The sequence below is a fragment of the Microbacterium sp. JZ37 genome, assembly GCF_035188445.1.
GTDB classification, from domain to species: Bacteria; Actinomycetota; Actinomycetes; order Actinomycetales; family Microbacteriaceae; genus Microbacterium; species Microbacterium barkeri.
The window spans coordinates 1,311,927-1,367,715 of sequence record NZ_CP045253.1 but is presented as its reverse complement, the minus strand read 5'-3'; the positions used below and the strand labels follow the sequence as shown (position 1 = coordinate 1,367,715).

The 55,789-nt window shown below is 72.0% G+C and carries 56 protein-coding genes and 1 tRNA gene (2 of these 57 only partly in view); 22 read left to right on the top strand and 35 right to left on the bottom strand.

Features of this window, described 5'->3' with window-relative positions:
• Window positions 1-391, bottom strand: the beginning of a protein-coding gene (locus tag GC092_RS06060) for a hypothetical protein (RefSeq protein ID WP_324014425.1). The gene continues 461 nt to the left of window position 1, outside the view; only the first 391 of its 852 coding nucleotides appear in the window; the start codon lies at window positions 389-391; its stop codon lies beyond the left edge, outside the window.
• Window positions 388-1,008, bottom strand: coding sequence for a TetR/AcrR family transcriptional regulator (locus GC092_RS06055; RefSeq protein ID WP_282979565.1), 621 nt, complete (start codon window positions 1,006-1,008; stop codon window positions 388-390). The genes GC092_RS06060 and GC092_RS06055 overlap by 4 nt, the downstream gene beginning before the upstream one ends.
• A gap of 104 nt (window positions 1,009-1,112) precedes the next feature.
• On the opposite strand from GC092_RS06055, the gene GC092_RS06050 reads away from it, so the two are divergent.
• Entirely contained in the window at window positions 1,113-1,685 is a 573-nt protein-coding gene (locus GC092_RS06050; RefSeq protein WP_324014424.1) for a 3'-5' exonuclease, read from the top strand.
• Window positions 1,686-1,728: 43 nt separating this feature from the next.
• Here the strand turns inward: GC092_RS06050 and GC092_RS06045 are convergent, their stop codons facing one another.
• Together GC092_RS06045 and glpX are read right to left on the bottom strand one after the other, a co-directional pair.
• A complete protein-coding gene (locus GC092_RS06045) occupies window positions 1,729-1,950 on the bottom strand; it encodes a UDP-N-acetylmuramyl pentapeptide phosphotransferase (RefSeq protein ID WP_271173757.1) in 222 nt (73 codons plus the stop codon).
• A 120-nt stretch (window positions 1,951-2,070) separates the two neighbouring features.
• Window positions 2,071-3,075, bottom strand: a complete 1,005-nt coding sequence (glpX, locus tag GC092_RS06040; protein ID WP_271173758.1) for a class II fructose-bisphosphatase — start codon at window positions 3,073-3,075, stop codon at window positions 2,071-2,073.
• Window positions 3,076-3,254: 179 nt separating this feature from the next.
• Here glpX and fbaA point away from each other — a divergent pair, with 179 nt between their 5' ends.
• Window positions 3,255-4,283, top strand: a complete 1,029-nt coding sequence (gene fbaA / locus GC092_RS06035) for a class II fructose-bisphosphate aldolase (protein WP_282979568.1) — start codon at window positions 3,255-3,257, stop codon at window positions 4,281-4,283.
• Between the two features lie 59 nt (window positions 4,284-4,342).
• Here fbaA and GC092_RS06030 read toward each other — a convergent pair whose 3' ends face one another.
• On the bottom strand, window positions 4,343-4,885 hold the full coding sequence (locus GC092_RS06030) for a DUF6264 family protein (RefSeq protein ID WP_324014423.1): 543 nt from the start codon (window positions 4,883-4,885) through the stop codon (window positions 4,343-4,345).
• Window positions 4,882-5,943: a 4-hydroxy-3-methylbut-2-enyl diphosphate reductase gene (locus GC092_RS06025; RefSeq protein ID WP_271173761.1), complete on the bottom strand. Its 1,062-nt coding sequence runs from the start codon at window positions 5,941-5,943 to the stop codon at window positions 4,882-4,884. Before GC092_RS06025 ends, GC092_RS06030 begins: the two co-directional genes overlap by 4 nt.
• 72 nt (window positions 5,944-6,015) lie before the next feature.
• Here GC092_RS06025 and xseA point away from each other — a divergent pair, with 72 nt between their 5' ends.
• From xseA to GC092_RS05995, 6 genes are all read left to right on the top strand, one after another.
• Complete coding sequence (gene xseA / locus GC092_RS06020; protein WP_324014422.1) at window positions 6,016-7,308, top strand: exodeoxyribonuclease VII large subunit; 1,293 nt, start codon at window positions 6,016-6,018, stop codon at window positions 7,306-7,308.
• 12 nt (window positions 7,309-7,320) lie between these two features.
• Window positions 7,321-7,545, top strand: coding sequence for an exodeoxyribonuclease VII small subunit (locus GC092_RS06015; RefSeq protein WP_282979573.1), 225 nt, complete (start codon window positions 7,321-7,323; stop codon window positions 7,543-7,545).
• Window positions 7,545-8,192: a DUF4245 family protein gene (locus tag GC092_RS06010; protein ID WP_271173764.1), complete on the top strand. Its 648-nt coding sequence runs from the start codon at window positions 7,545-7,547 to the stop codon at window positions 8,190-8,192. The genes GC092_RS06015 and GC092_RS06010 overlap by 1 nt, the downstream gene beginning before the upstream one ends.
• Window positions 8,189-8,839 carry a carbonic anhydrase gene (locus tag GC092_RS06005; RefSeq protein WP_271173765.1) on the top strand — a complete coding sequence of 217 codons (651 nt, stop codon included), beginning with the start codon at window positions 8,189-8,191 and terminating at the stop codon, window positions 8,837-8,839. The genes GC092_RS06010 and GC092_RS06005 overlap by 4 nt, the downstream gene beginning before the upstream one ends.
• Before the next feature lie 19 nt (window positions 8,840-8,858).
• The gene (locus GC092_RS06000) at window positions 8,859-10,253 is read left to right on the top strand and encodes a class II fumarate hydratase (RefSeq protein ID WP_271173766.1); all 1,395 of its coding nucleotides are present in this window, start codon (window positions 8,859-8,861) and stop codon (window positions 10,251-10,253) included.
• A 197-nt stretch (window positions 10,254-10,450) separates the two neighbouring features.
• Entirely contained in the window at window positions 10,451-12,859 is a 2,409-nt protein-coding gene (locus tag GC092_RS05995; protein WP_324014421.1) for a PhoX family protein, read from the top strand.
• Window positions 12,860-12,920: 61 nt separating this feature from the next.
• Here GC092_RS05995 and GC092_RS05990 read toward each other — a convergent pair whose 3' ends face one another.
• The 5 genes from GC092_RS05990 to GC092_RS05970 all read right to left on the bottom strand — a co-directional run bounded on the left by GC092_RS05990 (window position 12,921) and on the right by GC092_RS05970 (window position 18,991).
• A complete protein-coding gene (locus GC092_RS05990) occupies window positions 12,921-13,127 on the bottom strand; it encodes a YbdD/YjiX family protein (RefSeq protein ID WP_271173767.1) in 207 nt (68 codons plus the stop codon).
• On the bottom strand, window positions 13,127-15,367 hold the full coding sequence (locus GC092_RS05985; protein ID WP_324014420.1) for a carbon starvation CstA family protein: 2,241 nt from the start codon (window positions 15,365-15,367) through the stop codon (window positions 13,127-13,129). Before GC092_RS05985 ends, GC092_RS05990 begins: the two co-directional genes overlap by 1 nt.
• 112 nt (window positions 15,368-15,479) lie before the next feature.
• Window positions 15,480-16,826 carry an RNA 5'-3' helicase PhoH2 gene (locus GC092_RS05980; RefSeq protein ID WP_324014419.1) on the bottom strand — a complete coding sequence of 449 codons (1,347 nt, stop codon included), beginning with the start codon at window positions 16,824-16,826 and terminating at the stop codon, window positions 15,480-15,482.
• A gap of 202 nt (window positions 16,827-17,028) precedes the next feature.
• On the bottom strand, window positions 17,029-18,162 hold the full coding sequence (locus tag GC092_RS05975; RefSeq protein ID WP_324014418.1) for an aminotransferase class V-fold PLP-dependent enzyme: 1,134 nt from the start codon (window positions 18,160-18,162) through the stop codon (window positions 17,029-17,031).
• Window positions 18,163-18,205: 43 nt separating this feature from the next.
• Entirely contained in the window at window positions 18,206-18,991 is a 786-nt protein-coding gene (locus GC092_RS05970; RefSeq protein WP_271173771.1) for an isoprenyl transferase, read from the bottom strand.
• Between the two features lie 65 nt (window positions 18,992-19,056).
• Here GC092_RS05970 and trhA point away from each other — a divergent pair, with 65 nt between their 5' ends.
• Window positions 19,057-19,794, top strand: coding sequence for a PAQR family membrane homeostasis protein TrhA (trhA, locus tag GC092_RS05965; protein ID WP_271173772.1), 738 nt, complete (start codon window positions 19,057-19,059; stop codon window positions 19,792-19,794).
• Here trhA and GC092_RS05960 read toward each other — a convergent pair.
• The gene (locus GC092_RS05960; RefSeq protein ID WP_324014417.1) at window positions 19,778-20,104 is read right to left on the bottom strand and encodes a hypothetical protein; all 327 of its coding nucleotides are present in this window, start codon (window positions 20,102-20,104) and stop codon (window positions 19,778-19,780) included. The two genes, trhA and GC092_RS05960, sit on opposite strands and share 17 nt — an antisense overlap.
• A 102-nt stretch (window positions 20,105-20,206) precedes the next feature.
• On the opposite strand from GC092_RS05960, the gene GC092_RS05955 reads away from it, so the two are divergent.
• Together GC092_RS05955 and greA are read left to right on the top strand one after the other, a co-directional pair.
• Entirely contained in the window at window positions 20,207-20,599 is a 393-nt protein-coding gene (locus GC092_RS05955; RefSeq protein WP_324014416.1) for a DUF4307 domain-containing protein, read from the top strand.
• 96 nt (window positions 20,600-20,695) lie between these two features.
• Window positions 20,696-21,184, top strand: a complete 489-nt coding sequence (gene greA / locus GC092_RS05950; RefSeq protein ID WP_271173775.1) for a transcription elongation factor GreA — start codon at window positions 20,696-20,698, stop codon at window positions 21,182-21,184.
• A gap of 47 nt (window positions 21,185-21,231) precedes the next feature.
• Here greA and ilvA read toward each other — a convergent pair whose 3' ends face one another.
• Both ilvA and GC092_RS05940 read right to left on the bottom strand, forming a co-directional pair.
• The gene (ilvA, locus tag GC092_RS05945) at window positions 21,232-22,503 is read right to left on the bottom strand and encodes a threonine ammonia-lyase (RefSeq protein WP_271173823.1); all 1,272 of its coding nucleotides are present in this window, start codon (window positions 22,501-22,503) and stop codon (window positions 21,232-21,234) included.
• Between the two features lie 5 nt (window positions 22,504-22,508).
• Complete coding sequence (locus tag GC092_RS05940) at window positions 22,509-23,744, bottom strand: AI-2E family transporter (RefSeq protein WP_324014415.1); 1,236 nt, start codon at window positions 23,742-23,744, stop codon at window positions 22,509-22,511.
• Between the two features lie 94 nt (window positions 23,745-23,838).
• On the opposite strand from GC092_RS05940, the gene GC092_RS05935 reads away from it, so the two are divergent.
• On the top strand, window positions 23,839-25,107 hold the full coding sequence (locus GC092_RS05935; protein WP_324014414.1) for a winged helix-turn-helix domain-containing protein: 1,269 nt from the start codon (window positions 23,839-23,841) through the stop codon (window positions 25,105-25,107).
• Window positions 25,108-25,130: 23 nt separating this feature from the next.
• Window positions 25,131-26,054: a hypothetical protein gene (locus tag GC092_RS05930; RefSeq protein ID WP_324014413.1), complete on the top strand. Its 924-nt coding sequence runs from the start codon at window positions 25,131-25,133 to the stop codon at window positions 26,052-26,054.
• A gap of 24 nt (window positions 26,055-26,078) precedes the next feature.
• Here GC092_RS05930 and GC092_RS05925 read toward each other — a convergent pair whose 3' ends face one another.
• A complete protein-coding gene (locus tag GC092_RS05925; RefSeq protein ID WP_282979584.1) occupies window positions 26,079-26,645 on the bottom strand; it encodes a LemA family protein in 567 nt (188 codons plus the stop codon).
• A 92-nt stretch (window positions 26,646-26,737) separates the two neighbouring features.
• On the opposite strand from GC092_RS05925, the gene GC092_RS05920 reads away from it, so the two are divergent.
• The 5 genes from GC092_RS05920 (at window position 26,738) to GC092_RS05900 (ending at window position 30,613) form a co-directional block, all read left to right on the top strand.
• The gene (locus GC092_RS05920; protein ID WP_324014412.1) at window positions 26,738-27,274 is read left to right on the top strand and encodes a GNAT family N-acetyltransferase; all 537 of its coding nucleotides are present in this window, start codon (window positions 26,738-26,740) and stop codon (window positions 27,272-27,274) included.
• 64 nt (window positions 27,275-27,338) lie between these two features.
• Complete coding sequence (locus GC092_RS05915) at window positions 27,339-28,109, top strand: isocitrate lyase/PEP mutase family protein (protein ID WP_324014411.1); 771 nt, start codon at window positions 27,339-27,341, stop codon at window positions 28,107-28,109.
• Between the two features lie 13 nt (window positions 28,110-28,122).
• On the top strand, window positions 28,123-29,289 hold the full coding sequence (locus GC092_RS05910; RefSeq protein ID WP_324014410.1) for an aminotransferase class I/II-fold pyridoxal phosphate-dependent enzyme: 1,167 nt from the start codon (window positions 28,123-28,125) through the stop codon (window positions 29,287-29,289).
• 24 nt (window positions 29,290-29,313) lie between these two features.
• Window positions 29,314-29,994: a DNA alkylation repair protein gene (locus GC092_RS05905; RefSeq protein WP_324014409.1), complete on the top strand. Its 681-nt coding sequence runs from the start codon at window positions 29,314-29,316 to the stop codon at window positions 29,992-29,994.
• Window positions 29,995-30,031: 37 nt separating this feature from the next.
• Window positions 30,032-30,613, top strand: coding sequence for a dihydrofolate reductase family protein (locus GC092_RS05900; RefSeq protein WP_324014408.1), 582 nt, complete (start codon window positions 30,032-30,034; stop codon window positions 30,611-30,613).
• A gap of 14 nt (window positions 30,614-30,627) precedes the next feature.
• On the opposite strand, the gene GC092_RS05895 is transcribed toward GC092_RS05900, so the two are convergent.
• From GC092_RS05895 to GC092_RS05840, 12 genes are all read right to left on the bottom strand, one after another.
• Window positions 30,628-30,700 (bottom strand) — tRNA-Leu (locus GC092_RS05895).
• Window positions 30,701-30,768: 68 nt separating this feature from the next.
• Window positions 30,769-32,160 (bottom strand): NAD(P)/FAD-dependent oxidoreductase, encoded by a 1,392-nt coding sequence (locus tag GC092_RS05890; RefSeq protein WP_282979590.1) that lies wholly within the window; start codon window positions 32,158-32,160, stop codon window positions 30,769-30,771.
• 35 nt (window positions 32,161-32,195) lie between these two features.
• Window positions 32,196-33,566: a S8 family serine peptidase gene (locus GC092_RS05885; protein WP_324014407.1), complete on the bottom strand. Its 1,371-nt coding sequence runs from the start codon at window positions 33,564-33,566 to the stop codon at window positions 32,196-32,198.
• Window positions 33,563-34,081: a DUF501 domain-containing protein gene (locus GC092_RS05880; RefSeq protein ID WP_282979592.1), complete on the bottom strand. Its 519-nt coding sequence runs from the start codon at window positions 34,079-34,081 to the stop codon at window positions 33,563-33,565. Before GC092_RS05880 ends, GC092_RS05885 begins: the two co-directional genes overlap by 4 nt.
• A gap of 9 nt (window positions 34,082-34,090) precedes the next feature.
• Window positions 34,091-34,639 carry an FtsB family cell division protein gene (locus GC092_RS05875; protein WP_271173788.1) on the bottom strand — a complete coding sequence of 183 codons (549 nt, stop codon included), beginning with the start codon at window positions 34,637-34,639 and terminating at the stop codon, window positions 34,091-34,093.
• Between the two features lie 34 nt (window positions 34,640-34,673).
• Window positions 34,674-35,954, bottom strand: a complete 1,281-nt coding sequence (gene eno, locus GC092_RS05870) for a phosphopyruvate hydratase (protein WP_271173789.1) — start codon at window positions 35,952-35,954, stop codon at window positions 34,674-34,676.
• A gap of 87 nt (window positions 35,955-36,041) precedes the next feature.
• Window positions 36,042-36,710: an O-methyltransferase gene (locus GC092_RS05865; protein ID WP_324014406.1), complete on the bottom strand. Its 669-nt coding sequence runs from the start codon at window positions 36,708-36,710 to the stop codon at window positions 36,042-36,044.
• A gap of 10 nt (window positions 36,711-36,720) precedes the next feature.
• A complete protein-coding gene (locus GC092_RS05860) occupies window positions 36,721-37,512 on the bottom strand; it encodes an ABC transporter ATP-binding protein (protein ID WP_324014405.1) in 792 nt (263 codons plus the stop codon).
• 5 nt (window positions 37,513-37,517) lie between these two features.
• A complete protein-coding gene (locus GC092_RS05855; RefSeq protein ID WP_324014404.1) occupies window positions 37,518-38,483 on the bottom strand; it encodes an ABC transporter permease in 966 nt (321 codons plus the stop codon).
• A 21-nt stretch (window positions 38,484-38,504) separates the two neighbouring features.
• Window positions 38,505-39,512, bottom strand: a complete 1,008-nt coding sequence (locus tag GC092_RS05850) for an ABC transporter substrate-binding protein (RefSeq protein WP_282979597.1) — start codon at window positions 39,510-39,512, stop codon at window positions 38,505-38,507.
• A 99-nt stretch (window positions 39,513-39,611) separates the two neighbouring features.
• Window positions 39,612-40,658 (bottom strand): DUF1648 domain-containing protein, encoded by a 1,047-nt coding sequence (locus GC092_RS05845; protein WP_324014403.1) that lies wholly within the window; start codon window positions 40,656-40,658, stop codon window positions 39,612-39,614.
• 27 nt (window positions 40,659-40,685) lie between these two features.
• Window positions 40,686-41,036 carry a GntR family transcriptional regulator gene (locus tag GC092_RS05840; protein WP_271173795.1) on the bottom strand — a complete coding sequence of 117 codons (351 nt, stop codon included), beginning with the start codon at window positions 41,034-41,036 and terminating at the stop codon, window positions 40,686-40,688.
• Window positions 41,037-41,122: 86 nt separating this feature from the next.
• On the opposite strand from GC092_RS05840, the gene GC092_RS05835 reads away from it, so the two are divergent.
• Entirely contained in the window at window positions 41,123-42,382 is a 1,260-nt protein-coding gene (locus GC092_RS05835) for an APC family permease (RefSeq protein ID WP_324014402.1), read from the top strand.
• A 3-nt stretch (window positions 42,383-42,385) separates the two neighbouring features.
• On the opposite strand, the gene hisS is transcribed toward GC092_RS05835, so the two are convergent.
• The 4 genes from hisS to mfd form a co-directional block, all read right to left on the bottom strand.
• The gene (hisS, locus tag GC092_RS05830) at window positions 42,386-43,681 is read right to left on the bottom strand and encodes a histidine--tRNA ligase (protein ID WP_324014401.1); all 1,296 of its coding nucleotides are present in this window, start codon (window positions 43,679-43,681) and stop codon (window positions 42,386-42,388) included.
• Window positions 43,682-43,706: 25 nt separating this feature from the next.
• A complete protein-coding gene (locus tag GC092_RS05825) occupies window positions 43,707-44,387 on the bottom strand; it encodes a nucleoside triphosphate pyrophosphohydrolase (RefSeq protein WP_324014400.1) in 681 nt (226 codons plus the stop codon).
• Between the two features lie 17 nt (window positions 44,388-44,404).
• A complete protein-coding gene (locus GC092_RS05820; RefSeq protein ID WP_282979611.1) occupies window positions 44,405-45,565 on the bottom strand; it encodes a Na+/H+ antiporter NhaA in 1,161 nt (386 codons plus the stop codon).
• Between the two features lie 87 nt (window positions 45,566-45,652).
• Window positions 45,653-49,270, bottom strand: coding sequence for a transcription-repair coupling factor (gene mfd / locus GC092_RS05815; protein ID WP_324014399.1), 3,618 nt, complete (start codon window positions 49,268-49,270; stop codon window positions 45,653-45,655).
• A 72-nt stretch (window positions 49,271-49,342) separates the two neighbouring features.
• Here mfd and GC092_RS05810 point away from each other — a divergent pair, with 72 nt between their 5' ends.
• Window positions 49,343-49,906: a hypothetical protein gene (locus GC092_RS05810; RefSeq protein WP_324014398.1), complete on the top strand. Its 564-nt coding sequence runs from the start codon at window positions 49,343-49,345 to the stop codon at window positions 49,904-49,906.
• Window positions 49,907-49,922: 16 nt separating this feature from the next.
• Here GC092_RS05810 and pth read toward each other — a convergent pair whose 3' ends face one another.
• The 3 genes from pth to GC092_RS05795 all read right to left on the bottom strand — a co-directional run bounded on the left by pth (window position 49,923) and on the right by GC092_RS05795 (window position 52,369).
• The gene (pth, locus tag GC092_RS05805) at window positions 49,923-50,507 is read right to left on the bottom strand and encodes an aminoacyl-tRNA hydrolase (protein WP_271173802.1); all 585 of its coding nucleotides are present in this window, start codon (window positions 50,505-50,507) and stop codon (window positions 49,923-49,925) included.
• A gap of 70 nt (window positions 50,508-50,577) precedes the next feature.
• The gene (locus tag GC092_RS05800; protein WP_324014397.1) at window positions 50,578-51,171 is read right to left on the bottom strand and encodes a 50S ribosomal protein L25/general stress protein Ctc; all 594 of its coding nucleotides are present in this window, start codon (window positions 51,169-51,171) and stop codon (window positions 50,578-50,580) included.
• 214 nt (window positions 51,172-51,385) lie between these two features.
• Window positions 51,386-52,369, bottom strand: coding sequence for an alpha/beta hydrolase (locus tag GC092_RS05795; RefSeq protein ID WP_324014396.1), 984 nt, complete (start codon window positions 52,367-52,369; stop codon window positions 51,386-51,388).
• Window positions 52,370-52,492: 123 nt separating this feature from the next.
• Here GC092_RS05795 and GC092_RS05790 point away from each other — a divergent pair, with 123 nt between their 5' ends.
• On the top strand, window positions 52,493-52,615 hold the full coding sequence (locus GC092_RS05790) for a hypothetical protein (protein WP_282979618.1): 123 nt from the start codon (window positions 52,493-52,495) through the stop codon (window positions 52,613-52,615).
• A 99-nt stretch (window positions 52,616-52,714) separates the two neighbouring features.
• Entirely contained in the window at window positions 52,715-54,178 is a 1,464-nt protein-coding gene (gene gndA, locus GC092_RS05785) for an NADP-dependent phosphogluconate dehydrogenase (protein WP_271173806.1), read from the top strand.
• Window positions 54,179-54,340: 162 nt separating this feature from the next.
• Here the strand turns inward: gndA and GC092_RS05780 are convergent, their stop codons facing one another.
• A protein-coding gene (locus GC092_RS05780) for a sensor histidine kinase (protein ID WP_309299973.1) crosses the window boundary here: on the bottom strand, window positions 54,341-55,789 show its 3' portion. 48 nt of this gene lie beyond the right edge of the window; the window shows 1,449 of its 1,497 coding nt (coding positions 49-1,497); its start codon lies off the right edge, out of view; it ends in the stop codon at window positions 54,341-54,343.

Sequence of the window (55,789 nt, the reverse complement as noted above, 5' to 3'; positions counted from 1 at the left end):
CCTCGGCGGGGAGCTCGCCCATGGCGGTGTCGCGGTAGGCGACGAGCCCCTCGTCGGCGAGCATCCGGCGCGCTGCGCGACGCGTGCCGCGCACCCCCGAGAAGGCGAGCTCCTCGCGGAGCACGGTGTGCAGGGCGAGATCGTCGACGGGGGCGCTCACGTCGGGCGCGTCGACGATCGCGACCGCGCGCCGCAGCGCTCGCGCGTCCGCGGCGCCGTCGAGAGCGACCTCGCCCGAGTCGGGCGACATCCGGCCGCCGAGGATGAGCGACAGCACGCTCGGCCGCTGTCCGCCCTCGACGGGGACGACCGCGACCTCGCCCGAGCGGGCGTGGACCGTCGTCTCCGGCAGCACGCTGCCCTTCGAGATGCCCCGCGCCGAGATCCTCATGCCGCGCCCACCGCCATCGCGACGGCCGCGGCGTCGCGCCAGGACAGCCCGGCGACGCCGAGTGCCGTGACCACGACGAGGTGCCGCGCCTCGGCGTCGCCGAGCCCGCGCCGCACGACCTCGTCGAGCACCGCGAGCGCGGAGTCCTCGATGAGCCGTGCCACGATCGCCGGGTCCGCGTCGGAGCGGAAGGAGCCCGACGCGGCACCGCGCGCGACCGCGTCGCGGAGGGACGCGCGGATGGGCTCCAGCCCGCGCGCGGCCGCTCGCTCCAGCGGTCCGCGCACGATCACGCGCGCGACGAGCTTGACGTCCGAGACCTCCTGCCACAGCGCCATCCCGATCCGAGCGACGTGCGCGGCCGGGTCGGGGTCGCCGACGTCGGCGAGTGCCGAGGCGATGCGCGCGGTGCCCCGCTCGACGAGCTCGCCGAGGAGCGCGTCCCGCGAGGGGAAGTGGCCGTAGAGGGCGCGCCGACTCAGACCCGCCTCGGCGGCGACGGCGTCGATCGATGCCTCGGGATCGCGTCGGAGCAGGCGCGCGGCGGCCTCGAGCAGGGCTTCCCTGTTCTCGAGCGCGTCGCGGCGACGGCCACGGGGCGGTGCGGTCTCGTCCATGACCTTCACGGTAGTAATCTGCACAACGGTGTGCAAGTTATTTCGGAGTACTCACAGGCGCGCCGCGGTCCGCGCTCCCAGGAACGGTCGGAGAGACTGGACGGATGCCCCTCGACTTCACCGCGATCGACTTCGAGACCGCGAACTCCCGCCCGGAGTCCGCATGCCAGGTCGGTCTCGCTCGCGTGAGGGGCGGCGAGATCGCCGCTCGCGCCTCGTGGCTGATCCGGCCGCCTGCGGGCTTCGACGAGTTCTTCGCCTTCAACTCGACGATCCACGGGATCCACGCCGACGACGTGGTCGGGGCGCCCGAATGGGCCGAGCAGTTCGACGATCTGCGCGACTTCGCGGGTGACGACATCCTCGTCGCGCACAGCGCGACCTTCGACATGGGCGTGCTCGGGCGCGCGTCGGCGGCCACGGGCGTCGTCTGCCCACCCTGGCGATCGCTGTGCAGCCTCCAGCTCGCGCGGAAGACGTACGATCTCCCGTCCTACAAGCTGCCGAGCGCGGCGGCCGCGGCCGGCTTCTCCGGCTTCGCGCACCATCACGCGGGCGCGGACGCCCTGGCATCCGCGCACATCGTCATCGACGCGGCGCGCCGATTCGGCGTGGACGATGTCGAGGCGCTCGCGCAGTCGGCGGGCATCGCCATCGCGACGCTGCTCGTCGCCTAGCCGGTGGGCTGAGTCGCCCTCCCGCCGGTGCGGATGGCGGGAGTCAGCCGGGCAGGAAGCTCAGCAGGGCGACGACCGCCGCCGAGGTGACCACGAACGCGCCGATGTGCCACCAGGGGCTCGCCTCCTGGTCCGGCGCGCGGCGAACGCGGAAGAGGACATCGGGGCGGCGCGCCGGATCCTTCGCGGCGGCGACGACTGCCTGCGCGCCCGTCCGGACGTCGGGTTCCCGCACGGTCTGCTGAACGGTCTCGTGCACTGCCATGATCTCGGTCCACCCCTCCCGTGACGCGCTGAGTCCTCCTGCGCCATCTCCATTGTCGCCGAAGTCGGCTGAGAGGCGGTCACAGACACATCACGAACGCGGCGGACCGCGCTCAGGGGATCAGAACCACTTCGACTCGAGGTGGTCCGACGAGATGCGGCGCAGCGTGCCCGAGTGCCCGCGGAGCACGACGCTCTCGGTGTAGACGTAGCCGTCCTTGCGGCGCACGCCCTCGACGAGCGCGCCGTCGGTCACACCCGTCGCGACGAAGATCGTGTTGCTCCCGGCGACGAGGTCATCCGCCTCGTAGACGTGGTCCATCTTGAGGCCCGCGTCGATGCCCTTCTGCGCCTCGTCGTCGTCGCGCGGCCAGAGGCGGCCCTGGATGTGCCCGCCGAGGGCCTTGATCGCGCACGCCGTGACGATGCCCTCCGGGCTGCCGCCGATCCCGACGCACATGTCGGTGCGCGCATCGTGGCGGGCCGCGTTGATGCCGCCTGCGACGTCGCCGTCGCTCATGAGGCGCGTTCCCGCGCCCGTCGCGCGGATGTCCTCGATGAGCTGCTCGTGGCGCGGACGGTTGAGCACCGACACGACCATCTCCTCGACGGGCTTGTCGAGGGCCTTCGCGAGGAGGCGGATGTTCTCGGCGATCGGCAGGCGGATGTCCACGACGCCGACGCCCGCGGGGCCGGTGACGAGCTTGTCCATGTAGAAGACGCTCGACGCGTCGAGCATCGTGCCGCGGTCGGAGAGCGCGATCACGGAGAGCGCGTTGTTGCGCCCGGCCGCCGTCAGCGAGGTGCCGTCGATCGGGTCGACCGCGATGTCGTACGAGCGGCCGCGCCCCGTGCCCACGTGCTCGCCGTTGAAGAGCATGGGCGCGTTGTCCTTCTCGCCCTCGCCGATCACGATGACGCCGTCGAAGTCGACGGTCGCGAGGAACGCGCGCATCGCGTCGACCGCCGCGCCGTCGGCGGCCTCCTTCGCGCCGCGGCCGATGAACGGGACCGAGCGGATCGCCGCGGCCTCCGTCGCGCGCACGAGCTCGAGCGCGATGTTGCGGTCGGGGTGGAGCGGGATGAGGTCGTCGGCGCTCGTGATCTCGTGCGTGTCGGCAGTCATGCTGAGAGAGTAGCGGCAGCAGATGGCGCAGATCGGTGTTCTTCGCGCGCTCCAGATCGAAGGATCTGCGTTTCTTTCCGGATCGTGAGGATCGCGCCCGATTGCCGCCGTCGTCAGAGCAGATCCGGCCTTCGCTAGGCTGAGACTGCACTCACCTCGCCACTCGAAGGAGCACCGCAATGCCCGTCGCCACCCCGGATCAGTATGCAGAGATGTTCGACCGCGCGAAGGCGGGCGGCTTCGCCTACCCCGCGTTCAACGTGTCGAGCTCGCAGACGATCAACGCCGTGCTCCAGGGCCTGACCGAGGCCGGCTCCGACGGCATCCTCCAGGTCACGACCGGCGGAGCCGACTACTTCGCCGGGCACACCGTCAAGGGCCGCGCCACGGGCGCGATCGCCATGGCGCAGTACGTCCGCGAGGTCGCCAAGAACTACCCCATCACGGTCGGCGTGCACACCGACCACTGCCCGAAGGACGCTCTCCCCGGCTTCGTGCTCCCGCTCCTGGAGTACTCGGAGGAGCTCGTGAAGAACGGCGGCGAGCCGCTCTTCAACTCGCACATGTGGGACGGCTCGGCCGTGCCGCTCGACGAGAACATCCAGATCGCGGCGGACCTCCTCCCCCGCATGAAGAACATCAACGCGATCCTCGAGATCGAGGTCGGCGTCGTCGGCGGCGAGGAGGACGGCGTCGCGCACGAGGGCTCGAACGAGGCGCTCTACACGACGGTCGCGGATGTCACGAAGGCCGTCGAGGCGCTCGGCCTCGGCGAGCAGGGCCGCTACATCGCCGCCCTGACCTTCGGCAACGTGCACGGCGTCTACAAGCCGGGCGGCGTCAAGCTCCGCCCCGAGCTCCTCGGCGAGATCCAGGAGGGCATCCAGGCGCGCTTCGGCACGGGCGAGAAGCCGCTCGACCTCGTCTTCCACGGCGGCAGCGGCTCGACCGACGAGGAGATCGCGCTCGCGGTCGCGAACGGCGTCGTCAAGATGAACATCGACACCGACACGCAGTACGCGTTCACGCGCTCGATCGCGGGCTACATGTTCTCGAACTACGACGGCGTCCTGAAGGTCGACGGCGAGGTCGGCAACAAGAAGCAGTACGACCCGCGCGCGTGGGGCAAGGTCGCCGAGTCGGCGATGGCCGCGCGCGTCGTGGAGTCGACCCGCCAGCTCGGCTCGTTCGGCAAGTCGCAGAGCTGACAGCGCTTCCAGACGACGAAGCCCGGCGCCGCACGGCGCCGGGCTTCGTCGTCTCGGAGCTAGGAGCCGAACGACTCCTGCATCCGCAGCACGGCATCCCCGACGGCGGGATCGCTCACGAGAGGGATCACGACGACGATGCTCGCGAGCAGGTTGAAGACGACAGCGCCGGCGATCGGCACCCAGAAGGTGAGGCGCCCGCGCCGTGCGACGCGCCATGACAGGAGCGCGGTCGCCATCCATCCGAGCGTCAGCACGATCACGGCCGCCACGCCCCAGATCCGCACGCCGGCCGGGTCGGCGAGCTCGACGTCGAGTCCCATCGTCTCGAGCAGGCGCGTGGTGTCGAGCACGAGCGGAATCGACTGGATGACGCTGACGATTCCGAAGACGAGCATCGCGACGGTCGCCGCGCGGTCCACCAGGCGCCCGCCCGACAGGAGGGGCGCGGCGTCGGCAGACGGCGGCGCGACGGGGGCCGCGGGAACCGGCGCGCGGGTCTCGGGAGCGGACGGGAGCCCCATGCGCGCGCGCTGCTCCTCGGGCGTGGCGTACTGCCCGAACCGCGGCTGCGGCCGCGCGTCGTCGCGGGGCTCGGTCATGCGCGGCCTCGGCCTCCCACGGCGCGGGCGTCGCGGCGACCCGACGGATCCTGGCGGAGCTCCTTGGGCAGCGAGAACATGAGGTCCTCCTCTGCCGTCCGCACCTCCTCGACGTCGCGGTAGCCGGCGCTCGCGAGCGCGTCGAGCACCTCCTGGACGAGCACTTCCGGCACGGAGGCGCCGCTCGTCACGCCCACGGTCTCGACGCCGTCGAGCCACTCCTGCCGGACCTCGCTCGCGTAGTCGACCCGGTAGGCGGCCTTCGCGCCGTGCTGGAGGGCGACCTCGACGAGGCGCACGCTGTTCGACGAGTTCGCCGAGCCGACGACGATCACGAGATCGGCTCCGGCTGCGACCTTCTTGATCGCGACCTGGCGGTTCTGCGTCGCGTAGCAGATGTCGTCGGACGGCGGGTTGTGCAGCTCGGGGAAGCGCGCGCGCAGGCGGTTCACCGTCTCCATCGTCTCGTCCACCGAGAGCGTGGTCTGCGAGAGCCACACGAGCTTCGACGGATCCTCGACCTCGATCGTGTCGGCCTCGTCGGGCGAGTTCACGATCGTGACGTTCTCGGGCGCCTCTCCCGCGGTGCCCTCGACCTCCTCGTGGCCCTCGTGGCCCACGAGCAGGATGTGGAAGTCGTCGCGGGCGAAGCGCACGGCCTCGCGGTGCACCTTGGTGACGAGCGGGCACGTGGCATCGATAGCCTGGAGGCCCCGGTCCGACGCGGCGCTCACGACGGCGGGCGAGACCCCGTGCGCGCTGAACACGACGTGCGCGCCCTCGGGCACCTCGTCGACCTCCTCGACGAAGACGGCGCCCTTCGCCTCGAGCTCGCGCACGACGTGGATGTTGTGCACGATCTGCTTGCGCACGTAGACGGGCGACCCGTAGCGCTCGAGCGCCTTCTCGACCGTGATCACGGCGCGGTCGACGCCCGCGCAGTAGCCCCGCGGCGCCGCGAGCAGCACCCGCTTGCGTCCGGGCACGGGGTTATCCTGAAGGCGCACGCTCCTGCCCGGCACGCGGGGCACGGGCAGATGGATGGCGGTCGAGCTCATGCTCCGATCCTACGTGCGCCCCCTGGGGACAGGCAGGGTGCCGCCGTCCGAGGAGTGCGCCGCGAGGAGATCATGACGACGTTCCAGCCGGAGCCCGCCGAGGGCGAGCAGCCCCCCGCCGATTCCGTCGCCCCGCGCGACTCGAAGCCGGATGCGCCGACCTCGATCGCGCGCCTGAATCAGACGATCAAGGGCTTCATCGACCGCTGGGGCGCCGTGTGGGTCGAGGGCGAGATCACCTCGTGGAACGTGCGCGGCGGCGCCGTGTTCGGACGCCTGAAGGACCTCCGATCGGATGCGCAGATCTCGATCCGGATGTGGTCCAGCGTCCGCGCGCGCACCCCGGCCGATCTGAAGGTCGGCGACCACGTGATCGCGTGCGTCAAGGCCGATTACTACCCGAAGGGCGGCGACCTCTCCTTCCAGGTCACCTCGATGCGCCACGTGGGCCTCGGCGAGCAGCTCGAGCGTCTCGAGAGGCTCCGCGCGCAGCTGCGCGCCGAGGGGCTCTTCGACCCCGCCCGGAAGAAGCCGCTCCCCTTCCTGCCCCACGGCATCGGGCTGATCACGGGCGAGCGCTCGGATGCCGAGAAGGACGTCCTGCGCAACGCCGAGCTGCGGTGGCCGCACGTCGACATCCGCACGATCCACGCCGCCGTGCAGGGCGAGCGCAGCGTGCCCGAGATCCTCCAGGCGCTCAGCGCGCTCGATGCGGATCCGCACATCGACGTCATCATCATCGCCCGCGGAGGCGGCGATCCGCAGACCCTCCTCGGGTTCAGCGACGAGCGCCTCGTCCGCGCGGTCGCGGCCGCGCGGACCCCGGTCGTGAGCGCGATCGGCCACGAGAACGACCATCCGCTGCTCGACGACGTCGCCGACCTGCGCGCCTCGACGCCCACCGACGCCGCGAAGCGGGTCGTCCCCGACGTGGGCGAGCAGCGGGCGCTGGTCGCGCAGCTGCGGTCGCGTCTCGCGACACGGCTCCAGCATCGCCTCCAGCACGACATCGCGCAGCTCGAGCACATCCGCTCGCGCCCCGTCCTGCGCGCGCCCGAGCGCCTCGTCGAGACGCGCGAGCAGGACGTCTTCCTCCTCGTGGCGCGAGGGCGCGACATCGCCCAGCGGCGCATCCACGACGGCGAGCGCCGCACCGCGGAGCTGCGGGCGTCGCTGCGCGCCCTCTCGCCGCAGTCGACGCTCGCACGGGGCTACGCGATCGCGCAGGCCGAGGATGGCGCCATCCTCCGGTCCGCGCAGGACGCGCCCCGTGGCGCGCGGCTCGTGCTCACCCTCGAGCACGGCGCCGTGTCGGCGACCTCGGGCGGACCGCTCGACGCGGGCACCGCGCCCGCCTCCTCGTAGGATGGAACCGCTATGACCGAACAGGCTCCCCCCGCCGACGTCGCGTCCCTCTCGTTCGAACAGGCGCGGGACGAGCTCGTCCGCGTCGTGTCCGAGCTCGAGCAGGGCGCGCCCACCCTCGAGCAGTCCCTCGCGCTCTGGGAACGCGGCGAGGCGCTCGCGGCGCGGTGCGAGGAGTGGCTGCTCGGGGCGAAGCGCCGTCTCGAGGCCGCGCGCGCCGCGGGGGGCGAGGTCTGATGGCGCGCGAGCCGCGCATCGCCGCACACCTCGGCCGCCCCGAGACGCCTGACGAGATCGCCGCGCGGAAGGCCGAGAGCTCGCGCATCTACCGGGGCAGCCAGACGTTCCGCAACCTCATCGTCGCGCTCGTCGTCTCGCTCGCCGTCGTGGCCGTCATCGTGTGGGGCGTGCCGCGCGGCGAGGCCCCGGAGCCTGCGCCCATCAACGTGGCGGCGATCGCCGCCGATGCCGAGGAGACGACGGGCCACGACGCGATCGTCCCCGACGCCCCGGACGACTGGCGCGTGAACTCGGCGCGGCTCGAGACCGGCGACGTCACGACGTGGAGCATCGCGTACGTTCCGACCGAGACCGGCTTCCTCCGACTGAGCCAGGGCTTCGACGCCGACGAGACCTGGGCCGCGCGGGTCCTGGGCGGGGCGGCGCCGACCGATGCCGTCACGATCGACGGCGTCCGCTGGGACGTGTACGAGATCTCCGACCCCGAGGCGAACGCCAACGTGTCGTACGCGCTGGGCACCCAGGCCGGCGCCGACCACGTCCTCGTGTACGGATCATCCGAGCCGGAGGTCGCCGCCGATCTCGCCGCGCTCGTGGCCGACCAGATCGACGCACTCGCGACCGCAGAAGGGACACCCGAATGAGCGAGAACCTCACCCCCGCCGAGGCGTGGGAGAAGATGCAGGCCGGCAACTCCCGGTTCGTGGCGGGCACGCCCGCGCACCCCCACCAGGATGTCCGCCGTCGTCACGAGCTCGCGGCGGGGCAGACGCCGCTCGCCACCCTCTTCGGATGCTCCGACTCGCGGCTGGCGGCCGAGATCATCTTCGACCTGGGCCTCGGCGACCTGTTCGTCGTGCGCAACGCCGGCCAGGTCCCCGGAGAGTCGATCGTCGGCTCCCTCGAGTACGCCGTCGAGGTGCTCGGCGTCCCGCTCCTCGTCGTGCTCGGGCACGACTCGTGCGGCGCGGTCCGCGCCGCGATCGACAGCACGGGTCCCGACGCACCCGTTCTGCCCCCGCACATCTGGCGTCAGATCTCGCCGATCGTGCCCGCGGTGCACGCGGCGCTGCGCGAGTCGGACGGCGCGACCCCCGCGACCGTCGATGCCGAGCTCGTCGGCCGCCTGCACGTGCGCGACACGATCGACTGGATCCTGCAGTCGTCCGAGCTGATCTCCCGCGCCGTCGCGGAGGGCCGTCTCGGCATCGTGGGAGCCAACTACCGACTGGCCGAGGGCACCGCGGTGCCCCACGTCACCATGGGCGTCGCGACCGACGCGGCCGCCTGAACCCGGAGGGAACAAGGAAGTGACCGAGATCGAGTACCGCATCGAGCACGACACCATGGGCGAGGTGCGCGTCCCCGCGACCGCCCTCTACCGCGCGCAGACGCAGCGCGCCGTGGAGAACTTCCCCATCTCGGGCAAGGGCCTGGAGTCGCGCCAGATCGCCGCGCTCGCGCGCATCAAGAAGGCGGCGGCCCTCGCCAACAAGGAGCTCGGGACGCTCGACGGCGCGATCGCCGACGCCATCGCGGCCGCGGCCGACGAGGTCGCCACGGGCGCCCACGACGACCAGTTCCCCGTCGACACCTACCAGACCGGGTCGGGCACGTCGTCGAACATGAACATGAACGAGGTCCTGTCGACGCTCGCGTCCGACCGCCTCGGCTCGCCCGTGCACCCCAACGACCACGTCAACGCCTCGCAGTCGTCGAACGACGTCTTCCCGACGTCGGTGCACGTCGCCGTCACCGAGGCGCTCATCACCGACCTCGTGCCCGCGCTCGACCACCTCGCGAAGGCCTTCGAGGAGAAGGCCGAGGCGTGGAAGTCGGTCGTCAAGTCCGGCCGCACGCACCTCATGGACGCGACGCCCGTGACGCTCGGCCAGGAGTTCGGCGGATACGCCCGCCAGATGCGGCTCGGCATCGAGCGCGTCGAGGCGTCGCTCCCCCGCGTCGCGGAGGTCCCGCTGGGCGGCACCGCGGTCGGCACCGGCATCAACACGCCGCTCGGCTTCCCGCAGAAGGTCATCGCGCTGCTCGCGGCCGAGACCGGCCTGCCCATCACCGAGGCGAAGGACCACTTCGAGGCGCAGGCGAACCGCGACGGGCTCGTCGAGGCCTCGGGCGCGCTCCGCACGATCGCCGTCTCGCTCACGAAGATCAACAACGACCTGCGCTGGATGGGCTCGGGGCCGAACACCGGGCTCGGCGAGCTCCACATCCCCGACCTCCAGCCCGGTTCGTCGATCATGCCCGGCAAGGTGAACCCCGTCGTGCCCGAGGCCACCCTCATGGTCTGCGCGCGCGTCATCGGCAACGACGCGACGATCGCGTGGGCCGGCGCGTCGGGCGCCTTCGAGCTCAACGTGGCGATCCCGGTCATGGGGACCGCGCTGCTCGAGTCGATCCGCCTCCTCGCCAACGCCTCGCGCGTGCTCGCCGACAAGACGATCGCGGGTCTCGAGGCGAACGTCGAGCGCGCAGCCGCCTTCGCGGGCATGTCGCCGTCGATCGTGACGCCGCTCAACAAGGTGATCGGCTACGAGGCGGCGGCGAAGATCGCCAAGCACTCCGTCGCGAAGGGCATCACGGTCCGCGAGGCCGTGATCGACCTCGGCTACGTCGAGCGCGGCGAGATCACGGAGGAGCAGCTCGACGAGAAGCTCGACCTGCTCTCGATGACGCACGCGGGCTGACGCGGAGCCCGCTCTCAGGGCCCGGGTGGACGATCGTCCGCCCGGGCCCTCTGCATGCGAGCCGTGCCCGGGGCGTCAGCCGGCGTTCGCCGCCGCTTCACCTGCCGGACACCCGGCATCGGTGAGGTGGTGGCGAGGGCTCTCCGGGGCCTGATCGACAAGGGATTCCCCCGCCCGCGAGAAGGAGACAGTCGAACATGGTCATCAACCTGGGCCGCACGCTGCCCATGGCGCAGCACGTCAAGGGCAAGCGAAGCGCCGTCACCTGCCACCTCAAGTGCGCCAACGCCTGCGCGAAGGGCGTGTGCAACACGTCCAGCAACGGCTACTTCCGCGACATCGTCGACGCCCAGCTCTCCCGCCGCGCTCTCCTCGGCCTCGGTGCGGCCGGCGCCGCCGCGATCGTGCTGGCGCCGTCGCTGGCCGGGCAGCGCGCCGCCGCGTCGACCGGCACCGCCTACGCCGCCGTGGGCGAGACCGGCACCTTCGGCTTCGCCCCGATCGACCCCGTCGCGTACACGGTCGACAGCTTCGTCGTTCCGGAGGGATTCGGCTGGACCCCCATCATCCGCTGGGGCGACCCGCTGTTCGCCGACAGCCCCGCCTTCGACGCCCTCAACCAGACGCCCGAGGCCCAGGCCCGGCAGTTCGGCTACAACGTCGACTACACCGACATCATCCGCACCTCGGCCACCACCGCCATCCTCTTCGTGAACCACGAGTACACGAACGAGAACGTGATGTTCCCCGCCGAGCAGCTCGAGAGCGACGTGGAGCGCGTGCGCCGCGTCGGACTCAAGGCGCACGGTCTCAGCGTCGTCGAGCTCACGCGCACGAGCGAGACCGCGCCGTGGACGCCCGTCGTGGGCGGAGCCCTCAACCGCCGCTTCCTCGACGACACTCCCTACGCGTTCACCGGGCCCGCCGCAGGCAGCGAGCTCCTGCGCACGGTCGCCGATCCGGAGGGCAGGACCGTCCTCGGCACCTTCGGCAACTGCTCGGGCGGCACGACCCCGTGGGGCACCATCCTCAGCGGCGAGGAGAACTTCGACGGCTACTTCCGCTCGTCCGGCCTCTCGGAGGCCGAGCAGCGCTACGGCCTCGCCGACGAGGAGACCGCGCGCGGCTGGGAGAACGTCGACCCGCGGTTCGACGCGCGCACCCCCGGCTATGAGAACGAGCCCAACCGGTTCGGGTGGATCGTCGAGATCGACCCGACCGACCCGTCCTCGACGCCGCGCAAGCACACGTCTCTCGGCCGCCTGAAGCACGAGGGCGCGAACGTCATCGTCGCCGCGAACGGCAGGGTCGTGGCGTACACGGGCGACGACGAGCGCTTCGACTACCTCTACAAGTTCGTCTCCCGCGAAACGTACGTGGAGGGCGACCGCGCGCACAACATGACGCTGCTGGAGAACGGCGACCTCTTCGTCGCGCGCTTCTCGGGCGACTCGCCCGCGACCGAGATCGACGGATCGGGCACGCTGCCCTCCGACGGCGGCTTCGGCGGCTCGGGCGAGTGGCTCCCCCTCGTCGTCGACGGCGCATCGGCCGTCGACGGGATGAGCGTCGAGGAGGTGCTCGTGCACACGCGCCTCGCGGCCGACCGCGCGGGCGCCACGAAGATGGACCGTCCCGAGGACGTGCAGCCGCATCCGACGAGCGGCCGTGTCTACGTCGCGTGCACGAACAACAGCGACCGCGGCACGGAGGGCAAGGCCGGCCCCGACGAGGTGAACCCGCGCACCGAGAACCGCGACGGGCACATCATCGAGATCACCGAGGACGGCGGCGACCAGACCGCGCGCACCTTCGGCTGGACGCTGCTCCTCGTCGCGGGCGACCCCGCGCGCAACGACTCGGCGTACTTCTCCGGCTTCCCGGTCGACGAGGTCTCGCCCATCTCGTGCCCCGACAACCTCGCCTTCGACACGGCGGGCAACCTCTGGATCTCGACGGACGGCGCGCCCAGCACGATCGGGTTCAACGACGGCCTCTTCCGCGTCGGCCTCGAGGGCGACCAGCGCGGCCGAGTCGAGCAGTTCCTGTCGGTGCCGCGTGAGGCCGAGACCTGCGGCCCCGTCATCCACGACGACGAATGGCACGTGTTCGTGTCGGTGCAGCACCCGGGTGAGGACGGCTCGTTCGAGGAGCAGACCTCGACGTTCCCGGACAGCATGAAGCAGGCCCCGCTCTCGGGCGCCGGCGGCGGGACGTTCGCCGGCCCCCGCCCGACGGTCGTCCAGGTGATGCCCGTGGCCGCGCCGTCGCCGACGCCCACGCCGACGGCGGAGCCCACCGCGACGCCTGAGCCGACGCCCACCGCGACGTCGACTCCGACGCCCACGACGACGCCGAGCGCGAGCCCCACGGCGACCCCGACCCAGGCGCCCACGCACGCTCCGTCGCAGACGCCGGTTCCGTCGCCGTCGCAGAGCGCCGCGCCGTCGCCGGGCCCCGACGCCCCGCTGTCGCCCACGGGCGGCGGCGTCGTTGGCGGCCTGCTCGCGGGCGCCGGTGCGCTCGCGACCGCGGGCCTGGCGTTCCTCGCCCGCCGCAAGCGCGAGAACGGGCAGCAGCCGTCCGAGACGACCGACGAGGTCTGACCGGTCCACGCGAGAGGGCCGGTCGGCGAGGAGACCCCTCGCCGACCGGCCCTCTCGGCTGTCAGCAGCAGCGCCCGCCGGGATCGAGGTCCTGCGCGCGATGGATCTCGCGCCAGAACTCCCGCTCGGTGAGCGGCTCGCGGTCGGGATGGCGCTCTCGCTCGTGCGCGAGGTACGCCGCGTACCGCGACTGCCCGGTCATCCCCGAGACGAAGCGCGCGCACACGCTGCCCACGGCGGCCAGCGGCGCAAGCAGTCGGATGGCCATCAGTGCCCCCGCGAGGGACGGCGCTCCGCGGGCAGGGCATCCCACTCGCGCTGCGCGGCCCGCTCCGCCGCCGTGGGGATGAGCCCTGCCGGGGCGAACCGGCGCGACGGGACGGGCGCGTCCTCGTTGTCGATCGTCTCGGTCGACCGCAGCGCCTGCACGACGCGGACGATCGCCGCGACGAGCACGATGAGCGTCAGCACGAGGAAGATGATCGAGAGCGTCCCCTGGATCGCCGTGTTGCGCACGACCGCCTCCATCGCCGCGACGCTCGGCGCGGTGCCGAACGAGGTCTCCCCCGCGGCGAGCGCGTCGCGGAATGCGGCGTGCTGCGCCCAGTAGCCGACCGCCGGCACGCTCGAGAAGATCTTGTGCAGCGACGCGACCGTCGTCACGACCGTGACGAACGCGAGCGGGAGCGCCACGATCCAGAGCGCCCCGAAGGTCCGTCGCCGCGCGACGATCGTGAGCACGACCGCGAGGGCGATCGCGGCGAGCAGCTGGTTGGCGATGCCGAACAGCGGGAAGAGCGTGTTGATGCCGCCGAGCGGATCCGTCACGCCCATGATGAGCACCGCTCCCCAGCCGGCGACCATGATCGCCGTGCAGATCCACGCTCCGAGCCGCCACGACGTGTCGCGGAACCGCGGCACGACGTTCCCGATCGAATCCTGGAGCATGAACCGTGCGACGCGCGTGCCGGCATCCACCGCCGTGAGGATGAACAGCGCCTCGAACATGATCGCGAAGTGGTACCAGAACGACATCATGCCGCTGCCGCCGATCCACTGGCCCATGATGAGCGCGAGCCCGACCGCGAGGGTCGGGGCGCCGCCCGTGCGCGACACGATCGACTCCTCCCCCACGAGCTGGGCCATGGTGGTGAGCGCGTCCGGCGTGAGCGAGACGCCGGTCAGCCCGAGCCCGTTCACCCAGGCCACCGCTCCCTCGACCGTGCCGAGCGTGGCCGCGGCCGAGGAGTTCATCGCGAAGTAGATGCCGCGGTCGATCGAGACGGCGGCGACGAGAGCCATGACCGCGACGAACGACTCCATGAGCATGCCGCCGTAGCCGATGAAGCGCGTCTGCTTCTCCTTCTCGATCATCTTCGGCGTCGTGCCCGACGAGATCAGGGCGTGGAAGCCCGAGAGGGCGCCGCAGGCGATCGTGACGAAGAGGAACGGGAACAGCGGCCCGCTCCAGACCGGCCCCGTCTCGCCGCTCGCGAACTCGCTGAACGCCGGCACCGAGATCTCGGGGCGCACGAAGACGATCGCGACCGCGAGCGCGACGATCACGCCCACCTTCATGAAGGTCGAGAGGTAGTCGCGCGGCGCGAGCAGCATCCACACGGGCAGGACGGCGGCGACGAAGCCGTACACGATGATGGCCCACGCGACCGTCACGCGGTCGAGGTGGAAGAGGGCCTGGCCCCACTCGGTCGCCGCGATCGCGCCGCCGCCGACGATGGCCGCCATGAGGAGGACGAATCCGATGATCGAGACCTCGAGGATGCGGCCCGGGCGGATCCAGCGGAGGTACGCGCCCATGAACAGCGCGATCGGGATGGTCATGGCGACCGAGAACACGCCCCACGGGCTCTCGCCGAGGGCGTTCACGACGATGAGCGCGAGGATGGCCGTGATGATGATCATGATGAGGAGCGTCGCGAGGATGGCCGCGGCGCCGCCGAAGCGGCCCAGCTCATCCTTCGCCATCTGGCCGAGCGAGCGGCCGCCGCGGCGCATCGAGAAGAACATCACGAGGTAGTCCTGCACCGCCCCGGCCAGGACGACGCCCACGATGATCCAGATGGTGCCGGGGAGGTATCCCATCTGGGCCGCGAGGACGGGGCCCACGAGGGGTCCTGCGCCGGCGATCGCGGCGAAGTGGTGGCCGAACAGCACGACCCGGTCGGTGGGGACGAAGTCCTTGCCGTCCGACCGGTACTCCGCGGGCGTCGCGCGACGGTCATCCGGGCGCACGATCTTCCGCTCGATGTACTTCGCGTAGAAGCGGTAGAACACGAGGTACGTGCACACGGCGGCGAAGACGAACCAGATCGCGTTCACCGTCTCGCCGCGCACGATCGCGAGCATGGTCCATGCGACGCCGCCGAGGAGGGCGATGGCCGTCCAGATCACGATGCGCAGCGGCGTCCAGCGGCGGTCGTCTGCAACGGCGACGGGCGGCGACGCCTCGGTCTCGGGGGCGATGCGCGGGGCTGGGTCCTGTGCCATGGCCGTGACTCCTTCGTCTCCTCGTGCGTCGGCCGACATGCCGACCGGTATCCGAGGATACGCACGGCGACGGCGGCGGGGACGTTGCCCCGCCGCCGTCGCCGTGCCCACGTCAGGAGAGCTCGCCGACCTCCAGCAGGTCGGTCACGAGGGCCGCGATCGCCGAGCGCTCGCTGCGCGTGAGCGTGACGTGCCCGAAGAGATCGTGTCCCTTGAGCGACTCGATGACGCTCGCGATGCCGTCGTGACGGCCGACGCGCAGGTTGTCGCGCTGCCCCACGTCGTGCGTGAGGACGACTTTCGATCCCTGCCCGATCCGGCTCAGCACCGTGAGGAGCACGTTGCGCTCGAGGGACTGCGCCTCGTCGACGATCACGAACGCGTCGTGCAGCGAGCGGCCGCGGATGTGCGTGAGCGGGAGCACCTCGAGCATCCCGCGCTCCACGACCTCGTCGAGGACGTTCTGCGACACGACCGATCCGAGCGTGTCGAAGACCGCCTGGCCCCAGGGATTCATCTTCTCTGCCTGGTCGCCGGGCAGGTAGCCGAGCTCCTGACCGCCCACCGCGAACAGCGGCCGGAAGACGATGATCCTCTTCTGCTGCTGGCGCTCGAGCACCGCCTCCAGCCCCGCACAGAGCGCGAGCGCCGACTTGCCCGTTCCGGCGCGCCCGCCCAGGGAGACGATGCCGACGGTCGGGTCGAGGAGGAGGTCGATCGCGATGCGCTGCTCGGCCGAGCGCCCGTGCAGGCCGAACACCTCGCGGTCGCCGCGGACGAGGCGCAGCTCGCCGTCGCCCGTGACGCGGCCGAGCGCTGAGCCCCGCTCCGACTGGATGACGAGGCCGGTGTTGACCGGGAGCCCGCGTGCATCGTCGTGCAGCGCGACCTCGCTCTCGTAGAGGTCCGACATCTCGTCGCCCGAGACCTGCAGGGTCGCGATCCCGGTCCAGCCCGAGTCGACCGCCTGCTCGGCGAGGTACTCCTCTGCCGCGAGGCCGAGCGAGGCGGCCTTCACGCGCATCGGGAGGTCCTTGGAGACGATCGTGACGCTCTGTCCGTCCTGTGCGAGGTGCGCGGCGACGGCGAGGATGCGGCTGTCGTTGTCGGCGAGGCGGATGCCGCTGGGCAGCACGCTCTGGTCGGTGTTGTTGAGCTCGACGCGCAGTGTGCCGCCCTCGCCCACGGGCACGGGGAAGTCGAGGCGCCCGTGCTCGACGCGCAGCTCGTCCAGGTGCCGCAGCGCGGCGCGTGCGAAGTAGCCGATCTCCGGATCGTGCCGTTTGCCCTCGAGCTCGGTGATCACCACCACGGGGATCACGACGCTGTGCTCCGCGAAGCGGAAGAACGCCCTCGGATCGCTCAGCAGGACCGAGGTGTCGAGCACGTAGGTGCGCAGGTCCTGCGCCTCCCGCGTCGTCGACCGCCGCCCGGTCTTCCTGACAGTGCTGGTGCTCACGCCCGTCGTGGTGGCCACGTCACACTCCCGACCCCGGGCTTCCGCCCGGATTCGACGAGTCGACCTGGGGCCACGAGTCGCAGTCCTGACGGCCGACCCGACCGGACGCCTTGCCCGGTGATCCGAAGCTACGACCGCCGGGGCCGTCTGCGGCGCATGGACACGCTGACGGGCGGATGAAGATCTCGTGAACGCGGCGAGGTCAGCCCACGCGCGTCTGCACGAAGACCGCGCACGCGTCGTCGAGCATCCGCAGCGTCTCGTCGTCGGTCGCGACGTGCGGCGACACGCGGACGTATCCGGATCGCGCCGTCGCCGTCACCCCCGCGTTCGCGAGGGCGGCGCCGAGGGCTCCGACATGACGTGCCCCGGGGTCGAGGGCGACGATGCCCGCGCGTCGGGCCGGATCGCGCGGCGTCACGACCTCGATGCCGTGCGCGTCGGCGATCTCGATGATGCGTCCGGCGCGCTCCGCCACGGCCGCCTCGATCTCGGCGATGCCCGCGGATGCGACCTCGCCGACCGCCGACGCGAGACGCGCGGCCGCCAGGGGGTCGGGGCGCGAGACCGTGAAGGCGCGGGCATCGGGCGCGGGCGCCGGCACGGGCACGACGTCGTACGGCAGGTCGTCGGCGTCCGTGCCGGTGGTGCCCGAGAGCACGGGGTCGAGCGCGACGCGCGCCCGTCGGCCGTACCACGCGAAGCCGGTGCCCCGCCCCGCCCGCAGCCACTTGTATCCGTGCGCGGCGACGACATCGGCGGCCGTCCATTCGGCGTCGACGACGCCGACGGCCTGCGTCGCGTCGACGATGAGCAGCCGGTCGTCGCCGATGACCTCGCGGATGCCTGCGAGGTCGGCGCGGTAGCCGGTGCGGAAGTCGACGAGACTCACGGCCACGGCGCTCGTGGACTCGTCGATCGTCTCGGCGACGGCCTCGGGCGTGACGAACCGGTGCTCGGGCGCGATCCACTGCGGCACGATGCGGCCGAGGGCGGTCGCGGCCCGCGCGATCGTCACGGGGATGCTGGGGAACTCGAGGGGCGACGCGACGACGCCGCCCGTGACGCCGTAGACGGCCTGCGCGAGGCCGTGCGTGGTCGAGGGCTGCAGGGCGACCTCCGCGGGGTCCACGCGCAGGAGGCCGGCGATCGCCGCGCGCGCCTCGTCCACACGGCCGGACACGAGGCCGATCCCGCTCTCGCGACCGGAGCCGAGCAGCTCGAGATCGGCCATCGCCTCCTCGCGCACGGTGCGGGAGAGGGGGCCGAACCGCGCCCAGTCGAGATAGCCCGGTTCCACGTCGAACGAGGCGGTGAGGTCTGCGAGGGTGGTCACGCCACCATTCTCGCAGAGGCGGCGGTCCGCGAGGTTGCGCGCGTCAGCGGCCGAAGCGCCGGTCTCGCGACCCGAAGTCGCGGATGGCGCGGAGGAAGTCGACCTCGCGCAGGTCGGGGCCGAGCGCCTCGAGGAAGTAGAACTCGCTGTGCGCGCTCTGCCAGAGGAGGAAGTCGCTCAGGCGCTGCTCGCCGCTCGTCCGGATGACGAGGTCGGGGTCCTTCTGACCTCCCGTGTAGAGGTGCTCGGCGATCTGCTCGGGCGTGAGGTGCGCGGCGAGATCCTCGAGGGTGCCCCCGTTCGACCCGTGCTCGCGGATGATGCTGCGGACGGCGTCGACGATCTCATGGCGTCCGCCGTACCCGACCGCGAGGTTGACGTGCAGCCCGCTGTTGCCTCGGGTGCGCTCCTCCGCGTCGCGCAGGGCGGACAGGAGGAAGTCCGGAAGGCCCTCGGAGCGTCCCACGTGCTGCACGCGCCAGTCCCGTCGTCGGGAGAGCTGCCCCGCGAGCCCCGCGATGATCTCGATGAGATCCTGCAGCTCGCGGCTGTCGCGCTTGCGGAGGTTGTCGTGCGAGAGCAGGTAGAGCGAGACGACCTCGACGCCGATCGCCTCGCACCACTCGAGGAACTCGCGCATCTTCGCGGCGCCCGCGCGGTGCCCGTGCGCCGGCGTCTCGTAGCCCAGCTGACGCGCCCAGCGGCGATTGCCGTCGATCATCATCGCGACGTGGTGGGGCACCTTCGCCGGATCGATCTGCCGGTGCAGCCGCGAGATGTAGAGACGGTACAGGGGCCCCCGTCCTGCCGCCGACCGCTCGCTGATCACCCTCCGAGCGTACTCCGGGCGTCCGCGTGCCGCTCACGGCATGCGCTGGCGCGTACTGTCAGACCATGACCTCCGACGAGCACACGCCCGCGCAGACCCCGGACGGCGTGCCCCGGCTCCCGCTGATGGATGCCGCGCGCGCGGACGCCCACGAGGAGCCCAAGCCGTCGTGGCGCGGCTGGATCCACGCTGGGACCTTCCCCGTCGCGATCGTGGCGGGCATCGTCCTCGTGGCGCTCGCCGACGGCGCGGCGGCGAAGGCCGCGTCGGCGGTCTTCGCCGCGTCGTCGCTCCTGCTCTTCGGCAACTCGGCGCTCTACCACCGCTTCCACTGGAAGCCCCGCACGCGTCTGATCCTCAAGCGGATCGACCATGCGAACATCCTCCTGCTCATCGCGGGCACGTACACGCCGATCGGCGTGCTCGCGCTGCCGCCGTCGAAGGGCGTGCTGCTGCTCGTCCTCGTCTGGACCGGAGCCCTCCTCGGGATCCTCTTCCGGGTGTTCTGGATCGGCGCCCCGAGGTGGCTCTACGTCGCCCTCTACCTCGTGCTCGGCTGGGCGGCCGTCATGTACATGGGCGATCTCTTCCAGGCGAACCGGACGATGATGGTCCTCGTGATCGTCGGCGGCCTCCTCTACTCGGCCGGCGCGGTCGTCTACGCGATCAAGAAGCCCAACCCGTGGCCGGGCCACTTCGGATTCCACGAGATCTTCCACGTGTGCACGGTGCTCGCGTTCCTCTGCCACTGGGCGGGGGCGCTGCTCATCGCGCTCGATCCCGCGTTCAACGGCCCGGCGTAGGCTCCTCGCCCGTCTCACCGCGGCCATCCGACGCCGTCCCGGTTCCCCGCGGATCGGCGCCCTCCTGCGCGGCCGCCTCCTGCGCGGCCGCCTCCTGTGCGGCGGCCTCCTCCTCCGCGTCGAGCACGGCGTTCGCCTCCTCGCGGTACCGCGCCCGGCGCACGCGGCGCAGCATGTCGAAGACGAGGAGGAACACCGCGATGACGAGGACGACGATCGTCGCGAAGCCGAGGGGGCCGGGCGTGACGAGGTCCGGATCCACAGTCGGCTGCGGGCTCGGGGTGGCGGCGAGCACGGCGAGAGCGGGCATCGAGGACTCCTCCGGGGTGCGCGGCGCCCGAGACGGGGCGCCGGGAAAAGGCGGTTAGCCTGGAGTCCCAGCCTAGTTCGCCCGACCTGAGAGGACGACGCCGTGACGATCCAGCAGCGTCTCGACGAGCGCTACGGGCGAACCCCCCGCCGCTCGCGCCGCATCGCATGGATCGCGGGAATCGCGCTCGCCGCCCTCGCGGTCGGGTGGTTCGGGTGGTCGACGATGCAGACCGCCGCCGCCGAGGTCGATTTCGACGATCTCGGCTACGAGGTGCGCAGCGAGCACGAGGTGTCGGTGACCTTCCAGATCACCTCGGGCTCGCGCGAGAGCGTCGCCTGCGCGCTCGAGGCGCTCGACGAGCAGTTCGGCGTGGTCGGCTGGCGGATCGTCGAGTACCCGCCGTCCGACGCCGTGTCGGCCTCGCACACCGAGAGCATCCCCACCGTCGCGGAGGCGACGACCGGAATTGTGAAGTCCTGCTGGGTTCCGTAAGATCGACGGTCAGTCCATCCGACGCCCCGGCGACCTGCCGGGGCGTCTTCACATATGCCGGCCCCCTCGGCCGCGCATCCACGAAGGAGACAGACCGTGTCCGATGACACCCAGGTCCCGTTCCTGACGCAGGAGGCGTACGACCGCCTCGCCGCCGAGCTCGAGCACCTCTCGACCACCGGTCGTGAGGAGATCGCGAAGCGCATCGAGGCGGCCCGCGAGGAGGGCGACCTCCGCGAGAACGGCGGCTACCACGCGGCCAAGGACGAGCAAGGGAAGCAGGAGGCGCGCATCCGCCAGCTGCAGGCGCTCCTCAAGGACGCGAAGGTCGGCGTCGCCCCCGAGTCCAACGGCATCGTCGAGCCCGGCACCGTCGTGACGGCGGTCGTGTTCGGCGACCAGGAGCGCTTCCTGCTCGGCAGCCGCGAGATCGCCGGAGGCACCGACCTCGACGTCTACAGCGAGCAGAGCCCGCTCGGCGCCGCCATCCTCGGCCTCAAGGAGGGCGAGAAGACGAGCTACCAGGCGCCCAACGGCAAGGACATCCCCGTCGAGATCGTCAAGGTCGAGACCTTCACGGGCTGAGCCCGCACGCGCGAGAGGGCGACGGCCGGCCGGCCGTCGCCCTCTCGTCATTCCGGCAGGATCTCGGGCCGGAATCCCGCGTCGCGGAGGATCTGCAGCGTGAGCAGCTTGTGCTCCTCGCCGCGCGTCTCGACGGAGATCTGCAGGATGACCTCGCTGATCTGCATGCCCTGCCCGTGCCGCGTGTGCAGCACCTCGATCACGTTCGCTCCGGCCTCCGCGAGGAGCTCGGAGACGCGCGCGAGCTGACCGGGACGGTCGGGCAGCGGGATGCGGATGGTCATGTAGCGGCCCGACGCGGCGAGGCCGTGTGCGACGACCCGCTGCAGCAGGAGCGGATCGATGTTGCCGCCCGACAGGAGAGCGACCGTGGACCCCTGCGGACTCACCTTGCCCGCGAGGATGGCCGCGACGCCGACCGCGCCGGCCGGCTCGACGACGACCTTCGCCCGCTCCAGCAGCACGAGGAGCGCGCGCGCGATGTCGTCCTCCCCCACGGTCACGACCTCGTCGACGAGCTCGCGGACGATCGCGAACGGCACATCGCCCGGGCGGGCGACGAGGATGCCGTCGGCGATCGTCGGCTTCGTCTCGACGCGCACGGGCTCTCCGGCGGCGAGCGACGGGAGCATGGGCGCGGCGTTCTCGGCCTGCACGCCGATGATCCGCACCGTGCGCCCCGCCGCGGCCGCCCGTGCCTTCGCGGCCGCGGCGACGCCCGCGATGAGGCCTCCGCCGCCGATCCCCATGATGATCGTGTCGACGTCGGGCACGTCGTCGAGGATCTCGAGGCCGAGCGTGCCCTGGCCGATGATCACGTCGCGGTGATCGAACGGGTGGATGAGCACGGCTCCCGTGCGCTCGGCGTGCTCCGCAGCGCGACGCAGCCCGACGTCGACGGTCGCGCCGTCGAGCACCACCTCGGCGCCGTAGCCCTTCGTCGCGAGGAGCTTCGGGACGGGAACGCCGAGCGGCATGTAGATCGTCGCCGGGATGCCGAGCTGCTGCGCCGCGAGCGCGACGCCCTGCGCGTGGTTGCCCGCCGAGGCCGCGACCACGCCGCGACGCCGCTCGTCCTCCGTGAGGCGCGACAGGCGGTAGGTCGCTCCGCGCACCTTGAACGACCCCGTGCGCTGCAGATTCTCGAGCTTGAGGTGCACCGGGGCGCCGAGCACCTCGCTGAGGTGCTGCGAGTACTCGGTCGGGGTGTGCTCCACGACGCCCTCGAGGAAGCGCGCGGCCTCCTCGAACTCGGCGAGCGCGGGGATCGGCGGGGCGTCCGGCGTCGCGTGAGCATCCTCGGGTGCGTCCGCGTCCATCCGCGTCATGTGCGTGCCTTCCTGTGGTCGTCCTCGTCGCCTCGGCCGAGGCTCTTGGGGACCGTGCTCCAGATGAGATCGGCCGAGCGGACCTCGGCTCCCGTGCGCCACGACCCCGAGCTGAGCGTCACGGCGACGACGTTCACGAACGCCGCGACCGGCACCGCGAACAGGGCGCCGGCGATGCCGCCGACCATCGAGCCGCCCGCGACGACGAGGACGACCGCGAGCGGGTGCACCTTGACGGCCGATCCCATGAGGAGCGGCTGCAGGATGTGGCTCTCGACCTGCTGCACGAGCAGGACGACCGCGAGCATCGCGACGCCGATCCAGATGCCGTTGTAGGCGAGCGCGATCACGACCGCGAGCGCGCCCGTGACGATGGCGCCGACGAACGGGACGAATGCCCCGAGGAACACGAGGACCGCGATGGGGATGGCCAGGGGCACGCCGAGCGCGAACGCGCCGATGCCGATGCCGATCGCGTCGATCGTCGCGACGATGATCTGCGTGCGCGCGTAGTTGATGAGCGTGGTCCATCCGTTGCGCGCCGCCGCATCGACGGCCGGCCGCGCCGCGCGCGGGAAGAGCCGGACGGTCCAGCGCCAGATGCCGGCGCCGTCGAGGAGGAAGCACAGGAGCACGAAGAGCGCGACGAGCGCGCCGGCGGCGACGTGCCCCACGGTCGAGCCCACGGCGAGCGCGCCGTTCAGGAGCAGATCGGCCTGCTCCTCGACGAGCTGGAGGCCGCCCGTGAGCAGGTCGTCGAGCTGCTGGGCGGTGACGAGCCCTCCGTCGATGAGGAAGGTCCGCAGACCGGCGATCGACTCAGCGGCGCGGGCGCGCACCTCCTCCGCCTGCCGCGAGATCTGCCAGACGACGAGCCACACGAGGCCCGTCACGACCGCGAGCGTCCCGAGCACGCTCACGACGACCGCGAGCACGCGCGGCACCCGGTGGCGCAGCATCCACGAGAAGAACGGGAACAGGAGGGCGGTGAGCAGCGTCGCCACGAAGATCGGGATGACGAGCAGCTTGAACTGGATGACGAGCCAGACGATCACGGCGGCGACGGCGGCGAGCACGAGGAAGCGCCATCCGTAGGCCGTCGCGATGCGCAGTCCGACGGGGACCTCGACGGGATCCGCGGGCGGAGGGCTCACGGGAGGAGCGCTCGGCGGCGCGGCGCGGCGTCGACGGAGGAATCCCGCGCGAGCGCTCGGGGGCGTGTCGTCGCTCATCCTCGTCATCCTAATCCCGGGTGCATTCCGCTGTCGGCACGCGATCGGCCGCCTGCGCGACCCGGTGTCGGAGGTCGCCGGTAGCGTTGCGCGCGTGAAGGATGTCCTCTCGGCTGCCGAAGCCCGCCGCCTGGGCCTCGCCGCCCAGGGCCTCTCCCGTGCGCGTCCGGCCACGCCCTCGCTGCGTCATGTCCGCCGCGAGCTCGCGCGCATGCACGTCCTGCAGATCGACTCCGTGAACGTGTTCTCCCGATCGCACTACATGCCGCTCTTCTCGCGGCTGGGGCCCTACGACCGGGATCTGCTGGATCGCCTCGTCCTGACCCCCGCGCGTCGGGGGCGGGCGCCCGAGCACGTCGAGTACCTCGCCCACGAGGCGACCTTCGTCCCGGTCGCGGACTGGCCGCTCTGGCGGTTCCGCATGGACGCCATGCGGAACCGGTACGCGGGGCCGGGAAGCTGGTTCGCCGCGAACGCCGACACCGTGAACTGGGTGCGCGCCGAGCTCGCGGAGCGCGGTCCGCTGCGGCCCGCGGAGATCGAGCGCGATGTCGAGGCGAGCCGCGGCCCATGGTGGGGCTGGGACGACGTCAAGCGCGCCCTCGAGATGCTGTGGCGCTTCGGCGAGGTCGCGATCGCCGGCCGCAACGGCTTCGAGCGCCGCTACGGCCTCGCCGAGCACGTCATCCCGCACGAGCACCTCGACCGCGTCGTCGCCCCCGACGACGCGGTCCGCGAGCTCGTGCGCCGGGCGGCGCTCGCATACGGCGTGGCCACGGCATCCGACATCGCCGACTACCACCGGCTGCGCGACCGCCGCGGCGTCCTCGCCGCCGTGTCCGACCTCGAGGACGCGGGAGAGCTCGTCCCCGTCGCCGTGCGCGGGTGGGAGCGCGCGGGCCGTGCGCTGCCGGCCTGGCGTCATCGGGACGCCGTGCTCCCCCGGCGCATCGACCGCGCGACCCTGCTCACCCCCTTCGACCCCGTCGTGTGGTTCCGCGAGCGCGCGGAGCGGATGTTCGGATTCGACTACCGCATCGAGATCTACACGCCGGCCGAGCGGCGCCGGTTCGGCTACTACTCGCTCCCGCTGCTCGTCGGAGACCGCATCGCGGGTCGGTTCGACCTCAAGGCCGACCGCGCGGCGGCCGCGCTGCGCGTGCAGTCCGCCTGGTGGGAGGCGCACGTCGATCCGGCCGGCGTCGCCGAGAGGGCGGCGGAGGCGCTGCGCGAGGCAGCGGCCTGGCAGGGGCTCGACGCGATCTCCGTCTCGCGCTGGGGCGATGCCGCGGACGATGTCGCGCACGTGCTCGACGCGCCGCGCCACGCCCATCCCGGCGCTCTCCGAGCAACGGCTGATTAGTGTTGCGGGTGGAGGCAGCCCGCATGAAACGACCCCTGGTCCCGATCCTCGCCGTCGTCGGCGTGATCGTCGTCGGCATGCTCGCGATCGGCTTCTGGTCGACCAGCCGACCGGCGAGCGCGGAGGAGACGGCCGCGCGGTATCTCGACGCGCTCTCGTCGGGCGACGCCGACGCGGTCCGCGCCCTGCTCGCAGACGCCGACGCCGTGCCGGACACCGCGTGGAGCGCGTTCTCCGCGGCGTCCGCGCATCTCTCCGCCGCCGAGATCGTCGAGGTCGACGAGTCGGAGGACAGCGCCCAGGTGCGGGCGGAGGCGACCCTCGACGGGGAGCCGCTGGAGCTCGCGTTCACGCTGACCTCGTCCCCATCGGGATGGCACGTCGTCGAGGTCCCGCTCTCGCCCGTGACGGTGACGGCGACGCGCGGCGCGTGGGTGGATGTGGCCGGCGAGCCGGTCGCACTCGAGGGCGGCGCCGCGCAGCTCGCACTCCTTCCGGGCTCGTACGAGGTGTCGGCGTGGCCCGACGAGTACCTCGACGGAGCAGCCACGGCCGAGGTCGGCACGTCCGCCGAGCCGGTCGCCGTCGATCTCGCGCCGACGTTCACCGACCAGGCGCTCGCCGATGCCGAAGCCGAGCTGACCGCCCATCTGGAGGGCTGCCTCGCGACCGCCTCCGAGGTGCCGCAGGGCTGCGGGATGATCGTCCCCTGGCCGGCCGACCTCGCGGAGGCGGCCGAGGTCTCCTTCCGTGCGGACCGGATGCCCGAGACCGCGATCGACCTCGAGACGGGCACCTTCCAGGCCACCGGCGGCGCCGTCGTCGCAACCGTCACGGGCACGCGCCCCGACGGCACGGAGGGCGTCTTCACCTACCGCACCGATGCCTGGAGCCTCTACGGAACGATCTCGCTCGATGACGAAGGGCTCCTGCTCAGCGTGAACTGAGCAGGAGCCCTTCGGCCCGAGCGGTCAGAACTGGACGCGCGGCGGCTCGGAGATCGCGGCCCCGCCGTCGACCTCGAAGAACTCGCGCTGGGCGAATCCGAGGTTGCGCGCGAAGAGGTTGTTCGGGAACACCGAGATCTTCGTGTTCAGCTCGCGGACGCCGCCGTTGTAGAAGCGGCGCGAGGCCTGGATCTTGTCCTCGGTGTCGACGAGGCTGTGCTGCAGCTGCAGGTAGTTCTGGCTTGCCTGCAGCTGGGGGTAGGACTCCGCCACCGCGAACAGGCTCTTGAGGGCCTGCTGGATGTGGTTCTCGGCGACTCCCGCCTCCGCGGGGCCCGATGCCGCGAGCGTCTCGGCGCGCGCCCGCGTGACGTTCTCGAACACCGCCTTCTCGTGCGCCGCGTAGCCCTTCACCGTCTCGATGAGGTTCGGGATCAGATCCGCTCTTCGCTTGAGCTGGACCGTGATCCCGCTCCACGCCTCGTCGACGCGCACGTTGAGCTGGACGAGCGAGTTGTACGTCGCCCACAGGTAGATCGCCGCGATGACGACGATCGCCACCACGACGAGAACGGGAATCAACCACTCCACGACGGAACCCCCTTGGTTTCTGCGTCCATCCTAGACACCGCGCCCTCCGCGGCCACCGTGCGCCGCCTGCGCATCCGCATACGATGGCGTCCGTGATCGCGCGACCCGACTCCTCCCTCCGCTTCCGCTTCGCGACCGTCGACGACGTCGCGGCGATCGTCTCCGTCGTCGAGCGCGCGTACCGTGCTGACGACGCCGGCTGGACGACCGAGGCGCACCTCATCGGCGGGCGCCGCACCGGCGCCGACGAGGTCGAGCAGCTCGTCGGCTCGGCCACCGGCGGGCTCCTGACGCTCTCGGATCAAGGCGACATCGTCGCGACGTGCCACCTCGATCGGCGTGCGGATCACGCCTACTTTGGGATGTTCGCCGTCGACCCCGCCCGCCAGGCCCGCGGGTTCGGCGCGGCTCTCCTCGCGGAGGCGGAGCGCGTCGCACGCGAGGAGTGGGGATCCCCGCGGATGCGGATGACCGTGATCTCGGCGCGGACGGACCTCATCGCGTGGTACGCGCGCCGCGGCTACCGCCCCACCGGCGGCACCTCGCCCTTCCCCTACGGCGACGCACGCTTCGGGGAGCCGCGCGTGGCCGGCCTGCGCTTCGACGAGCTCGAGAAGCCGCTCGTGTGAGGTCACGGGAGACACACATGCGCGGACGACCCTGGCGGGCGCCGCGGGTCGATAGCGTCGAGGCATGAGCATTCAGGACAGGGCCCTCTCCCTCAAGTCGCTGCACGAAGCCCCCGAGATCCTCCGCGTCGTGAACGTGTGGGACGCGATCAGTGCCCGCACGGTCGCCGACCTGCCGGGGACGCGGGCGATCGCCACGGCCGGCCACTCGATCGCGGCATCGCACGGATTCAAGGACGGCGAGATGCCGCTCGAGGTCAACCTCGCGGCGATCGCGCGCATCGTCGAGGCGGTGGACCTGCCGGTCACGGCCGATCTCGATGCGGGATACGACGACGCGGCCGACACGGTGCGCCGTGCCATCGGCGTGGGCGTCGTGGGCGCCAACGTCGAGGACCGCCTGGCTCCGTTCGAGGATTCCGTCGCGAAGGTCGCCGCGATCACCCGCGCGGCGGAGGCCGAGGGCGTGGCCTTCCAGCTCAATGCGCGCACCGACGCGTTCGTGCGCGCGGGCGACCGGCCCCGCGACGAGAGCATCGAGGACGCGATCGCACGCGGACGCGCGTTCCTCGACGCCGGAGCGAGCCTCGTGTTCGTTCCCGGCGCGCTCGACCGCGACACGGTCGCCCGACTCGTCGAGGGCATCGGCGAGCGCAAGGTCAGCGTGATCGGGCTGCCCGGCGCGCTGACGGCCGCCGAGTACGAGGCGCTCGGCGTCGCACGCATCTCCTACGGTCCTCTGACGCAGCGGGTCGCCCTCCGCGCGCTCCGCGATCTCGCCACCGACCTCTACGGAGACGGCGTGATCCCGCAGGACACCCCCGCCCTCAACTGACGGCCGTCGTCTCATGAGGATCTCCCGCCGCGCCGAGCGCGTGGAGCCCTTCCACGCGATGGCGTTCGGCGCGCGCGCCGCCGAGCTCGAGGCGGAGGGCCACCGTGTCATCCGCCTCGGGCTCGGCGAGCCCGACTTCGGCGCACCGCCGACCGTCCGCGAGGCGATGCGGGCGGCGATGGACGGCCGCCCGCTCCCCTACACGCCGGCGCTCGGGCTGCCGGCGCTGCGTGCGGCGATCGCGGGCTTCTACCGCGACCGGCACGGCGTCGACGTCGACCCGCGCCGCATCGCCGTCACGTCGGGCGCGTCTGCGGCGCTGCTCGTCACGCTGGCCGCGATCGCGGACGAGGGCGACGAGGTGCTCCTCGCGGACCCCTCGTACCCGTGCAACCGGCAGCTCATCGAGACGTTCGGCGCCCGCGCGGTGACCCTCGCCGCTCCCGCGGCCGCGCGCTATCAGCTCGACGCGGCCGCGGTCGCGGACGCCTGGACCCCGCGCACGCGCGCCGTCATGATCGCGACGCCCGCGAATCCGACCGGCACGACCATCCGCCCCGACGAGCTCGCGGCGATCTGCGCCTTCGCGCGGGAACGCGGGGCCTGGCGTCTCGTCGACGAGATCTACCTCGACCTCGCCGATGAGGGCGAGGACGGGCTCCGGCCGCGGACGGTGCTGGCTCATGATCCGGACGCGATCGTCGTGTCGAGCTTCTCGAAGTACTTCGGGATGACCGGATGGCGTCTCGGATGGTGCGTGCTCCCCGAGGAGCTCGTCGCGCCCGTCGAGCGGCTCGCGATGAACTACTTCCTGTGCGCGTCGACGCCCGCCCAGGTCGCGGCGCTCGCGTGCTTCACGCCGGAGACGCTCGCCGTCTGCGAGGACCGCAGGGCCGAGCTGCGCGCGCGGCGGGAGATCGCGCTCGCCGGGCTCGCGGAGCTGGGCCTCTCGGTGCCTGTGCCCCCGGACGGCGCGTTCTACGTCTACGCCGACGTGTCCTCGACGGGCATGGACGCCTGGGAGTTCTGCCGCCGCGCCCTCGAGGAGGCGCACGTCTCCCTCACGCCGGGCCGCGACTTCGGCGCAGCGACCGCGCAGACGCACGTGCGACTGTCGTACACGGCATCGCGCGAGGAACTCCGCGAGGGGCTCGCGCGCCTGCGCGCGCTGCTCGCATGAGCCGCAGGCGCGTACGCTGAGCTCATGGCCCAGGGGATCGCCGACTCGACCGTGTCCGATGTGCTCGCCGAGCTCGCCGCACTGGAGGATCCGCGGATGCGCGCGGTCAACGAGCGGCACGGCGACGACCACGGCGTCAACCTCACGAAGCTGCGGGCGGTCGCAAAGCGCCTCGGCGCCGACACCGGGCTCTGCCGCGCGCTGTGGCGCACGGACGACACGGCGGCGCGCCTCGTCGCCGTGCTCGTCGCGCGGCCCCGCGAGCTCTCCGCGGAGGAGCTCGACGCCATGCTGCGCGAGGCCCGCGCGCCGAAGGTGCAGGACTGGCTCGTGAACTACGTCGTGAAGAAGGGGCCGCACGCCGAGGCGCTTCGCACGCGCTGGTTCGATGACGCGGATCCGACGGTCGCGGCCGCGGGCTGGGACCTCACGACCGACCGCGTCGCGAAGAAGCCCGAGGGCCTCGACCTCGAGGATCTCCTCGACCGGATCGAAGCCGACATGAAGGATGCCCCGGACCGCCTGCAGTGGGCGATGAACCAGACGCTCGCGACCATCGGCATCCACCACCCGCACCTGCGTGAGCGGGCGATCGCGATCGGCGAGCGACTCGAGGTGCTCAAGGACTACCCGACGCCGCCGAACTGCGCGTCGCCGTACGCCCCGATCTGGATCGCCGAGATCGTGCGCCGCCGCGAGGGCTGATCTGGCGCGCAGTCCCGGTCATCCCTAGGCTCGCGTCATGCGCAGGCTCATCGTCTCGGTGCTCGTCTCGGCAGACGGCTTCTTCGAAGGGCCGGAACACGACCTCGCGGTGATGCCGTTCGAGGATGCCTTCAACGACCACAATCTCGACCTTCTGCGGAACGCCGACACGATCGTGTACGGCAGCCGCTGGTTCCGCCTCAACTGGGACACCTGGTCGGCCGTCGCCGAGAGCGACGACTCCGGCGCGCGGGACCGGGAGATCGCCGAGCGCGTGCTCGCGCTCGAGGCGGTCATCGTCAGCGACTCGTTCGCGGTGAGGCCGGAGGATCCGTGGGCGGCGACGACACGCGTCGTCCCGCGCGCCGAGGCGACCGCGGAGATCGCTCGGCTGAAGCAGGCGGAGGGGCGGGACATTATCATGTTCGGCAGCTCGACCACGTGGAATCCGCTCCTCGCGCACGGGCTCGTCGACGAGCTCATCCTGCTCGTCGGCCCGGCCCTGGTCGGCGGCGGCTCGCCGCTGTACCGGGGCGCGCCCGCGCCGCTGCTCCTGCGCGGCGCCCGCGTGCTGCCGGGCTCGCAGCTCGTGGCGATCACCTACACGCCGGCCTCCTGAGCCGGCCCGCTCGGTCCCCCCGCTGGGATTCGAACCCAGACTGAAGCGAGTTTAAGTCGCCTGCCTCTGCCGTTGGGCTACGGGGGGTGGAAACGACGCTACGGCATGGCGAAGGCCGCCACCGACCAGCGGTGACGGCCTTCGCGCGGAGCTGCTCAACGAGCGGCCGCAGGCTCCTCCACCTTGGGCTGCTCGGCGGGAGCCGGCTGCTCCTCGACCTTCGGCTTCGGCCGCGAGGCGTAGGTCTCGAAGAAGACCCGGGGCGCCTGCGTCGTGCCGAGCTGGACGGTGTCGCGACCGAGGAAGAAGTTGTGCACCCAGCCCCAGATGACGCGCCACTTGCGCTCCCACGACGGCATCGCGAGGCCGTGGTAGCCGCGGTGCGCGACCCAGGCGACGAAGCCCTTGAGGGCGATCTTGCCCGACTGGAAGGCGCCGTTGTAGAGCCCGAGGCCCGCGACCGCGCCGAGGTTCTTGTGCACGTAGTCGACCGGCTGCTCGCCGCGGATGACCGCCACGAGGTTCTTCGCGAGGCGCTTCGCCTGACGCACGGCGTGCTGGGCGTTCGGGACGCACATGCCGCCCACGCCGCCGCCCGTGAGGTCGGGCACGGCCGCGACGTCGCCCGCGGTCCACGCGCCCTCGACGACGTTGCCGTCGGCGTCGACGACGCGCAGGTCGGCCTGGGCGCTGATGCGGCCGCGGGCCTCCTTGGGCAGGTCGCCGCCGTTCACGACGATGGGGTTCGCCATGACGCCCGCGGTCCAGATGATGAGGTCGGTCGGGTACTTCTCACCCGTCGACGTCTCGACGACGCCGTCCACGGCCGAGGTGACCTGCGTGTCGAGGTGCACGTGCGCGCCGCGCTTGGCGAGGTCCTTGAGGACCCACTCGCTCGTCTCGAGCGAGACCTCGGGCATGATGCGACCCATCGCCTCGATGAGGTGGAACTGCGTCTCGTCGAACGAGATCTCCGGGAACTTCTCGAGCAGCGCGTTCGCGAGCGAGCGGAGCTCGGCGAACGTCTCGATGCCCGCGAAGCCGCCGCCCACGACGACGGTCGTGAGGAGGCGCTGGCGGAGGGGGTTGTCCTTCGGGAGGGCTGCGGCCTTCTCGAAGTTGCCGATGAGGGTGTCGCGCACCGCGACGGCCTCCTCGATCGACTTCATGCCGATCGCGTTGTCGGCGATGCCCGGGATCGGGAACGTGCGCGAGACAGACCCTGCGGTCACGACGATCTGGTCGTAGGTGTACTCCCACGGCTCGCCGCCCTCGGGCGTGATCGTCGCGGTCTTGCGGGCGTGGTCGATCTTCGTGACCTTCGCCGTGATGAGCTTCGTGCGCTTGAGGTGACGGCGGTGCGAGACCACCGCGTGGCGCGGCTCGATCGACCCGGCCGCGACCTCGGGAAGGAAGGGCAGGTACGTCATGTACGGAAGCGGGTCGACGAGGACGACCTCGGCCTCTCCGCGTCGCAGGTGCTTCTCGAGCTTCCACGCGGTGTAGAACCCCGCGTATCCACCACCGACGATGAGAATCTTGGGCACGTGAAACGTCACTCCTTGAGTTGATGTTCGGCTGGCTATCGCTGCGCGCGCGTCGAACGAACGCGCCTGACCGCAGACACGACGCCGAGCACGACAAGAATACCAGCGGCGCTCAGCGCGAAGAGCGGCAGCGTCACCTCGCGCATGCTGTCGGCCGAGGGGGCGAACGGAGAGCTCGCCTCACCGGGCGCATCGGCGGGTGGGATGGGCGGGATCTCGACCGCTCCTGCGGTCGGCGTGGGCTCGGGGCCCGAGTCAGCGCGACGATGGAGCGCGATCCAGTCCGCGAGGCTCCCGAGCGGGTTCTCGGCCACCCGCGAGACGGGAGCGCTCACGGCCGCCTCGGCGTCCACGAGACCGTATCCGTACTGCGGGTCGGGCACGTCCTCGACCTGGGGAGGGCGGTTCGCGGTCGAGATGATCCGGTTGATCACGTTCGCCGCGTCGAGGTCGGGGTGCGCCGACCGCACGAGCGCGGCGATCCCGGCGACGATGGGCGCCGCGCCGCTCGTGCCGTTCCACGTCACGACGTCGCCCGTCGCCGAGACGCCGAGGAGCTGCTCGCTGGGCGCCGCGACGCCGATCGTGATGCCCTGCGTCGACGCGCCGACCGAGGCCACGCCGCGGGTGTCGACCCCGGCGACCGCGAGCACGCCCGGGATGGTCGCGGGCGCGCCCACGACGGTCGTGCCGCTCGCCCGGTTCCCCGCTGCCACGACGACGACGACGTCGTGCTCGAAGGCGTACAGGAACGCGTCGTCCCAGCTCTCGTCCCAGTCGAGCGTGTTCGTCGTGAACGAGAGGTTGATGACATCGGCACCGTGGTCGACGGCCCACACCATCGCCTTCGCGACCTGCTCGTCGAACGGGACCGCCGCCGAGGAGCCGAAGCCGATCGAGATCGACAGCAGGTCCGCCTCCGGCGCGACGCCGATCATCCCGGTGTCCTCCCCTGTGCCGCGCCCGGCGGCGAGGGAGGCGACGTACGAGCCGTGGTTCTGGTCCTGCACGCCGACGGGCGTCCGGCCGTCCTCGGACCCGACGCCCGACACATCCGTGCCGTCGGCGACGGCGCCCTCGAACTCGACCGGACCCTTCGCGATGCCCGTGTCGATCACCGCGATCGTCGCGCCGGCCCCTCGCGTCGTCTCCCACGCCTCGTCGATGCCGTACTCCTCGAGCCAGTACTCGGCCGACCGGATCGGATCGTCGGGCTCGGGGGTCTCGGTGGGCGTCGGGGTCGGAGACGGGGTCTCGTCGTCGCCCTCGTCCTCGTCATCCGCCGTCGCGGGCGCGGCGACCGGCGCCGCGGGCGCCGTCTGCGCGAGCGCCGACGCCGACGCGGGAGCGGCCGCGCCCGCGAGCGCCAGGAGGGCGATGACGAGGGAGGCGACGCGTCGGGTCATGCAGCCGCGCCGGGATCCTCGCAGGCGCACCGCTCGGGCGACCACGCCGATCGCTCGAGGGCGAGATCGCCGATCGGGTTCGCTCCCGGACCGGCGGCCAGGGCGTGCCCGGCGAGCGCGTGCAGGCACTTCACCCGGGTCGGCATGCCGCCCGCGGAGATGCCGGCGATCTCGGGCACGTCGCCGAACTGCGCGCGGTCGGCGAGGTACGCCTCGTGCGCGCGGAGGTAGCCAGCGCGCACGTCCTCGTCCGTCTCGAGCAGCGCGGCGAGCTCGGGCATCAGCTGGTTGGCCTCGAGGCGCGACATCTCGGCGGTCGCCGCGGGGTGCGTGAGGTAGTAGAACGTCGGGAACGGGCTGCCGTCGGGAAGGCGCGGCGCCGTCGCGACGACGGTGGGGTTGCCGCACACGCAGCGCGCGGCGATGCCGACGACGCCGCGGGCCTCGCGCTGCAGCTGCGCCGAGACCACCTCGAGATCGACGGGGCGCACGGGCTCGAAGGGAGGAGTCGTCACCCCGTCAGGCTACTGGTCGGTGCTGGAGTCGGGCTGGAAGACGCCCCCGCCGTCGAGCGCGGCGTCCTCTTCGGAGACGGCGTTCTCGGTGAGCCCCGCGGCCACGACCGACCGGAGCATCTGGCCCATCCAGTCGTGCTCGGCCTCCTCGACCTCGGCGCTCACGGGGTCGGGCTCGCGCGGTTGATCGGCCTCCTCGAGGTCGTTCTCCACGATGTACACGACCTCCCCCGGGAAGCCGTAGAACAGGCGCTCCCGCGCCTGGGTCGTGATGTAGGCGGGGTCCTGCCAGCGGGAGCGCTCGCGCTCGAGCGCGTCGACCTCGTCCTGGCTGACCTGGACGGCCTCCTGCAGGAACGCGATCCGCTGGCGCTGCTCGAGGTACGTGCTCGCGGTCGGCACGAGCACGAACGCCGCGAGCACGACGAGGCCGAGCATGATGACCGTGAACCCGGAGAGGCGGATGCCGCCGAGCCAGCCGCGCACGTCGACAGGACGGCCGTCCGCACGGCCCCGTCCGCGAACGGCGGAAGGGGGAGCCGATGGTCTTCTCGCCATGACTCCCCCTTCCGAGCGGGGCTCTCGCCCCTGCTTACGCCGTGAAGCGCGGGAAGGCGCTGCGGCCGGCGAACTTCGCTCCGGCACCCAGCTCCTCCTCGATGCGCAGAAGCTGATTGTACTTCGCGACACGGTCGCTGCGAGCGGGCGCGCCGGACTTGATCTGACCGCAGTTGACGGCGACCGCGAGGTCGGCGATCGTCGTGTCCTCGGTCTCGCCCGAGCGGTGCGACATCATCGCGGTGTAGCCGTTGCTCTGCGCGAGCGCGACCGCGTCGAGCGTCTCGGTGAGCGTGCCGATCTGGTTGACCTTGACGAGCAGCGAGTTCGCGACGCCCTTGGCGATGCCGTCCGAGAGACGCTGCGGGTTGGTCACGAAGAGGTCGTCGCCGACGAGCTGGACCTTGCCGCCGATGCGGTCGGTGAGGGCCTTCCAGCCTTCCCAGTCGTCCTCGGCGAGGGCGTCCTCGATCGTGACGAGCGGGAAGTTCGCGAGGAGGTCCTCGTAGTACGACGTGAGCTCCTCGGCCGTGAGCTGCTTGCCCTCGAAGTGGTAGACGCCGTCCTTGAAGAACTCGGTCGACGCGACGTCGAGGCCGACGGCGATGTCCTTGCCCGGCGTGAAGCCGGCCTTCTCGATCGCGGCCATGAGGAAGTCGAGCGCACCGCGGTTGCTCGGGAGGTCGGGGGCGAAGCCGCCCTCGTCGCCGAGGCCCGTGGCGTAGCCGCCGGCCTTGAGCTCGCTCTTGAGCACGTGGTAGGTCTCCGTGCCCCAGCGCAGCGACTCGCTGAAGGTCTCCGCGCCGAGCGGCACGAGGAAGAACTCCTGCATGTCGACGCCCGTGTCGGCGTGCGCGCCGCCGTTGATCACGTTGAGCGCGGGAACGGGCAGCACGTGGGCGTTGGGGCCGCCCACGTAGCGGAACAGCGGCAGGTCAGCGCTGTCGGCGGCGGCCTTGGCGACCGCGAGGCTCACGCCGAGGATGGCGTTCGCGCCCACGCGCTTCTTGTTCTCGGTGCCGTCGACCTCGATGAGCGCCTGGTCGATGACGCGCTGCTCGCTGGCGTCGAGGCCCTCGATGGCCGGGCCGAGCTCGTCGATGACGGCGTCGACGGCCTTCTGGACGCCCTTTCCGGCGTAGCGGCCCTTGTCGCCGTCACGCAGCTCGTATGCCTCGAAGGCGCCGGTCGACGCGCCGGAGGGGACAGCCGCGCGCTGCACGATGCCATCGTCCAGCAGCACCTCCACCTCGACGGTCGGGTTGCCTCGCGAGTCGAGAATCTCGCGAGCGCCTACAGCCTCAATCAGTGCCACGGAAGTACTCCTTGTCGGTGGGTGATGCGGGGAGCGACGTCGATCCGCTGGCCAGTCTATTGCCGACGCGCGGTCGGGCCTGACCGGTCAGACGCGCACGGCGATCGCGAGGCCGTCCCAGCCCTTCACGCCGACCGTCTGCAGGCCGGTCGCATCGAAGCGGGGGTCCTCGCCCAGCATGGCCAGGCCGGCGCGCACGCCCTGGATCTGAGGGTCGTCCGTGTCGGCGTTCGCCACCTCGCCGCTGCGCCCGATGTTGTCGACCACGATGACCGCGCCGGGCTGCGAGAGCCGCGCCGCCCAGTCGAGGTAGACGGTGTTCGACTCCTTGTCGGCGTCGATGAAGACGAGGTCGAACGGCGCCTCGTCGGCGAGACCGGGCAGCACGTCGGCGGCGCGGCCGATGCGGATGTCCACGCGCTCCCCCACCCCGGCGGCGTCGACGTTCTCCCGCGCGAGCGCGGCGTTCGCCGGCTCAGCCTCGATCGAGATCAGCCGCCCGTCCGCGGGCAGCGCCCTGGCCATCCAGATCGCGGAGTAGCCGGCGAGCGTGCCGATCTCGAGCACCCGCCGCGCACGGGAGATCCGCACGAGCAGATGGAGCAGCTTGCCCGCGACGGGCGCGACCTCGATGGGCCGAAGATGCGCGCGATCCTGCGACGCGAGCGTGGCGTCGAGCGCGGGGTCGCTCCCGACGAGGGTCTCGGCGAGGTAGCGGTCGACGGCGGCCCAGGTGTCGGGATGCGAAGCGGTCATGCCCCGATTCTCAGCCCAGAAGGGCCCGGTCGTCGAGGGTCGCGCCCTTGATCTTCTGGAACTCGGCCAGGAGATCGGGAACCGTCAGCTTGCGCTTGCGCTCCTCGGTCGCCTCGAAGACGATGCGCCCCTCGTGCATCATGATGAGCCGGTTGCCGAGGGCGAGCGCCTGCTCCATGTTGTGCGTGACCATGAGCGTCGTGAGGCCGCCCTGCTCGACGATCCGCTGCGTGAGCCGCGTCACGAGGTCCGCGCGCTGCGGGTCGAGCGCCGCCGTGTGCTCGTCGAGGAGCAGGATGCGCGGCTGGGTGAAGCCGGCCATGAGCAGCGAGAGCGCCTGGCGCTGGCCTCCCGAGAGGAGCCCGACCTTCGCGTGGAGTCGGTCCTCGAGGCCGAGCTCCAGCACGCGCAGCTCCTCGCGGAAGCGCTCGCGCTGCTTCCGGGTGAGCCCGCGGCCGAGGCCGCGCGGCCTGCCGCGGCGCGCGGCGAGGGCGAGGTTCTGCTCGATCGTGAGGTTCGGCGCCGTGCCCGCCATCGGGTCCTGGAAGACCCGGCCGACGTACCGCGCTCGCTGGAACTCGCGGAGCCGGTTGACGCGGCGTCCGTCGATCGAGATCGTGCCGCCGTCGACGGCGATCCGCCCCGAGATCGAGTTGAGCAGCGTGGACTTGCCCGCGCCGTTCGACCCGATGACCGTGACGAAGTCGCCCTCGTCGAGCGTGAGGCTGAGCCCGGCGAGCGCGCGGCGCTCGTTGACCGTGCCGGGGAAGAACGTCTTGACGATGCCGTCCATGACGAGCATGGCGGTCACCTCCCTCTCTCGGCGCCCGCGGGCGCCGGGACGGCGGGCTCGGGCTCGCGCGGCGCGACGCGTCCGCCGCGGCCGCGGAGCGAGGGGATGCGCTTGAGGAAGCCCCAGCGCGGCAGCAGCAGCGCGAGCACGACGAGCACGGCGGTGACGAGCTTCATGTCGTTGGGGTCGAGGCCCGCCCGCATCGCGAAGAAGATGATGAGCCGGTAGAGCACGGCGCCCAGCACGACGGCGAGGCTCGCGAGCCAGATGAAGCGCTGGCCGAACACGGCCTGTCCGAGGATGACCGACGCGAGCCCGACGAGGATCAGGCCGATGCCCATGCTGATGTCGGAGAAGCCCTGGTACTGCGCGACGAGCGCGCCGCAGAGCGCGACGAAGCCGTTCGAGATCGCGAGCGTGAGGATGGTCGTGCGATCGGTCGAGACGCCGAAGCTGCGGATCATCGGCCCGTTGTCGCCGGTGGCCTGGATCGCCAGCCCGAGGTTGGTCGAGAGGAACCAGTCGACCGCGAGCTTCAGCACGACGACGCCGACGAGGATGATCGCGACGCCGCCCCACGTGCCGAGCAGGTCGGCGTCGCGCAGCGGGGTGAACAGCGTGTCGGCGCGCAGGAGCGGCAGGTTGGCCGCGACGGTGGCGTCCTCCTTGGCCGTGCCCATGATCCGCAGGTTGATCGACCACAGCGCGATCATGGTGAGGATGCCGGCGAGCAGGCCGTCGATGCGGCCCTTCGTGTGCAGGACGCCGGTCACGGCTCCCGCGACGACGCCCGCCGCGGCGCCGGTGAGGGTCGCGACGACGGGGTTCTGCCCCGTCGTGATCATCGCCGCGGCGACCGCCGCGCCCGTCGTGAAGCTGCCGTCGACCGTCAGGTCGGGGAAGTTCAGGACGCGGAACGTGAGGTACACGCCCAGCGCCATGACCCCGTAGACGAGGCCGAGCTCGATCGCGCCGATCATGCGCGTCCTCCCTGCCGGCTTCTACTCGACGGTCTCGGCCTGGTCGAGGATCTCCGCGGGGATCTCCACGCCCATGCGCTCGGCCGCACCCGGGTTGACGACGTAGGTGAACTCGCTGGCCGTCTCCACGGGCATGGTCGCGGGGTCGGCGTCCTCCTCGAGGATGCGCAGCGCCATCTCGCCGGTCTGGCGGCCGAGCTCGGTGTAGTCGATGCCGATCGTCGCGATCGCGCCGCTCTCGACCGTGCCCGCCTCGGCGGCGACGACCGGCGTCTTCTGGGTCTCGGCGACCTGGACGAGCGAGGCGAGTCCTGCGACGACCATGTTGTCGGTGGGCACGTAGATCGCGTCGACGTCGCCGAGCGCCTCCGTGGCCTGCGCGATGTCGTTCGCGGTGGTCACCGTCTGCGTGACGATCTCGATGCCGAGCTCGTCGGCGACCTCCTCGGCCGCGGCGACCTGGACCTCCGAGTTCACCTCGCCCGAGCTGTAGACGATGCCGACGGTGGCGGCGTCGGGCACGAGCTGCCGGAGCAGCTCGAACTGCTCGGCCATGGGCGCGGCGTCGCTCGTGCCGGTGATGTTGGCTCCCGGCTCCTCGTTGGAGTCGACGAGCTCGGCCGAGACGGCGTCCGTGACCGCCGTGAAGAGCACCGGGGTGTCGAGGATGGCCTGAGCGGCCGCCTGCGCAGCGGGGGTCGCGACCGCGAGGACGAGGTCGAGGTCGCTCGAGGCGAAGTTCTGCGCGATGGTGACGGCGTTCGCCTGCTCGCCCTGCGCGTTCTGCTCGTCGAACTCGACCGTCTCGCCCTCGACGTATCCGGCGTCGGCGAAGGCCTGCTTGAAGCCCTCGGTCGCCGCGTCGAGCGCGGGGTGCTGCACGAGCTGGCTGATGCCGATCGACAGCGATTCCTCCCCACCGCCTTCCGATCCGCCGCCGTCCGACGAGCAGCCGGCGAGGACGAGCGCCGCGCCTGCGGCGAGACCTGCGGCGCCGAGGCCACGGCGGGAGAACGAGGAGAGTCGCATGGATCGGGTCCTTCGGGTGAGGGGTCCGGCGCCGTGCCGGAGGTCGGGTGCGGCGTCGCGCCGTCCACAGAATCGTAACGGGCGCGCGCGGGCGCGACGTCACGCCCTCGCGCGCTCGGCGAACCCGGCGAGCAGCGCCGCGGCCGTGTCGGCGTCGTCGACGGTGACGGTGAACGCCTTGCCGTTCGCCCGTGTGACCCGCAGCGCCTCGCCGGCGCGCAGCACGACGCCCCAGCCGCTGCCGACCGCATAGCGCCAGCCCCACCCGCCGTACTCGGCCATCGGGTTCACCAGGACGACCTCGACCGCGCGGATGTCGGACGCGGAGATGCGCACGCGGGGCCAGCCGATCGGCGCGCGCACCGTCAGCCCGGCCTCGTCGACCCGCACGCGGAAGACGCACCCGACGCCGACGAGGAACGTCACGAGCGCCGCCGCGGCGATCGTGATCCAGGTGCCGCCCGAGAGCGCGCCGCGCTGTGCGAGATCGAGGGAGGCGGTCACGAGCGCGATCGCGATGACGGCCGCGGCGGAGACCGCGAGGAGCGCGATGCCGGCGGGCGCCATCGAGGCGGTGCGCGCCCAGACCGCGCGCTCGTGCGTCGCGAGCGCGACCGGACGAGGCCTCTCGCCCTCCTCGTGCGGAGGGTCGATCGTGACGAGCCAGGCCGCGATGCCGAGCGCGACCCCGACCGCGAAGCCCGCGGCCATCCCCCATCCGACCGGAGGCGCGTCCCGCGCGTCGTCCAGACCGACCTGGGCGAAGACGCTCGCGGAGAGCCCGACGCCGAGCAGTCCGACCTCCCACCAGATGACGGCGGCGAGCATGCGCAGGGACATGCGCTGCCCGTGTCGGCGAGTGCGTCCGCTCGCGCCCCCGCGCGCTCCGACGAGCGCGAGCCCCGCGACGAGGAGCGTCGTCCCTCCCCCGACTAGCGCGGTCAGCAGCGGGAGGGTCCACGCCGGCCCGAACCCGTCGGGGCCACCAGCGGCTCCCCAGTGGATCGCGGCCGGGTCAGGCAGCGCGGGCACCTGCGCGAGCTGCACGAGAGCGAGCGCGAGGTGCACGGCGAGCGGGACGTAGAGGCCCACCCAGCGGAAACGGCGGAGCGCCTCCTCCGCGCCGGTGTGCTGCGATGCGGTCATCGTCTCCTCCTCGAGGGTTCGGTCGGTTCAGAGCTCGGCCGCGCGCACGGCGGCCGCGAGCGTCTCGCGGGATACGCCGTGCTCGGTCGCCCGACGCACGAGCGCTCGGATGTCGGCATCCAGCGCCGCGAGCGGAGCCGCCGCCTCGGTCACCACGGCGCCGCGCCCGGGCCGCATCGAGACGAGCCCCTCGTCGCGCAGCTGGCGGTACGCGTGGAGCACGGTGTGCAGGTTCACCCCGAGCGACGCCGCCACCTCCTTCGCGGCCGGGAGCCGGTCTCCGGGACGCGTGCGACCGGCGGCGGCATCCGAGCGGATGGACGCCGCGATCTGCGTGAAGACCGGCTCCTCGCGCGTCGGGTCGATGCGGATGAGCATGCATTTATTCTAGCAGGACTAGAACTTCAGGCGCGCGCACCGTGCGCGTCGTCTCGCCGCCACCCGCGCCTCATATACTGCGGCGCATGACGCCCCCTCCCGCGCTCGCACGACGACTCGGCGTCGGCGACGCCGTCGCGATCGGCCTCGGATCGATGATCGGGGCCGGGGTCTTCGCGGTCTTCGCCCCCGCCGCGGCCGCCGCGGGCCCGTGGCTGCTCGCGGGGCTGGCGATCGCCGCGGTCGTGGCGTTCTGCAACGCGACGTCGTCCGCGCAGCTCGCGGCCGTCCACCCCGTGGCGGGAGGCACGTACGCGTACGGCCGCGCCGAGCTCGGCGCGTGGTGGGGCTACCTGGCCGGATGGTGCTTCGTCATCGGCAAGATCGCGAGCTGCGCGGCGATGGCGCTGACGTTCGCGGCGTACGCGGCTCCCGCCGGCTGGGAGCGGCCCGTGGCCGGGCTCGCCGTCGCCCTTCTTGCCGGGATCAACCTGCTCGGCGTGACCCGCACGGCGCTCGCGACGAAGATCATCGTCGCGGTCGTGCTCGTGTGCCTCGCGGTCGTCGTCGCGGCCGGATGGGCCGCCCCCGCGGCCCCCGGCGGCGCGCAGACGCCGCCCGGGGTCGGGGCGTACGGCGTGCTTCAGGCGGCTGGCCTGCTCTTCTTCGCCTTCGCGGGGTACGCGCGCATCGCCACGATGGGCGAGGAGGTGCGCGATCCCGCGCGCACGATCCCCCGGGCCATCCCGCTCGCCCTGGGCCTCGCGATCGCCGTGTACGCGGTCATCGCCCTCGCCTCGCTGCGCGCGCTCGGCGTCGAGGCACTCGCCGCCTCCCCCGCGCCGCTCGCCGACGTGGTCGCCGCCGCGGGGTGGGACGCGGCGCAGCCGGTCGTGCGGGTGGGCGCAGCGGCGGCCGCGCTCGGCGCCCTCCTCGCGCTCATCGCCGGGATCGGGCGCACGACCCTCGCGATGGCGCGAGAGGACGACCTCCCCCGCTTCCTCTCCGCCATCCATCCGCGCACGCGCGTGCCGCACCGCGCCGAGGCCGTGATCGCGCTCGTCGTGATCGGGATCGTCGCGTTCGCGGACCTCCGCGGCGCGATCGGCTTCTCGTCGTTCGGCGTGCTCCTCTACTACCTCGTCGCGAACCTCGCGGCCTGGCGACAGGGCAGCGCGGTGCGCCGCTATCCCCGCTGGCTGCAGGCCGTGGGGGCGGCAGGCTGCGTCGTCCTGGCGTTCACCCTGCCCTGGCAGAGCGTCGTCGCGGGCGTCGTCGTCGTGCTCGCGGGTGCGGCGTACCGTCTCATCCGCCTCGTGGCCGAGCGCCGGGCGTCGGCGGAATAGGCGTCAGGAGAGGGGCTTGAGCTCGAGATCGTCGCGCTCGGCTCCCGCCGACACCGTCGCGAAGGCCGTGTAGCCGTCGGCGGAGGCGCGCTCGAGCAGACCCTTGAGGTTCTTCGTCCGCTGCTCGAGGCGCACGCGCGAGCCCTCCGCGACGAGCGCCGCCTTGAGGGCGAGCAGCTCGGCGACCGGGACGTCGCGATCGTGCACGAGCACGACCGCCTCGGCGGCTGCCGCCTCGGCGAGCGAGACGAGGTCGACGATCCGCTCGAAGCCGATCGAGAACCCGACCGCCGGCACGTCCTGCCCGAGGAAGCGGCCGATCATGCCGTCGTAGCGGCCGCCTCCGCCGAGCGAGTACGACACCGACGGGTGGGCGATCTCGAAGATCGTCCCCGTGTAGTACCCCATGCCGCGGACGAGGAACGGATCGAACGCGAGGGGCAGCTCGGCGCCGACGGCGTCGGCGCCGCGGGCCGCGCCCACGGCTTCTCCGATGCCGACGAGGTGCGCGATGATCGCGTCGTCGACGCCCTCGGGCAGAGCCCCGCGGATCTGGGCCTCGCCGAAGGGCTCGCGCGCGCGCTGCGCGACCTGATCGAGGAAGGACGCGAGCGCGTCGGCCGCCTCGTCGGACGCCCCGCGCTCGCGCAGCTCGGCCACGACGCCGTCGGCGCCGATCTTGTCGAGCTTGTCGATCGTGATGAGGACGCCCGGGCGCTCCTCGACGGGGAAGCCGAAGAGGTCGAGCATGGCGTCCAGTGCCCGGCGGTCGTTGATGCGCACGCTCGCGCCCTCGAGCCCGAGCGCGTCGAGCGTGTCGAGCGTCGCGGTGATGAGCTCGGCCTCCGCGCGCGCCGAGGCGTCGCCCATGATGTCGATGTCGCACTGCATGAACTGGCGGTATCGGCCCTTCTGGGGCCGCTCGGCACGCCACACCGGCGCGATCTGCACCGAGCGGAAGACCGCCGGCAGCTCGCCCCGGTGCGACGCGTAGAAGCGCGCGAGCGGAACCGTGAGGTCGTAGCGCAGCCCGAGGTCGCTCAGCTGGGCCGGATCGTCGGCCGCCGCGCGGACGCCGTCGGCGTCGAGGCCGCGGCGCAGGATATTGAACGCGAGCTTCTCGTTGTCGCCGCCCACCCCGGCGTGCAGCCGGTCGTACTCCTCCATGACGGGCGTCTCGATCTCGTCGAACCCGTGCGCGCGGTAGCGCTCGCGGATGACGGCGAGCACGCGCTCGCGACGGGCCTTGTCAGCGGGGAGGAAGTCGCGCATGCCGCGCGGCGGGTTCACGGAAGCCATAGCTCCCCCATTCTCCCACGACGGGTCAGCCGCTCTCGGCGTCTCGGACCTCCGTCTCGAGAGCGCGGACGGCCGAGCGCAGCGCGCGCTCGGCGTCCCAGCCGCGGGCGCGGGCGATCGCCACGACTCCGAGGAGGGTGGCGCCGAGCTCCTCCTCGGTCGCCGGCAGCATGTCGGGATCGTCCTCCGCGATGGCCTCGGCCGCGGCGACCTCCTCGGCGAGCTCGAGCCCCACGCCGACCAGCTCGGCCTTCGCGAGGACCTTCTGCGCGAGCGCGAGTGCGGGCATCGCGTGCGACACGCCGTCGAGCACCGAGGTGCGCTCGCGCTTCTCGGCTGCCTTGGCGGCGTTCCACAGCTCGAGCACGCGCTCGGGCGTCTCCGCCGTCTCGCCCGCGAACACGTGCGGATGGCGGCGGATCATCTTGTCGGCCAGCCCCCGCGCGACGTCGTCGATCCCGAACGGCTCATCGGGATGGTGCGAGGCGACCTCGGCGTGGAAGAGCACCTGCCACAGCAGGTCGCCGAGCTCCTCGCGCAGGGCCGCGCGGTCGCCGCTCTCGACCGCGTCGACGACCTCCGCCGACTCCTCGACGAGGTAGGGCACGAGCGCCTCATGCGTCATGCCCTGCGTCCACACGCACCGCTCGTGCACGTCGCGCATGACGTCGGCCGCGCGCCCCAGCTCGTTCCCCGATCCGCTCATCCGGACATCCTGCCGCATCACGCCGACGTCGACGCGGCGAGACGCCGATGGTGCCGCGCGCGCAGCGACACGAGCACGGCAGACAGCGCGAGCGCGATCATCGACCCGCCGAGCACCCCGAGGATGGCCTCGTCGCGGAGGAGGGCGTCGTCGGCGAACGCGAGGTTCGACAGCAGCAGCGACACCGTGAACCCGATGCCGCCGAGGGTGCCCGCCGCGATGAGATCGGGCAGGCGGATCTCGGGCTCGGTCCCCTTCGGGCGGACGGCCATGGCGACCCCGCCGAAGATCGTGATGCCGATGATCTTGCCGACCGGGAGCGCGATGAGGATGGCCCACAGAGCCGGCGAGAGCTCACTCGGGGAGACCTGCGGGATGACCACGAGCGCCGAGAAGAACGCGAAGACCGGCAGGATGAGGCCGTTGATCCACGGCTCGAGGACGTGACGCGCGTGCATGCCCTCGCCCTGGCGGATGGCGAGACCGAGCAGCACGCCCGCGATGGTCGCGTGGATGCCGCCCTCGAACACGAAGGCCCACGCGACGAGCGCGATGACCACCATGAGCGGCACGACGATGAACTTGTTGCGGTCGGACACGAAGCGGCTCAGCGCGCCGAAGGCGACGATCAGCACCGCGCCGATCGCGAGGCTTCCGAAGTCGATGTCGGTCGCGAAGAGCACCGCGATGAAGACGATGCCGACGATGTCGTCGATGATCGCGAGCGCGAGGAGGAACACGCGCACCTTCGACGGCAGGCCCTTGCCGAACATCGCGAGGACGCCGAGCGCGAACGCGATGTCGGTCGCGGTCGGGATGGGCCATCCGTCGCGCGTGGCCGGATCCCAGGCGATGACGAGATAGATGACGATCGGCACGATCACACCGCCGGCCGCAGCGATGGCGGGCTTGAGCGCCTTGCCGACGGTGTTCAGCTGGCCGTTCGTGAGCTCGTACTGCAGCTCGATCGCGACCCCGAAGAAGAACACCGCGAGCAGCAGGTCGGCGACCCAGTGCGAGATCGAGAGGTCGAGCGGCGTTCCCGGCACCGCGAGATGGAGGTGGCTGAAATCGAGCACCGCGGGGCCGACCGGGCTGTTCGCGACGACGAGGCCGACGATCGCGGCGCCGAGGAGGAGGAAGGCGGGGAAGCGCTCGGAGCGCAGGAGCTTGAGCATGGGATCCTTTCAGGACCGACCGGGGACCGGGCGCGATCAGCGCCCGCCGCCGACCAGACTTCCCGGCACACCGCCTCCCACCCTACGTCACTCGGCCGGAGCGTCCTTCTTCGGCGCAGGGAAGAGCGAGTCGAGCAGCTGCCCGACCCAGGCGATGAGCTCGGCGTCGCCGAGCGGCTCGCCGCCCGCCTGCGGAAGGGGGACGACCATGGCCTCTCCCCCGCTCAGGATCTTCGCGCCCGGGTGCAGGCGCTGCAGCCGGACCTTCATCGAATCGGGCAGGTTCGCCGGCGCGATGCGCAGATTGCGCCCCATCGCGACGACATCGGCGAGACCGGCCTGAGCCGCGCGGCGGCGCAGGCGCGCGACGGCGATGAGGCCGTCGACCTCGGGCGGCGGCGCGCCGTAGCGGTCGACGAGCTCCTCCACGACGAGGTCGATGGCGTCGTCCTTCGCCGTCGCCGACGCGGCCGCCGACAGCTTCTGGTACGCCTCGAGCCGCAGCCGCTCGCTGTCGATGTAGCTCTCCGGCAGGCGCGCCTCGACGGGCAGCTCGAGTCGCAGCTCGGTCGGCCCCTCGGTCTCCTCTCCCCGGAACGTCGCGACGGCCTCGCCGATCATGCGCAGGTAGAGGTCGAAGCCGACGCCCGCGATGTGGCCGGCCTGCTCGGCGCCGAGGAGGTTGCCGGCGCCGCGCAGCTCGAGATCCTTCATGGCGACCTGGATGCCGCTGCCGAGATCGTTGTGCACCGCGATCGTCTCGAGGCGGTCGGCCGCGGTCTCGGAGAGCGGCTTGCCCTCGTCGTACACGAAGTACGCGTAGGCGCGCTCGCGGCCGCGGCCGACGCGACCCCGCAGCTGGTGCAGCTGCGCGAGCCCGTACTTGTCGGCGCGGTCGATGATGATCGTGTTCGCGTTCGCGATGTCGATGCCGGTCTCGATGATGGTCGTGCAGACGAGCACGTCGAACTTGCGCTCCCAGAAGTCATCGACGACCTGCTCGAGCTGGTTCTCGCTCATCTTGCCGTGCGCGACCGCGATGCGGGCGTCGGGAACGAGCTCGGCGAGATGCGAGGCGACCTTCTGGATCGTCGTGACCCGGTTGTGCACGAAGAACACCTGCCCCTCGCGCAGCAGCTCGCGTCGGATGGCCGCGGCGATCTGCTTGTCGTTGTGCGGGCCGACGTACGACAGGATCGGGTGGCGATCCTCGGGCGGCGTCGCGAGCGTGGACATCTCCCGGATGCCGGTGACCGCCATCTCGAGCGTGCGCGGGATCGGGGTCGCGCTCATCGCGAGGATGTCGACGTTCGTCTTGAGCTTCTTGAGGGCGTCCTTGTGCTCGACGCCGAAGCGCTGCTCCTCGTCGACGATGAGCAGACCCAGGTCCTTGAAGCGCACCTGCTCGGTGAGGATGCGGTGCGTGCCGATCACCATGTCGATGGACCCGTCCGACAGGCCCTGGATGGTCTCGCGCGCCTCCTTGTCGGTCTGGAAGCGCGACAGCGCGCGCACCTTCACGGGGAAGCCCGCGAACCGGTCCTGGAAGGTCTCGAGGTGCTGCTTCACGAGCAGCGTGGTCGGGACGAGCATCGCGACCTGCTTGCCGTCCTGGATCGCCTTGAACGCGGCGCGCACGGCGACCTCGGTCTTGCCGAACCCGACGTCGCCCGAGAGCAGGCGGTCCATCGGGATCGGGCGCTCCATGTCGCGCTTGACCTCCTCGATCGTCTGCAGCTGATCGGGGGTCTCCGCGAAGGGGAAGGCCTCCTCGAGCTCGCGCTGCCACGGGGTGTCCGGCCCGAAGGCGTGGCCCTTCGCCGCCATCCGCGCCGAGTACAGCTTGACGAGCTCGACGGCGATGTCGCGGACCGCCTTGCGCGCGCGGCTCTTCGCCTGCGCCCAGTCGCTCCCGCCCATCTTCGACAGCGTCGGGGCCTCGCCGCCGACGTACTTCGAGAGCAGGTCGAGCTGGTCCGTCGGCACGTACAGCTTGTCGCCCGGATACCCGCGCTTCGACGGCGCGTACTCGAGCACGAGGTAGTCGCGCGTCGTCTTCGTCGCGTTGCGGCCGCCGCTGGAGACCTCGCGCTGGGTCATCTCGACGAATCGGCCGATGCCGTGCGTCGCGTGCACGACGATCTCGCCCGGCTTCAGCTGAAGGGGGTCGACGACGTTCTTCCGCCGCGACGCGAGCTTCTTGACCGCGCGCGTGTCGCCGCCGATCGCCCTGCCGTAGAACTCGTTCTCGGTGAAGAGGGCGAGCTTCACGCCCTCGACCGTGAAGCCGCGCTCGATCGCGGCCTGCACGAGGGTCGCGACCCCCGGCTCCGGCGCCTCGACGAGGCTGTCGACGATGCGCGCCGCGAGCCCGCGCTCCGACAGCACGTCGCGTGCCCGTTCCACGAGGCCGATGCCCGACGCCGCGACGACCACCGACCAGCCGTCGTGCAGGAGCTGCCCGATGTGCGCGGTGGCGCCCTCGACGTTGCCCTGGAAGGTCGGCGTCGCGGAGGCGCGCACGCGGATCGCGTCTCGCGCGTCGGGCACGGCGTCGAGGTCGTCGTGCTCGGCGAGCTCGGCCGCGATCTCGGCCGCTCCCGAGTCGAAGGGGCTCAGGGTCCACCACACGCCGCCGACCGCTCGCACGTCGTCGCGCAGCTGGGCGAGGGTGAGGAAGTCGCCCGCGTCGAGGTTGATGGGCGCGCTCGCTCCGCTCGTCGCGGCGCTCCACGCCGCCTCGAGGAACTCGCGGTTCGTCTCGCCGAGGGTGATGGACCGCGACACCGCGCGCTCGGGATCGACGAGCGCGACCGCCGCGCCACGGGGAAGGTACGTCGGAAGCGACACGAGCGGCCCCGCGAGGACCGGCATGAGCGACTCCATGCCCTCGACCGGGATGCCCTCGCCCATCCGCTCGAGCATCTGGGCGATGCCGGGGTACTCGTGCTGCAGCTCGCGCGCGCGCTGGCGGATGTCGGGCGTCAGCAGGAGCTCGCGGCTCGGCACGAGCGAGACGGCCTCGACATCGCCGGGGAGCGAACGCTGGTCGGCGACGGAGAAGGCGCGGATCTGGTCGACCTCGTCGCCGAAGAACTCGATGCGATACGGGTGATCGGCGACCGGCGGGAAGACGTCGAGGATGCCGCCGCGGACGGCGAACTCGCCGCGTCGCGACACCATGTCGACCCGGTGGTACGCGAGCTCGACGAGGCGCTCGACGACGCTCTCGAGCTCATGGCCGCGCCCTCCCGCGCGCAGCTCGATCGGGTGCACGTCGCCGAGTCCGCTCGCGATCGGCTGGATGGCGGCGCGGATCGACGCCGTCACGATGAGCGGCGAGGTCGGCCCGGCATGCGCGGCGGCGATGCGGCGGAGGGTCTCGAGCCGTCGGCCCACGGTCTCGGGGCTCGGGCTCAGCCGCTCGTGCGGCAGCGTCTCCCATGCGGGGAAGTCGAGCACCTCGGCCTCGGGCATCACCGACGACAGCGCGGCGCCGAGCGCCTCCGCCCGCCGCCCGGTGGGCGCGACGACGAGCAGGACGGGGGCGTGCCCGCTCGCACGGCGGCGCTCGAGGAGGCCGGCGAGCATCGGGGCGTCCAGTCCGTCGACGAGCGAGAGATCCGCATCGACGGCCGACGCGGCGAGCGCGTCGCGGAAGGACCCGTCCTGTTCCAGAGCACTGACGATTCCCTGAACAGTCACCGCAGAAGTCTAGTCGCGCCCTCCGACACGGGCACGACGGACATCCGCGCCCCGCCTTCCTAGGATGGGCGCATGAGCGCCGACCCGCAGCCGCCGTACCCGCCCGCTCCCGGCGACCACTCGCCGATCTCCCCCGGCGGCGTCACGCCCGGCCAGCAGCCCTCGGGCGCCTATCTCTATCCGCCGACCGCGCCGTACCAGCAGCCGGGGGATCCGCGCTTCGCCGCCATGGTCGAGGCGCCCGCGCCCGCGCCATCCGCCGCCCTCGGCCGCGTCGCGCTCCTCCTCGCGCTCGTGGCCCTCGTCGGCGGAACGCTCGTGATCGGCGTCTGCTGCTTCCTCGTCGGGGTGCAGGCCGGGCGCACGGACTTCGCGGCGGCGACCGAGTTCGACTGGTCGCTGCTCACGCCGGTGCGCGACGCCGTCCTCACCGGCGAGATCACCGCGTGGGTCGCCACGGCGCTCGGCGTGTGGGCGCTGATCCAGGGCATCGTCGCGATCGCACGACGACGCGGCAGGGGCGCGGGGATCGCCGCCGTCGTCATCGCCGCGGTCGCGCCCGTGATCGTCGCCACGTCCGCCGCGATCGGCTTCTCGATCGGGCTCGCCGCCGGCCTGGACCAGGCCGGATTCTGACCTCGCGCCCCGCCGATCAGGCCCGCGGGGCGTGGAAGCGCTGCTGCGCGGCCACGAGGCCGTCCTCCGCGAGCCGCTCGACGGCGTCGGCCGCGTCGGACACGAGGATCGGGAGCGTCTTGCGCTCGGTCGCGCCGAACGGGTCGAGCACCCAGTCCGCGGGGTCCTGACGGCCGGGTGGACGCCCGATGCCGACCCGCACGCGGGCGAAGTCCGGGGTGCCGAGCGCCTTCGCGACATCGCGGACGCCGTTGTGCCCGCCGTGCCCGCCACCGGACTTGAGCTTGATGGTGTCGAACGGGATGTCCAGCTCGTCGTGCACGACCACGACGCGATCGGCCGCGAGCCCGTAGAACCGGGCGAGGCCCGCCGCGGGGCCGCCCGAGACGTTCATGAAGGTGTTCGGCTTGGCGAGCACGAGCTTCGCCGCGCCCGGTCGCAGCCACGTCTCCGCCACACGCGCGTTGGCCTTGTGCTGCCGGAACGTCGCGCTGCGGCGCGCGGCGAGCTCGTCGACGACCATCTGGCCGACGTTGTGCCGCGTCTGCTCATACCGCGGGCCGGGATTGCCGAGCCCGATGACCAGCCATGTCTCGGCCATCCTCATTCCCTCCTGGAGACGACGCGAGGGGGTGCGACCAGGTCGCACCCCCTCGCGTGGAAGATCCGCGTCACTCCGCGGCGGGTGCCTCTTCGCCCTCGGCGGCAGCATCGTCCTCGACCGTCGCGCGCGGCGTGAGGATCGAGAGGATCTGGAGCTCCGGCTCGTCCGCGAGGACAGCGCCCTGCGGGAGCGCGATGTCGCCGGCCGTGATGACCGTGCCGTCCTCGAGGCCCTCGACCGAGACCTCGACGTGCTCGGGGATGTGCGTCGCCTCGACCTCGAGCTTGAGGGTCGCCGTCTCGAGGTTCACGATCGTGCCGGAGAACGACTCGCCGACGGTGGTGACGGGCACCTCGACGGCGACCTTCTCGCCCTTCTTCACGACGAGGAGGTCGATGTGCTCGATGACCTGGCGCACCGGGTCGCGCTGCACGTCCTTGACGAGCGCGAGCTCGGCGCGGCCCTCGACGTCGAGCTCGAGCAGCGCGTTCGCGTGACGGACGATGAGCGCCGTCTCGTGACCGGGCAGCGCGACGTGCACGGGCTCGGTGCCGTGGCCGTAGATGACGGCGGGGATCTTGCCGGCGGCGCGGAGGCGGCGGGCGAAGCCCTTGCCGAACTCGGTGCGGACCTCTGCCGCGAGCTTGTTCTGGTCAGCCATGTGTCTGCTCCTCGTGGGACACGCGGCCGAGCGGAGCCGCATGAAGTTCTGTCGGAAGTCCTCGGCTCGAACGCTGCGCGTGAGGAGGGCATGGGCCCGCATCACCGCGTCGATCACGGATGCCCGTCTCGCGCACGCGCGGAGGCACCCCTCGCCGAGGTCGTCGTCCATGCTACCCGACGCCGGCGGTCGGGAGAACCGCGGATTCCCAGCCTCAGCCCGCGACGAACCCGCTCACCCAGCGGTCCATGCGCGCGTACGCCTCCTCGCGCGCGTCGCGCCGCGAGAGGAACACGTCGTGGAGCGCCCCCTCGATGCGCTCCACGGTGACGCTGCGGCCGAGCCGGAGCGACGCGCGCGCGATGTCGTCGACGACGAGGACCGAGTCGACGCGCGTGAGCTCGTCGGACCACCGCGTGGGCGGAGCGCTGCGCGCGGAGAGCAGGACGCAGACCGGCGCGGCGATCCCGAGGCCGGCCGCGACCCGCGCGTGCCCGGCCAGCACAGCGCTCAGCCATCCGGCATGGACCGTCATCGTCTGCTCGGGGCGCCACAGCGGGTTCACCTCGACCGGGTCGTCGGGATCGGCCGCCTCGCGCTGGGCGCGGGAGTAGTAGCCCAGGTCGACCTGCGGCGCCGCGTCCATGGGGCGCCAGCGCGCCTGCATCTGCACGACGGGGGCGATCGCGGTGCGCACGCCGCTCAGCTGGAACTCGAGCCACGGGCTGTTGAGGATGAGCGCGCTCGCGACGTCGGGATGGCGCGCGGCCCAGAGGCTGAGCGTGAGGCCTCCGGTGGAATGGCCGAGCAGGACGAGGCGCCGCCCCACCGCGGGCTGCATCGCCGCGAGCGCCGCCGCGATGTCCTCGTCGTAGACGTCGAGGTCGGTCGTGTACCCGGGCGTCTGACCGGGCCGGAGGCTCCTGCCGTACTTCCGGAGATCGAGCGCGAAGAAGCGCGCGCCGCGATCGGCCCAGAAGCGCGCGAGCCGGCGCTGGAAGAAGTAGTCCGACCATCCGTGCACGTAGAGGACGTCGACGTCCTCGAGCGGACGCGCGCGCTCGAGGAACCGGCGCCGCCGCGGGAGGTGCCGGACGAGGGTGGCCACGACGTCGCCTTCGCCGTCGGCAGCGAGCGGCAGCTCGAGCTGCTCGAACCCCTCCCCCAGGATGTCCGGGGCCCACGCGCGCGCCGCCATGGGCCGAGCCTATCGAGGAGGGCCCGACGACGCCCGCGACTACGATGGAGGCGGCGCATCGCGCCGTCCTCGACCGTCCGCGCGCGCCCTGGAAAGGGCCGCGCATCTGCAGAAGGAGTCCCCATGATCGACGGCGCAGCCATCTCGCACGTGATCGCCTGGGTCATCGGCGGCATGTCCGTGACCTTCGTCGTGCTCGTCTCGGGCGCCATGTTCGCTCTCGGCCGGAGCTCGTACCGCAAGTGACGCCCTCCGCGCACTCACAACGTCACGGAGAGGCGCGTGAGGCGCGGGAGCACTACCCTGCATTACGTACGATCATTTCCCGTCCTCAAGGAGACGCGCGTGACTGACGCTTCATCGACCCCTGCCCTTGCGAACATCGGGGTCGTGGGCCTCGCCGTGATGGGCTCGAACCTGGCCCGCAACCTCGCGAGCCGCGAGGGCAACACGGTGGCCGTGTACAACCGCAGCCGCTCGAAGACCGACGAGCTCGTCGCCGAGCACCCCGAAGCCGGCTTCATCCCGGCGTTCTCCTACGAGGAGTTCGCGGCCTCGCTGTCGAAGCCGCGCACGGCGATCATCATGGTCAAGGCCGGTCGTCCCACCGACGCCGTGATCGACTCCCTCGTCGAGGTGTTCGAGCCCGGCGACATCATCGTCGACGGCGGCAACGCGTACTTCCCTGACACGATCCGCCGCGAGAAGGCCGTCCGCGAGACCGGCATCAACTTCGTCGGCGCGGGCATCTCGGGCGGCGAGGAGGGCGCGCTCACGGGCCCCTCGATCATGCCCGGCGGCTCGGACGAGTCGTGGGTCACGCTCGGCCCCATCCTCAAGTCGATCGCGGCGGTCGCCGAGGGCGAGCCCTGCGTCACTCACGTCGGACACGACGGCGCCGGCCACTTCGTGAAGATGGTGCACAACGGCATCGAGTACGCCGACATGCAGCTCATCGCCGAGGCGTACGACCTCATCCGCCGCGGCACGGGCAAGACGCCGGCCGAGATCGCCGACGTCTTCGCCGAGTGGAACAAGGGCGAGCTCGAGTCGTACCTCATCGAGATCACCGCCGAGGTGCTCCGCCAGGTCGACGCCGAGACGGGCAAGCCCCTCGTCGACGTGATCCTCGACCAGGCGGGTGCGAAGGGCACCGGCGCCTGGACCGTGCAGACCGCTCTCGCGCTCGGCGTGCCCGTGTCGGGCATCGCCGAGGCGACGTTCGCCCGCTCGCTGTCGTCGCACCCCGAGCAGCGCGCCGTGGCGGCGTCGCTCCCCGGCCCCGACGAGGAGTTCCGCGTCGACGACGTCGACGGCTTCATCGAGGACGTCCGCCAGGCCCTGTTCGCGTCGAAGATCATCGCCTACTCGCAGGGCTTCGACGAGATCCGCGCGGGCGCAGCGGAGTACAACTGGACGATCGACCTCGGCGCCGTGTCGAAGATCTGGCGCGCCGGCTGCATCATCCGCGCCCAGTTCCTCAACCGCATCGCCGACGCGTACGCCGAGCAGCCCGACCTCCCGGTGCTCGCGACCGCCCCGTACTTCGCCGAGGCGCTGACGCGCGGCCAGGCGGCGTGGCGCCGGGTCGTCGTCGCCGCGACGCAGGCTGGCATCCCCTCGCCGGCGTTCTCGTCGTCGCTCGCGTACTACGACGGCATCCGCGCCGAGCGCCTGCCCGCCGCCCTCGTGCAGGGGCAGCGCGACTTCTTCGGCGCGCACACCTACAAGCGCATCGACAAGGAGGGCACGTTCCACACGCAGTGGAGCGGCGACCGCACCGAGATCGAGGCCGAGGACACCCACTAAGACTCAGCGATGCTTCGGCTCGGTCGCTGCGCTCCCTCGCTCAGCACGGGTCTCCGCGAGCCGCCTCCGGTCGTTGAGCGAGCGCAGCGAGCCGAAACGCCTCAGCGAGCGCAGCGAGCCGACCCCCGCCCGGGGGTCGGCTCGCTCCGTCTCCGGCGTCGGTCAGGCCGGCGGGGCCTCGGCGGGCTTCGCGGGCAGGCGCACCTCGAACGTCGTGTCTCCGGGCGCGCTGCGCACGGAGATCTCGCCGTGGTGCGCCTCGACGATCGCCTTGGCGATCGAGAGCCCGAGGCCCGTCCCGCCGGTCTTGCGCGCCCGCGACCGATCGCCGCGCGCGAACCGCGTGAACAGCTCGCCCTGGAGCTCCTCGTCGATGCCCGGCCCGTCGTCGTGCACGGTGAGCACGGCGCGCGTCCCGCTCCCCTCGCCCTCGAGGCGCACCGCGAGCTCGACATGCGTCCCCTCCGGCGTGTGCGTGCGGGCGTTCGCGAGGAGGTTCACCACGACCTGGGTGAGACGACCCCGGTCGCCCGCGATGACGACGGGCTCCTCGGGCACCTCGACCGACCAGTCGTGATCAGGCCCCGCCGCCTGCTGATCGGCGAGCGCCTCGACCGCGAGCTGGGTCAGGTCGACGGCGCCGAGCACGATCTCGTGCCCCTCGTCGAGACGCGCGAGGAGGAGCAGGTCCTCGACGAGCGAGGTCATCCGGATCGACTGCGCCTGGATGCGCTCGAGCGCCTGCTCCGACGTCTCGCTGAGCGACGGATCGCGCAGCGACAGCTCGGAGTAGCCCCGGATCGACGCGAGCGGCGTGCGCAGCTCGTGGCTCGCGTCGGCGACGAATCGGCGCATGAGCTCCTCGTTCCGCTGCCGTGCGTGCAGCGACGACTCGACATGGTCGAGCAGCGTGTTGAGGGCGGCGCCGACCTGCCCGATCTCCGTGCGCGGGTCGGCCTGCTCGGCCGGAACGCGCTCGTCGATCGACACGGATCCCTGATCGAGCGGCTGCTGGGCCACGCGGGTCGCGGTCTCGGCGACTGCGCGGAGGGGACGCAGCCCCGCGCGGATGACGAGGGTCGTCGCGATGCCGAGCAGGATCATCCCGCCGATCGTCGCGAAGAGGATGGTCGTCCAGAGCCGGCCGATCGTGCCCTGGACCTCGGCGGTGGGGAGGCCGATGACGAGCGACTGGCCGGTCTGCCGGATCACGGCCGTGCGGACGCGGTACGTGCCGAGATCGGACACCGCGACCGTCTCCGTGTGCGCCTCGCCGGTCATCGCCGTGACGACGTCGTCCACCTGCTCGGCGGTGAGCGCCGTGACACTCCCCTCGCCCACGACCGCGCCCGTGATGCCGCCGTCGGTCTCGGCGACGAGGAGGAGTCCGCGCTCGACCGGCGGGCCGACGAGAGCCTCCGCGGCGGTCTTCCCCGACGCGAGCGCCTCGGCGACCTGGTGGTCGAGCTCCTGCGTGGCCGAGGCCACGCGCTCGCTCAGCTGCTGGTCGAGGACGCTGCTCATGATCGCGCTCGTGAGGGTCGTGATGATCACGAGGATGACCGACACGATCGACACGATCGTGATCATGAGGCGCGCTTCGAACGTCAG

Bases quoted from the DNA above. Each gene is read 5' to 3' on its own strand.
- GC092_RS06055 (WP_282979565.1), bottom strand. From the start codon at position 1,008: ATGGACGAGACCGCACCGCCCCGTGGCCGTCGCCGCGACGCGCTCGAG.
- GC092_RS06050 (WP_324014424.1), top strand. From the start codon at position 1,113: ATGCCCCTCGACTTCACCGCGATCGACTTCGAGACCGCGAACTCCCGC.
- GC092_RS06045 (WP_271173757.1), bottom strand. From the start codon at position 1,950: ATGGCAGTGCACGAGACCGTTCAGCAGACCGTGCGGGAACCCGACGTC.
- glpX (WP_271173758.1), bottom strand. From the start codon at position 3,075: ATGACTGCCGACACGCACGAGATCACGAGCGCCGACGACCTCATCCCG.
- fbaA (WP_282979568.1), top strand. From the start codon at position 3,255: ATGCCCGTCGCCACCCCGGATCAGTATGCAGAGATGTTCGACCGCGCG.
- GC092_RS06030 (WP_324014423.1), bottom strand. From the start codon at position 4,885: ATGACCGAGCCCCGCGACGACGCGCGGCCGCAGCCGCGGTTCGGGCAG.
- GC092_RS06025 (WP_271173761.1), bottom strand. From the start codon at position 5,943: ATGAGCTCGACCGCCATCCATCTGCCCGTGCCCCGCGTGCCGGGCAGG.
- xseA (WP_324014422.1), top strand. From the start codon at position 6,016: ATGACGACGTTCCAGCCGGAGCCCGCCGAGGGCGAGCAGCCCCCCGCC.
- GC092_RS06015 (WP_282979573.1), top strand. From the start codon at position 7,321: ATGACCGAACAGGCTCCCCCCGCCGACGTCGCGTCCCTCTCGTTCGAA.
- GC092_RS06010 (WP_271173764.1), top strand. From the start codon at position 7,545: ATGGCGCGCGAGCCGCGCATCGCCGCACACCTCGGCCGCCCCGAGACG.
- GC092_RS06005 (WP_271173765.1), top strand. From the start codon at position 8,189: ATGAGCGAGAACCTCACCCCCGCCGAGGCGTGGGAGAAGATGCAGGCC.
- GC092_RS05995 (WP_324014421.1), top strand. From the start codon at position 10,451: ATGGTCATCAACCTGGGCCGCACGCTGCCCATGGCGCAGCACGTCAAG.
- GC092_RS05990 (WP_271173767.1), bottom strand. From the start codon at position 13,127: ATGGCCATCCGACTGCTTGCGCCGCTGGCCGCCGTGGGCAGCGTGTGC.
- GC092_RS05985 (WP_324014420.1), bottom strand. From the start codon at position 15,367: ATGGCACAGGACCCAGCCCCGCGCATCGCCCCCGAGACCGAGGCGTCG.
- trhA (WP_271173772.1), top strand. From the start codon at position 19,057: ATGACCTCCGACGAGCACACGCCCGCGCAGACCCCGGACGGCGTGCCC.
- GC092_RS05960 (WP_324014417.1), bottom strand. From the start codon at position 20,104: ATGCCCGCTCTCGCCGTGCTCGCCGCCACCCCGAGCCCGCAGCCGACT.
- ilvA (WP_271173823.1), bottom strand. From the start codon at position 22,503: ATGGACGCGGACGCACCCGAGGATGCTCACGCGACGCCGGACGCCCCG.
- GC092_RS05940 (WP_324014415.1), bottom strand. From the start codon at position 23,744: ATGAGCGACGACACGCCCCCGAGCGCTCGCGCGGGATTCCTCCGTCGA.
- GC092_RS05930 (WP_324014413.1), top strand. From the start codon at position 25,131: ATGAAACGACCCCTGGTCCCGATCCTCGCCGTCGTCGGCGTGATCGTC.
- GC092_RS05915 (WP_324014411.1), top strand. From the start codon at position 27,339: ATGAGCATTCAGGACAGGGCCCTCTCCCTCAAGTCGCTGCACGAAGCC.
- GC092_RS05910 (WP_324014410.1), top strand. From the start codon at position 28,123: ATGAGGATCTCCCGCCGCGCCGAGCGCGTGGAGCCCTTCCACGCGATG.
- GC092_RS05905 (WP_324014409.1), top strand. From the start codon at position 29,314: ATGGCCCAGGGGATCGCCGACTCGACCGTGTCCGATGTGCTCGCCGAG.
- GC092_RS05900 (WP_324014408.1), top strand. From the start codon at position 30,032: ATGCGCAGGCTCATCGTCTCGGTGCTCGTCTCGGCAGACGGCTTCTTC.
- GC092_RS05885 (WP_324014407.1), bottom strand. From the start codon at position 33,566: ATGACCCGACGCGTCGCCTCCCTCGTCATCGCCCTCCTGGCGCTCGCG.
- GC092_RS05875 (WP_271173788.1), bottom strand. From the start codon at position 34,639: ATGGCGAGAAGACCATCGGCTCCCCCTTCCGCCGTTCGCGGACGGGGC.
- GC092_RS05865 (WP_324014406.1), bottom strand. From the start codon at position 36,710: ATGACCGCTTCGCATCCCGACACCTGGGCCGCCGTCGACCGCTACCTC.
- GC092_RS05860 (WP_324014405.1), bottom strand. From the start codon at position 37,512: ATGCTCGTCATGGACGGCATCGTCAAGACGTTCTTCCCCGGCACGGTC.
- GC092_RS05855 (WP_324014404.1), bottom strand. From the start codon at position 38,483: ATGATCGGCGCGATCGAGCTCGGCCTCGTCTACGGGGTCATGGCGCTG.
- GC092_RS05850 (WP_282979597.1), bottom strand. From the start codon at position 39,512: ATGCGACTCTCCTCGTTCTCCCGCCGTGGCCTCGGCGCCGCAGGTCTC.
- GC092_RS05845 (WP_324014403.1), bottom strand. From the start codon at position 40,658: ATGACCGCATCGCAGCACACCGGCGCGGAGGAGGCGCTCCGCCGTTTC.
- GC092_RS05840 (WP_271173795.1), bottom strand. From the start codon at position 41,036: ATGCTCATCCGCATCGACCCGACGCGCGAGGAGCCGGTCTTCACGCAG.
- GC092_RS05835 (WP_324014402.1), top strand. From the start codon at position 41,123: ATGACGCCCCCTCCCGCGCTCGCACGACGACTCGGCGTCGGCGACGCC.
- hisS (WP_324014401.1), bottom strand. From the start codon at position 43,681: ATGGCTTCCGTGAACCCGCCGCGCGGCATGCGCGACTTCCTCCCCGCT.
- GC092_RS05825 (WP_324014400.1), bottom strand. From the start codon at position 44,387: ATGAGCGGATCGGGGAACGAGCTGGGGCGCGCGGCCGACGTCATGCGC.
- GC092_RS05820 (WP_282979611.1), bottom strand. From the start codon at position 45,565: ATGCTCAAGCTCCTGCGCTCCGAGCGCTTCCCCGCCTTCCTCCTCCTC.
- GC092_RS05810 (WP_324014398.1), top strand. From the start codon at position 49,343: ATGAGCGCCGACCCGCAGCCGCCGTACCCGCCCGCTCCCGGCGACCAC.
- pth (WP_271173802.1), bottom strand. From the start codon at position 50,507: ATGGCCGAGACATGGCTGGTCATCGGGCTCGGCAATCCCGGCCCGCGG.
- GC092_RS05800 (WP_324014397.1), bottom strand. From the start codon at position 51,171: ATGGCTGACCAGAACAAGCTCGCGGCAGAGGTCCGCACCGAGTTCGGC.
- GC092_RS05795 (WP_324014396.1), bottom strand. From the start codon at position 52,369: ATGGCGGCGCGCGCGTGGGCCCCGGACATCCTGGGGGAGGGGTTCGAG.
- GC092_RS05790 (WP_282979618.1), top strand. From the start codon at position 52,493: ATGATCGACGGCGCAGCCATCTCGCACGTGATCGCCTGGGTCATCGGC.